We start from the raw sequence: 57,671 nt of genomic DNA, 5'->3' as shown, positions 1-57,671 counted from the left end.
GTCCCCAGACCCTCCCTAGGGGTTTCCTTTTCCGATTCAGGTGGAGACGGAACCACCACAACCCTTATACCATTGGATTCCTGCTCCGTCGCCTGGACCATCCGTGGTATTTCATGCACCGCCTGGTTGTCGTGATTGGAGAGATACCACAGAGAAAAACAGACATATATGTCCTAAGTCTGAGAGATATTTGAAATGTCCCAAACTGCGGCTCCAAGGGATATAACGGACTATCGTCCCGCGCAGCCGCGGCCGGCGATCGGAGCGGCGCGCAGGGACGGGACGGTCCTGGTGACCGGCGCCGGCATCGACACGGGGCTGCTGGAGCCGCTCGCCAGGCAGGGGCTCACGGTGCGGCGGCCCGCGTCGCCGCTGACCGAGGACCTGCTGGCGCGCGAGCTGCGAGGGGCGGTCGCCTACCTGCACGGAGGCGAGGAGCGGGCGAGCGCGCGGGTGCTGCGCAAGGCGAAGACGCTGAAGGTCGTGGCCTTCCTCGGCGTGGGCTACGAGAACTTCGTCGACGTGGCGGCGGCCGACCGGCTGGGCATCGCCGTCACGAACACGCCGGGGGCGGCCACCGACGCGGTCGCCACGTTCACGGTCGCGCAGATCGTCAACGCCAACCTGGGCATCCCCCGGCATCTGGGCGAGCGGGTCCCCGGCTGGCAGGGCTCCGACGAACTGCCCCACGAACTCGCCGCCCGCAGCGTCGGCATAATCGGCTTGGGCGCGAACGGCCGGCGGATCGCGGAGATCCTGCGCCGGGGGTTCGGCGTCCGCGTGTCCTACTACAGCCGCACCCGCAATCCGGACGCCGAGCGGGACCTCGGCATCTCCTACCTGCCCCTGCTCGACCTGGCCGCGGGCAGCGACATCCTCGTGGTCATGGTGCCGGAGACCGGCGAGACCAGATCGATGATCGACTGGTCGGTGATCAGCCGGATGCCGGAGGGCGCGATCCTCGTCAACACCGCCCGCCCGGCCATCGTCAGTCCCGGCGCCCTTTACGCCGGCCTGGAGAAAGGCCGCGTCAGCATGGCGGTCTTCGACGGCTTCTACGGTCAGGAATGCGAGGAGGCCGGCGAATTGCGGCGGGATTTCCCCGACCGTCTCCTGGTCACCGGGCACATCGCCTCCCACACCGCCGAGGCGATGCACCGGATGGTGCGCCAGGCCGTGAAGTCCATTGAAAATGTGCTGACGTACGGATCGGACGAACACGAGGTGGGAACGCGCCCCCGTCCCCGTTTCTGAAAAATCCGGCACGCGGAACGGTAGGGCGGCGCCTGGAAGGGGGAAACCATTTTGGGAAACCCAAGGGAAACCCCTCCGCTCTCCCGGGAAGTGATACGTGGACGGCCATGACCCGATCCCCCCTGCGGGGACGATCACGACGCCCACGGGGGCGCGCGCCCTGGTCGAGGCACTGAGGCTGCACGGCGTCGACACGATCTTCGGCATTCCGGGCACCCACAACCTCGCGATCTACGAGGAGCTCGACCGGGTCGGCGTGCGCTGCGTGACGCCCCGGCACGAGCAGGGCGCGGGATACGCCGCCGACGGGTACGCCAGGGTGACCGGCAGGCCCGGCGTCGTCGTCACCACCACCGGGCCCGGCGTGGTCAACGCGGCCACGGCTCTCGGGCAGGCGTACTCGGACTCCTCCCCGATCCTGCTCGTCTCGCCGGGCGTCCCCACCGGCCATCCCCGCGACGGCCGCGGCTACCTGCACGAGAGCAGGGACCAGTCGCGGGCGATCGACGCGCTGTGCGCCTGGAGCCACCGCGTGACGACGGTGCGGGAGATCCCCGCCGCCGTCGCCCGGGCCTTCGGCCGCTTCGCCGAGGGACGCCCCCGGCCGGTCCACATCGAGATCCCCTTCGACCTGCTCGACCTGAAGGGCCCTGTCAAGATCGTCCCGCCCTACCGGATCACCCGCCGCGAGCCCGATCCTGAGGCCCTCGACGCGGCGGCCGGGCTGCTGCGCACGGCGCGCCGCCCGGGTTTCGTGCTCGGCGGCGGCGCACAGTCTCCGGGTGAGAGGCCCCAGGGCGAGGACGAGCCTCCGGTGGGGCGCCTGACGATGCGCCTGGCGGAACGGCTCGGCGCGCGGGTCGTGACCACGGTCAACGGCAAGGGCGCGGTTCCGGAGAGCCATCCGCTGGCGCTCGGCACCACGCTGCACCTGGCGGCCGTCCGCCGGTGGCTCGCCGAATGCGACGTCGTGCTGGCCGTCGGCACCGAGCTGGGCCCGGCCGACCTGTGGGACGACGCCTTCGCCCTCTCCGGCCGCCTCGTGCGCGTCGACATCGACCCGGGGCAGATGCACGGCGACCACGTGGCCGACGTCGCGATCGTCGCGGACGCGGAGCTCGCCATGCGCGGCCTGGCCGAACGGCTGGACCGGCAGGGCGTCGTGCCGCGTCCGCGCAGGGAGCGGGATGCCGGCGCCGGCCACGAGGCGGAGCTCGAGGAGCTCACCCGCAGGTGGTCGGGCCAGCTCGCGGCGCTGCGCCGGGCCCTGCCGCGGGAGACCGTGGTGGTGGGGGACAACTCGATGTGCGTCTACCACGGCGCGCTCGTCGGCATGCCGATGGACCCGCCCGGCCGGTTCCTGTTCCCGACCGGGTTCGGCACACTCGGCTTCGCGCTGCCGGCCGCCATCGGCGCCAAGCTCGGCCGGCCCGACGTCCCCGTGGTGGCGCTGGCGGGCGACGGGGCGTTCCAGTTCAGCCTGCAGGAGCTGGCCACGGCGGTGGAGCTGGAGCTGAGCCTGCCGGTCGTCGTCTTCGCGAACGGCGGCTTCGGGGAGATCCGCGAGGAGATGCGGGAGCGGGGCATGCGGCCGGTCGCCGTGGACCTGCACGCGCCGGACTTCCCCGCACTGGCCGCCGCGTACGGCGCGCGGGGCCGTGCCGTCAAGACGCCGGGGGAGCTGGAGGAGGCGGTCGCCGAGGCCCTGCGCGCCCCGGTGCCCACCGTGATCGTCGCACCCGAGGAGGACTGACCCGTCAGCGGGCGGGCGCGAGCGGGAGCCGCAGCACGAAGCGGGCGCCCTGGTCGCTGTCCTCGATCGTGAGCGTCCCCCCGTGGGCCTGGGCGATCTGGCGGGCGATGGACAGCCCGAGCCCGGTGCCGCCGGCGTCCTTCGACCGGGCGGCGTCGAGCCGGGTGAAGCGCTGGAAGACCAGCTCCCGCTTGTCGGGCGGGATTCCCGTGCCGTCGTCGAGCACCTCCAGCACGCCCTTGCCGCCCTCCCGCCGCACGGTCACCGAGAGCCTGGACACCGCGTGCCGCTCGCCGTTGTCGAGGAGGTTGTTGAGCAGGCGCGCCAGGGCCAGCCGGTCGCCGACGACGACCACGCCGGGCGTCAGCCGCCGCACCACCTCCACCTTGCGCGACCTGCGGTCGAGCTCACGGGCGACGAGGCCGCCGAGGTCGGCGGGCTCACGCCGGGGCGGGGTGCCGGCGTCGAGCCGGGCGAGCTGGAGCAGGTCGGTCACGAGCGCCTGCAGGCGGTCGCAACTGCTCAGCAGGGCGCGCCCGGTGGTCGGCCAGTCGGCGTCCTCGCTGTGCAGCAACGCCTCCTCGATCTCCGTACGCATCGCGGTCAGCGGGCTGCGCAGGTCGTGGGAGGCGTCGGAGGCGAAACGCCGCTGCCGCTCGACGGCCGTCTCCGCCCGGTCCAGGGTCTGGTTGGCGGTCTCGGCGAGCCGCCGGATCTCGTCGTGGAACTTCGGCACCGGCACGCGCTGGCTCAGGTCGGTCGCGGTGATCCTGGCCAGGTTACACGTGATCGCCTCCACCGGGCCGAGCGCCTTGCGCACGGTCTGGTAGGTGCCGAGCGCGCTGAGCGCGACCAGCAGGAGCGAGCCGCCGATGAGCGCCGCCAGCAGCGGGCCGCTGACGTACCACGGCACGGTGTCGTCGGCCGCGTAGACCGTCCACAGGCCGCCGGTGTTGTGGAAGCGGAACGCGACGACGACCATGCACCGGTCAGGGAACGCCGGGGAGGCGCACAGCACCTTGCTCGTCTCCGGGGTCGTCAGCTCCGGCCGGAAGGCGGCCATGCGCGGGCGGCCGATCAGGGTGTCGCTGACGGAGACGATCCGGCCGCTGTGGTCGATCACCTGCACGCCGGCCACGCCCGGGTCCAGCAGCACCGGAGGCAGCCGGTCGCGCTTGGCCTGGTAGGCGAGGCGTACGGCGGTGGTGGTGATCTCGTCGGTCTTGTACCGCTGAGCGGTGCCGTGCAGGATGCCGAGGACCAGCAGCACGGCGACGGCGCACAGCAGCGCCATCACCGCGCTCGCCAGCACCGTCAAGCGGATCCGCACCGAGGATCCCCGCCACCCGCTCATCTGATTCCCCCCGGTAATCAGATGATCAATAAGGCCTCGTGGCCGCCGTCATGTGTCCCCACCCGGCTCACCTGGCACGTTACCTCTGCCGGTGATCGCCGCCGTGGCCGGGACGCCGCTGTCCGGTCCCTACCCATTCCGGCCCCGTACCCAGCGCCCGGTCACGCCGCCAGGTCACGCCGCCGTCTCACCCGGGGGCGGGGAAACGCCGTTCGACGACGTAGCAGCCGCCGGCGAAGCCCGTCACCGGACGGCCCTGCGCCATCAGCCCGCCCAGCACCTCGCGTACGGCGTGCCGCCAGGCCTTGGCCGTGTCCGGGGCGGCGCGGCGCAGGGTCTCCACGTCCGCGGGCACGGCGACGAGCACGGCCGGGCCGTCCGCGCGCAGGGACTCCGGGCGCCCGTCCCGCTCGGCGAGCACGGCCACCGCGCCGTCCGCCCCCGGGGGCCGGTGGGGCAGGCCGTCGCAGGCCCGCGCCACCCGCGGGTCGTCCAGCCGCCACACCGCGAGGACGCGGTCGGACTCGTCGCCGGCGTTGACCGCGTCGCCCATCGGGCCGTAGAAGTCGGGCAGGTACTCCTCCGGCAGGGCGGCCAGCTTGGCCAGGTTGAAGTGGGCGTTGCGGCGCACGAGGGGATCGAAGGTCCAGGTGATCCTGCTCAGCCCGCGCTCCAGGGCCCAGGCCCGCTGGTGCAGCTTGAGCGCGAATCCGGCGCCGGGCCGCACGGCGCCGGTCACGTGCGAGTGCAGCGCCTGCCCCGCGGGCGCCGCGAGGAAGGCGACGGCGGCCCCGACGAGTTCCGGGCCGTCGAACGCCCCGGCGACGTACCCGCCCGCGTGGGTCAGCGCCCGCATGAGCTCCGCCGTGATCGGAGGGTTCCACGGCTCAGGACGCCAGATGCCGTCGAAAAGCCGGACCACCCGCTCGAACTCGGCGAGCGTGCGCAGCTCGGCGATCCGCAGGCCGCGCCGCGCGGCGGCCCCGGCCGCCTGATCCCTCGCGGCGGGGGCGCACGGGTTCACGCGGTCTCCCCGGCGACCTGCCTCATGTCCCGCGGCGCGGCATCGGCGCCGCCGGTGATCGGCCCGCCCGCCAGCACGTACGCGGCCAGCGCCGCGACCAGACGGGCGCGGACCGGCATCTCGGCGACCAGGACGTGCTCCTCGGCGGCGTGCGCGCCGCCTCCCACCGCGCCCAGGCCGTCGAGCGTCGGGCAGCCGACGCCCGCGCTGAAGTTGCCGTCCGAGCCGCCGCCGACCGACACCCCGCGCAGCGGCGCCATGCCCAGCTCGGCGGCGAGCCGTACGGCGACCTCGAAAAGCCCGGCGGACGCGGCGGGGTCGAGGGGCGGGCGGTTCGGCCCGCCGCGCAGCTCCAGCCGGACGCCCGGGGTGCGCGGGGCCAGCGCGCGCATCAGCTCGTCCACCCGGCGCTGCGCCGCCCGGTCGGGCACGCGGACGTCGACCGCCACCCGGCCGCGGGCCGGCACCGTGTTGGTGCTCGTCCCCGCGGTCAGCATGGTGGGGGTCACCGACGTCGCCCCCGCCCTGGACGACGACTCGACCTGGGCGGCGATGCCCGCGATGGCCAGCACCTGGTGGGCCAGCTCGACGCCGGCGTTGGCCCCCAGCTCGGGTTCGAGGCCGGCGTGCGCGGCCCGGCCGTGCACGGTCAGCTCATAGCGCGAGATGCCCTTGCGCGCCGTCTTCAGCGCGCCGCCGTCCGCGCTGGCCTCCAGCACGAACGCGGCGGCGCAGCGCGACGCGATCGACTCGATGAGCGGGCGGGAGGTCGGTGAGCCGAGCTCCTCGTCCCCGACGACGAGCACGGTCAGCCCGTCGGGGGACGGCAGCGAGGCGACCGCGTGGAACAGCTGCACGAGGCCGGCCTTCATGTCGAACACGCCCGGCCCCCGCGCCACCCCGTCGCGCACCGACCAGGGATGCTCGCGCAGCGTGCCGACCGGCCAGACCGTGTCGTGGTGGCCCAGCAGCAGGACCCGCGGCGGGCCGAACGACCAGCGCAGATGGGTGACCCCGTCGATCACCAGAGTCTCCGGCTCGGCCCCCAGCAGCCTGCGGCCCAGCGCCCCCACGACGCGGGCGCTGCGCGCCACCGCCTCGTGGTCGGTGGAGTACGACTCGCAGAGCACCAGCTCCTCGAGGTCGGCCAGCATGGCCTCCAGGTTCACGGCCGCGGCCGTTCCGGCTCGGGCCGTTCCCGGGCCGGGCCATGAGCGGGGTCATGAGCGGGGTCATGAGCGGGGCGGCCCAGCTCCGCGCGGAACAGGCGCATCACGTTGGCGCCCAGGATCTTCTGGATCTCCTCGTCGGAGAAACCCCGCTTGACCAGCGCGTCGGTCACCAGCGGCAGGCCGCGCGGGCCCTCCAGTCCTGGGATGGCGGCGTTGGAGTCGATCCCGGAGTAGCTGAAACCCTCGCAGCACGGCGGGGTGAGGTCCTCGTTCACCTCGCGCATGAAGTCGGGGCCGAGGCCCACGTGGTCGATGCCGGCGACGCCCGCGACGTGCTCGACGTGGTCCACGAGGTGGTCGATCGTGGCCGAGCGGGCGTCCTCGGTGAGGAAGGCGGCGAGGAAGTTCACGCAGACGACGCCGCCGCCCGCGGCGACGCCCCTGAGCTGCTCGTCGGTGAGGTTCCTGTGGTGGTCGCGCAGGGCGCGCGCGGAGGAGTGGGTCGCGATGACGGGCCGGGTCGCGATCTCCAGCACGTGCGCGACGCCCGTGGCGCCCAGGTGGGAGATGTCGAAGAGCATGCCGAGCCGCTCCATCTCGCGCAGCGCCTCGACACCGTGGCTGGTGAGCCTGGAGCCGGTGCCGTCCTGGCCGCTGCCGTCGGCGAGAGCCGTACGGCCCCAGTGGGCGATCGAGGCGACGCGGACCCCGAGGCGGTGCAGGGTCGGGATCAGCTCGACGCTCTCGTCGATCCCCGGCATGCTCTCCAGGGCGAGTACGAGGGCGATCCTGCCGAGGGCGAGGGCCTCGTCGATCTGCTGCCCGTCGTGGCACAGCGCCACCGCGCCGGGGTTGCCCTCGGCCAGCACGTGGGCGCACTCGATCATCCGCAGGGTCTGGCGCAGCGCGCCCTCCGGGCGGAACCGACTCTCCACGAACACGGGCAGCACCTGCACGTCGACCCCGCCCTCGACGAGCTGGGGGAGCCACCGCTCGCGGAAGAACGAGGCCCATATCGCGGGCGGCCGGGCGGAGACGGCCATGAGCAGGTCGTTGTGGGTGTCGGCGACCACGGACCTGACGTGCAGGCTCTGCTGATCGACGGGCACGCTGTCGACGGGCACGCTGGGGATCCTTCCTGGCGGCGGGGCGTCAATGGGGACGTTACTCTTCCCGGGTCGTTGCGCCAGCAGGCTGTAGTGTGCGCGGGTGGAATCGATCTCCTGCACCCTCGCCGGGGTGGTCGAGTGCCTGGAGGCGCTGTACGACCCCTCGTGGGCCGAGTCCTGGGACGCGGTGGGTCTCGTCTGCGGCGACCCGGAGCAGGCCGTACGGAAGGTCCTGTTCGCGGTCGACCCGGTCGCCGTGGTCGTGGACGAGGCCCTCGGCTGGGGGGCCGACCTCGTCGTCACCCACCACCCGCTCTACCTGCGCGGCACCACGAGCGTGGCCGCCACCACCTTCAAAGGCCGGGTCGTCCACCGGCTCATCCGCGGCGGCGCCGCGCTCTACGCCGCGCACACCAACGCCGACGTCGCCGACCCCGGGGTCTCCGACGCGCTCGCGCGGGCCGTCGGCCTGACGGGGGACCTGCGGCCCCTCCAGCCCTCCGCCGACGACCCGCGTCGCGGGCTCGGCCGGATCGGGGACCTGCCCGCGCCGATGCCGCTGCGGGAGTTCGCGGCGCTGGCCGCCTCGGGCCTGCCCCCTACGGCGGGGCCGTTGCGGGTCGCGGGCGACCCCGGCCGGCCGGTGCGGACCGTCGCCGTCTGCGGCGGCGCGGGCGACTCCCTGCTGGGCACGGCCAGGGCCGCGGGCGTGGACGTGTTCCTGACGGCCGATCTGCGGCACCATCCGGCGAGTGAGCACATGGAGGCGGACGGGCCGGCGCTGGTCGACGCCTCCCACTGGGCCACCGAGTGGCCGTGGCTGGCGGACGCAGCCCGGCGTCTGACGTCAGCGTTGGCGGCCAGGGGCATTACTGTTGAGACGCGCGTCTCGGACGCCGTCACGGACGCCTGGACGGCGACGACCACCGACTTGGACCCCCGAGCATCTTGAGGGATTTGGGATGAAGGCCGCACCGGAAGCACAGAAGCGTCTGCTCGATCTCGCTGAGCTCGACACCGGTCTCGACCGGTTGCGGCACCGCCGCCGCAGCCTGCCGGAGCTCGCCGAGATCGACGAGCTGTCCAAGAGGCTGGCCCAGGTCTCCACGCAGATCATCGCCGCCGAGACCGAGGCCGGCGACCTCGCCCGCGACCAGGCCAAGGCCGAGTCGGACGTGGACGCCGTACGCGTCCGGGTCGAGCGCGACCAGAAGCGCCTCGACTCCGGGCAGGTCTCCTCGCCCAAGGACCTGGCGAGCCTCCAGTCCGAGATCGTCTCCCTGCGGCGCAGGCAGTCGGACCTGGAAGAGGTCGTGCTGGAGATCATGGAGCGCCGGGAGGCGGCCGACGCGCGGGTCACCACGCTCAAGTCGGAGCGCGAAGAGGTGACCGGCACGCTGCGCGCCGCCGAGGACCGCAGGGACGCGGCGTTCGCGGAGATCGACAAGGAGGCCGGCGAGCTGACCTCCGGCCGGTCCGCGATCACCGCCGACGTTCCCGCCGACCTGCTCGCGCTGTACGAGAAGATGCGCGAGCAGAGCGGGGTCGGCGCCGCCATGCTGCACGGCGGCCGGTGCCTCGGCTGCCGCACGAGCCTGTCGATCGCCGACCTCAACCGGATCCGGGCCGCCGCCCACGACGAGGTGGTCCGCTGCGAGGAGTGCCGCCGCATCCTGGTCCGTACGGCCGAGTCGGGTCTGTGACGGACGCCGTGGGGTTCATCGTCGAGGCCGACGGCGGGTCGCGGGGCAACCCGGGCCCCGCCGGGTACGGCGCGGTGGTCAAGGACGACGCCGGACGGGTGCTCGCCGAGGCCGCCGAATCGATCGGCACCGCGACCAACAACGTGGCCGAATACCGCGGCCTGATCGCCGGGCTCCGTGCGCTGCTCGCGCTCGGCGCGGAGGGCGGGCAGGTCGAGGTGCGGATGGACTCCAAGCTGGTCATCGAGCAGATGGCCGGCCGGTGGAAGGTCAAGCACGAGGGCCTGCGGCCGCTCGCCCTGGAGGCGGCGGGCCTGGCCCGCCGGTTCCGAATCACCTGGACGTGGATTCCGCGCGAGCGCAACAGCCACGCCGACCGGCTCGCCAACGAGGCGATGGACGCGGCGGCCCGGGGGGAGACCTGGCAGGCGAGCGCGATCACCTCCGCGCCGGAGTCCGTCCCCGTCGTCGAGCCGGGCGCGGAGCCGCCCAACACCGACGCGCCCTCGCTGTTCGACGACGCTTCCGTCGCGCCTGCTCCCGTCGCCCAGGCTCCGGCCGCGGCCCGTGTGGACACCGCTGCGACCGGTGCGATCGACGAGGAGACCGCCGATGGGCGTGCGGGCGCGGCGGCGGGAACCGCCACGTCCCACGACAGGCGCGGGCACGGGTGGATGCCCCGGGCCACGCGCGTCGCCACGTCCCTGCTCCTGCTCAGGCACGGGCAGACGCCGCTGTCGGTGGAGAAGCGGTTCTCCGGGCTGGGCGACCCGTCGCTCACGCACACCGGGCTCGCGCAGGCCGAGGCCGCCGCCCTGCGCCTGTCGCGGCAGCCGTACGAGGTCGAGGTGATCGTCGCCTCCCCGCTCACGCGCGCCCGGCAGACGGCGGAGACGGTGGCCGCCCGGACGGGCCTGGCGGTGCTGGTCGACGACGACCTCCGCGAGACCGACTTCGGCGAGTGGGAGGGACACACGTTCGCGGAGATCCAGCAGCGCTGGCCCCGCGAACTGGCGGCCTGGCTGGCCGACCCCGACGTCGCGCCGCCCGGCGGGGAGAGCTTCGCGTCGACCGCCCGGAGGGTCGAGCAGGCGAGGGACCGCATCGTGAAGGCCCACGAAGGCCGCAGCGTCGTCGTGGTCTCCCACGTGACCCCGATCAAGATGCTCGTCCGCTTCGCGCTGGGCGCTCCGCCGGAGGCCCTCTATCGGATGCACCTCGACCTGGCCTGCCTGTCGGCGATCGACTACTACGCCGACGGGCCCGCCGTCGTACGGGCGCTCAACGACACCGCCCACCTTTCCTGACGCCGCTCTTTCCTGACGCCGCTCCCACAGAGGCGACACGCCGCGGGGCCGCACGCTCAGCCGTGCCCCCGCGGCGTCGGCGTTTTCCGGTCCGGACAAGCCGTGCCCGCACGCCAGGGCGCTTGAAGTCGTCAGTTGAGGGTTCTCCCCATGGTTCTGGCGATTCGGCGGGCAAGTCTCCACGTAAAAGTTCAACGATACCGTTGAAGGTATGGATTCCGGCATCGTGAAGACCGCTTATCCCGTCGACGCCGCCTCCGTCATGAGGCTGCTCCCGGCCCGGCCGCGGGTGCTCGCCCTGGGCGAGCCCACCCACGGCGACAACGAACTGCTGGACCTGCGCAACGAGCTGTTCCGGCAGCTCGTCGAGCAGGAGGGCTACCGGACGATCGCGCTCGAGAGCGACTGCCTGATGGGCCTGGTCGTGGACGACTACGTCACCTCCGGCACGGGCACCCTCGACGAGGTCATGGAGCGCGGCATCAGCCACGGGTGGGGTGCGTTTTCGGCCAACCACGAGCTCGTGCGCTGGATGCGCGCGTACAACGAGGGCCGGCCCGCGGCCGAGCGGCTCCGCTTCGCCGGCGTCGACGGCCCGCTGGAGATCAGCCACGCCGCGAGCCCCCGGCAGGCCCTCACCGCTCTCCACGGCTACCTCGCGGCCCGGGTGGACGCGAACCTGCTCCCCTGCGATGCGGAGACGCTCGACCACCTGCTCGGCGCCGACGACCGCTGGGCCGATCCCGCCACGATGATGGACCCGTCCCGATCTGTGGGGAGGTCGGCCGAGGCCGGAGAACTGCGGCTGCTCGCCGACGATCTCGTGGCGCTGCTCGACGCGGAGACGCCGCGCCTGCTCGCGACGTCCACACCGGACGAGTGGGACCGGGCGCGCCTGTACGGACGCGCCGCCACCGGCCTGCTGCGCTACCACCACTGGATGGCCGACACGTCACCGGGCCGCATGCCGCGGCTGCTGGGCCTGCGGAGTTCGATGATCGCCGCCAACCTCCTCGCCGTCGCCGAGCGGGGCCCGGCGCTGGTCCATGCCCACAACGCGCATTTCCAGCGGGACAAGAGCACGATGCGGCTGGGCGGCATGCCGTTCGAGTGGTGGAGCTCTGGGGCGATCGCGAGCGCCCACCTGGGTGAGGGATACGCCTTCCTGGCCACGGCTGTCGGCACGATCCGGCACCAGGGAGTGGACGCACCGCCCCCGGACACGCTCGAAGGGCTCCTGTACACGCTCCCCGAGGACCGCCACGTCGTCGACGCCCGCCACCTGGCCGCCGCCCTGGGCGACGCGCGGCCCGCCCCCCGCGAGTCCCCCTGGTTCGGCTACGCCGCGCTGGACCCGGCCCACCTCGCCGCGTACGACGGGATCGTGTTCGTCAAGGACGTCACGCGGAGCTAGGGAGTGTCCGGCCCGGTCCGGCCGTGCGACGGGAGTCCCTCGCGGGGCAGGACGACGCGGAAGGCGGCCCCGGCGCCGGGCCGTGTCCGCAGCTCCACCCTGCCTCCGTGCGCGGTGACGATCGACCGGACGATGGCCAGCCCCAGCCCGGCGCCTCCGGCACCGCCGCGGCTGCGTGAGCAGGCTCGCCCACCGGTCTGCGTGACCCCTGAGAGGATCTGTGCGGTTCCTGTGAGCGGGTCGCTTCCGACCTGCGCCGGTCTCTTCTCGCGGTCCCGCGGGCGGGAGAACTCAGAGAGTCTTCACATGATCCCCGGCCGGTCCGGGGAATGACGCGGAAGCCGCTAGGCTTACATTCACGGTGGACGAGCCGGCCGGGCGGCCGCGTCAGGGCCTCACGGCCCTGCCGAGGAAGGTCCGGGCTCCACAGGGCAGGGTGGTCGGTAACGCCGACCCGGGGTGACCCGCGGGACAGTGCCACAGAAAACAGACCGCCCCCTTCGCGGGGGTAAGGGTGAAACGGTGGTGTAAGAGACCACCAGCGCCCACGGTGACGTGGGCGGCTCGGTAAACCCCACCCGGAGCAAGGTCAAGAAGGGACGTTCTCCGGAACGTCCCGCGCGCGACGTTCGAGGGCTGCCCGCCCGAGCCGCGCGGGTAGACCGCTTGAGGCCGCCGGCAACGGCGGTCCTAGATGGATGGCCGCCGGTCAGCCCTCAGGGCTGATCACAGAACCCGGCCTACAGGCCGGCTCGTTCACCTTCCGCCCCTCTGAGCTTTGTGCTCGGGCTTCCGCACCCGTACGAGCCCGCTCGGAGGCCGGCCGTCGTAGCCCAGCCGGCCCATCGGCTCGTCATGTCGATGCCGCGAGCTCCCTTCCACGCTTGCCGGCAAGCCTGCCGAAATTGGTTCGCGTGGCGGGCATCCGAGCGCCTAGCGTTGATTCCCCCATGGGCGCGGAGGACGTGCCCTGTCTGCGGTTTTGTATCCCCGAATGGAGGTGCGGAGCGGAATGACATGTCACCTCGTCGCGCTCTGCTTCGACGCGCACGACCCGCTCCGTCTCGCGCGCTTCTGGGCGGCCGTCCTCGGCTGGGAGATGACCGACGATCCCCAGGACGGCCTCACGCTCCTGCCAAGCGATGACACCGGGTTCCGGATCCGGTTTCTTCCAAGTAAGGAGCAGAAGACCGGCCAGAACCAGATGCACTTCGATCTGACCAGCACGTCCCTTGAGGACCAGCAGCAGACGGTGGCGAGGGCGCTCGGGCTCGGTGCCCGGCACATCGACGTCGGTCAACGCCCGGAGGAGGATCACGTCGTGCTCGCCGACCCCGAGGGCAACGAGTTCTGCGTCATCGGGCCGGACAACCAATTCCTCGCCGACTGCGGATTCATCGGAGCGCTGGCGTGCGACGGTTCGCAGGAAGTCGGGTACTTCTGGAGCAAAGCGCTGGGCTGGCCGTTGGTCTGGGATCAGGACCAGGAGACCGCGATTCGCTCGCCGCACGGCGGTCCGAAAATCACTTGGGGCGGCCCACCACTGATGCCGAAGACCGGGAAGGAGCGGTTGCATTTCGACCTCGCTCCACCCGCCGACGGTGATCAGCAAGCGGAGGTCGACCGTCTCGTCTCCCTCGGAGCGACCCGCATCGACATCGGTCAGGGCGAGGTCGGCTGGGTGGTCATGGCCGATCCCGACGGCCACGAGTTCTGTGTGCTGACCCCGCGATAGCGACGACGCGGCGCTCGGGTCCAGACCCTTGCTCCCGTCAATCGTGACTGCCGCCTATGCGAAAAACGGGTACGAACCTCGCCGGATTCGGTGCGAGGCTGAGCCCGTGAACCATACCCACACCGTGGTCCTGGTCGAGGGGATCAGCGATGCGTCGGCCATCAAGGCGTTGGCCGAGCGCCGCGGCCGAAACCTGGCGGCCGAAGGCATCTCCGTTGTGGCGATGGGCGGTGCCACGAACATCGGGGCGTACAGCGGCGAGTTCGGCCCTCACGGTCGCGATCTCCGGCTGGCCGGTCTGTGTGACGCGGGCGAAGAAGGCGCCTTCCGGAGGGGGCTCGAGCGGGCCGGCCTTGGATCCGATCTCACCAGACGCGATCTGGAGGCGCTCGGCTTCTTCGTGTGCGTGGCCGATCTGGAAGACGAGCTGATCCGCGCCCTCGGCACCGCCACGGTTGAACGCGTCGTAGACGCCGAGGGCGAGCTCGGCTCGTTTCGCACCCTCCAGAAGCAACCCACATGGCGCGGGCGCAGCACCCACGACCAGTTGCGCCGGTTCATGGGAGCAGGCAGCGGCCGCAAGATCCGCTACGCACGCCCGCTCGTGGCGGCACTGGAGCTCGATCGCGTGCCCCGGCCGCTGGACGGGCTGCTGGCGCACCTCTAAGGCTGCTCGTGTCAGGGAGTTCGAACGCGTCGTTCCTGTCAGCCGATCTGACCGTGTACGGCTAGCCCGGCAAAAATACGGGCGCCTCGCCCCACAGCGCACGCCACATCAGCGCCAGCGCCAAGAAAACGCCCGCTCCGATCGCGGCGCCCAATAAGAGGGTCACCACGACCAGCTTCACCAGCGCATACGGAGAGCGCCGAATTGGGCGCCGGGGAAGCGTCATGGCAATAATCCTTCGTCACCGGTCCCGGCCGGTCAATCCTGTTTCGGCAGTGGCCCGGGAGGCACATGGCTTCGCGGGACGCCGGAGCGACGGAACAAACGGAGGCGTTGTCGCCGGTCGATTGTGGTTCCGAGCAGATCAGCGCAGGCGGCGAGCATATGAGCAGGAACGAGACGGCCGGGCCTCAAGAGGGCCTCACCGGGTGGTGCGGCTCAAGCGGCCGCCCGCTCCCGGGCTCCAGGACGGTCACCTGCCCGCCCCAGAGCGCCCGGCCGGTCGTCGGGGCGGACATGCGAGGGATCGATGCAGGTCACCGTGCGCAGGCCATCATCGTGTTCGGGGCTGAAGCGCTCCGCCAAGGGTCATCCGCGATCACCCCGAGCGCGATGGCGGGCCCGCAAGGCGGCGACTCACGGTCTCGTCCGGCACGCGGCGTTCTCCGGCGGTGAGGCTCCCGCGCCGCGATGCCATGGACAGCTCCACACGAGCGAGGCCGAATGCCGGCGAGGTCCATATTCCGAGGACACGCGCCGGGCTACCAGTTCTACGGGTTTAACGATCGGCGCTTTTCGAGAGCTCACAGGAACCACTTCCGCTACTGATGTCTTCCGTCGCCGGACATGTCGGAACCGCATCCGGCCATTCTTCTGCCGACCGCGGGCCCACCGACCTTGCGGACGGCATCGTGAGCCGGGTGCGCGGAGTCGCCGGCTGGTTGCGCACGTTTGAGCGCGAAGGAAAACACGTGTATTTCGAGCGGAAAACAAGGCGTATGTGCTCATTTTAGGTCTCCATGGGAATCATCCCGGACGGGTCGGGGCATCTCGGAGACGTGACATCGCTCCGCCACCTCCGTGAATGTCTCGGCGAACTCGACGAGCTGGAGCGCAGCATCAAGCACGGCATCGACAGCATGTGCGGCAAGCTGTATCGGGCCATCGACTGGCAGCGGCGATTCGAGGCCGACGTGTCGCACGAACTGCGCACCCCGATCGCGGGGCTGCGGGCACAGCTGGAGGAGGCCCGGCTGCATCCCGGCGAGATCGACATAGACGACCTCCTCGAACGGGCGCTCAACGACGTGGAACGGCTGCACGCGCTGGTCGACGACCTCCACCTGCTGGCCCAGCTTCAGGCCGCCGCGCAGCCGGCCGAGCCGGCCCTGGTGGACCTCGGCGATCTCGTGCAGAGCGAGCTGGCCCGGCGCACCGACAGGCTCGACGTGAAGGTGCAGGCCGTTCCCGGGGTTCTGGTGCGCGGTCTGGAGGCGCGGCTCCGGCGAATGCTGTCCGAACTGCTCGACAACGCGCAGCGGCACGCCAAGACGGTTGTCATCGTCCAGGTCCGGCGTACGGCTCGTGCGGCGGAGCTCGTCGTGGCCGACGACGGCGACGGAATCGGGAAGGAGGATCGGGAACGCATCTTCGATCGCTTCACACGCCTCGACGCCGCCCGCTCCCGCGACCGCGGCGGGACCGGCCTCGGCCTGGCCATCGTGCGCAACATCGCGTACGGCCACGAGGGCGAGGTGCACGTGGAACGGTCATCGGCCGGCGGTGCGGCCTTCGTCGTCCGGCTCCCACTGGCCTGACCGGTCGTCCTCGCCAATGCCCTGCCCGGCATCGCGAAGGCCGCCGACAGGCTCAAGGGCAGTGCCGAGCCCGCGCTGGTCCGGGGGAGGCGAAGCCGGGCTTCGGCGGCCCGGCTCAGAGGGCCTCAGCCGGGCGGAGCGTCCACCGAGCCGTCGGCATAGGTGATCCGCGGCATCGGCGGCGGCGACGCGCCGGTGAGCATCGCGCAGGTGACCATGCCGACCCCGCCCCCCGCCGGATCCTCCGTGGCCACGCAGGCCACCCGGGACGTGGCGGGGGTCTTCGCGGAGGTGTCGACCGGCTTGGAAACGCGCTCGCCGTCCATGGTCACGGTGCAGGTCCGCGATCTCGGTCCCTCGTCACAGCCGTACCAGTAGGGGGTGTTCATCGGCCGGTAGTGGGGATTGTTCTGGGCCCGCATCGGATTGGGGTCCGGGCCGTGGATCGTGGCGGTGAGCCGGATCCGCTGCCCCTCGGCCAACGTGAACCGGCACTGCCGTCCGTCCGTGGAGGTCTCGTTGGTCTCCGCGGCGCAGCTCACCGGAGCGCCCGACACCTTCACACCCCACCCGGTGAGCATCAGGACGGAGAAGTCATACTGCTTCCCGTCCTTGCTCGGCTCGGAGGCCGGGGTGTCATCCGGGACCGTCACGTGGCTGGCACCGTCCGGACCGGGAACGGTCACCTTGTGCAGCAGCGTGGTGAGATCGTCGGCCGACGTGGCGAACCGGGGTTCGGGTGCTCCGATGGCGGCGGCCAGCTGCCTCAGGCCGCCCTGCCGTTTCTTGGGCACCTGGTAGCCGACGAACCGGAACTCCAGGGTCAGCCCGGCGGCGGCGATCCTGTCCTGAATGGTTTTCCGCAGTGCGCCCTGGTCCTTGACACATGCGTCCTCGCCGTGGCCGGTCACCACGACGATCCGGTTGACCTTCTTGCCGCGGAACGGATACAGGCCGGAGAAGTCGTCGATCGCCGCGAGGACGCCGTCCCCCAGGGTCGCCGCGCCGGACGGGGTGAGGGTGCGCGCCGCGGTGGCGATCCGGTCGCCCTGGCCCCGGCCGGCGGGCACGACCTCAGCCGTGGTGCCGGTGGTGCCGCACGTGCCGCCGAACCGGCGCACCGAGAGCGCGTCGCCGTCTCCGGAGTTGCGGGCCGCCGAGCCCACGGCGGCGGCGATCGCGCCGAACCGGCCGGCCGGACCGGCCGAGGCGTCCACCAGGAACGTGGTGCGGTAGTCGGGAACCAGCACGAACCAGACGTAGGCGCCGGCGCCGGCGACCACAACGGCGACGGTGAGCAGCACCGCCACCACGCGACGGCCCCTCCTGCGCGGCCCCGTCACCGCGGGGCCTTCGGCAGAGTGAGCCGGAGCGCGGCGAGTGCCCTGTTCATGGCGTCCACCTCGTGGTTGTAGCGGTCGGCGATCGCGGTGTAGTCCGTGGGCGCGACGGCCCTCGACCGGGCGGCGTCGAGCAGGTCCCTGGCGGCGGGGACCAGCTCCTTCTGCAGGTCACGCAGGCCGACGGCCCTGCGGTGGATGTCCCGGGTGGCAGGGGTCCTCGCCCGGTCGGCGAGCACCGTGAGCTGCGCGTCGGCGTCGCCCGTCCCGGCCCGGTCGAGCTCGCGCTCGGCCACGTCGAGCCGGCCGGCGCCGATCGCCTTCACCGCCGCGTCGACCCGCTTCGCGGTGGGGTCGAGGATGCGGATCACCTCGTAGGCGTTCGTCCGCACCGGTTCGGTGTTGGTGAGCCAGTCGAGGGCCGTCCGCAGCTGCTGCGGGGTCTCGGTGAAGACCGGCTCCGGCGCGCCGGCGGCCGAGGCGATCCGGCTGAGCCGGTCCCGCTGGTCCTCCGGCACCCGGTAGCCGACCAGCCGGAACTGGATTTTCAGCCCGGCCGAGGCGATCCGCTGCCGGATCTCGTCCTCGGCGTACTCGGCGTCGCAGGCGTCCACGCCGTGCCGGGTGACGACGACGACCCGGTTGACCTGGGTGGCGCGCAGCGGCCAGAACCCGGAGAAGTCGCCGGCCGCCTCGACGATGCCCTTCACCAGCGTCGGCCTGCCGCCCGCAGGCGCCCGGCCCGCCGCGTCGGCGATCCGGCTCCGGTTGCCGGTGCCGAAGTCCACCAGCCGCGTGGTGTTGCCGTCCCGGCCGCACTCGCCGCCGAAGCTGCGCAGGCCCAGCGCGTCGTCGTCTCCGGAGTTGGCCACGGCGGTCCGCAGCGCCCCGGCGATGTCGGTGGCGTCCGCGCTGGCGTCGATGAGGAACTGGGTCTTGTACGCGGGGGACAGGGCCGGGATCAGCCAGTGCACCGTGGCCCAGCCGCCGCCGGCGATGAGGGCGGCCGCGGCGACGGCGAGGACCAGGGGCGTGAAGTCGACGGCCAGATGGATGATCAGGTCGCGGCCGGCCTGGAGGATCCAGCCCAGGCCGAAAACGCGCGCCTCCTGCCGCACCTCGTCAGGGCCGGTGTCCGTCTCCTGGCTCACCCCCGGCTGATCCGGATGTCGCGGCCCGCCTGGTTCACCGAGCCGATGCCGGAGACCGTGGCGTTCTGGTCGACGGTGATCCCCCGTCCGGCCGGGGGCAGCAGCGGGGTGAGCTCCTCGTCCACGATCCGGCGCAGCTCCCGGGCGGCCTCGGGGTCGGCGGCCGCCAGCCGGCGCAGGCGTTGCCGCCACTCCACCACCAGGGCCTCTTCGGCCTGCTCGTCTCCCGCCTCCCGGGCGGCCAGCAGTTCCGTACGGGCCTCATCGAGGTCGGCCTCGACCGCCGGCGCCTGCTCCGGGCGGGCGCGCCGCCACAGCGCGACGACGGCCCTGCGGCCGTCCTGCCACCCCTCGGTCGCCAGCACGCTTACCAACGCGGAGGCCGCGGCCAGCGCGAGCGCATCCATTGCACTCCCCCCAGACGAGTGTGATCGACGGGCCTTTCGAGCCCCGGCTCATGAGCAAGGATCGGCCGGGGGTGATGGCGAAGTCGAAGACGGGCTGCCTATGGGGTATAGGCGAGGGCTATGCCCGCAGCTCGCCGCCCAGCTCGGAGGAGGCGGGCACCCTACCCGGGGCGGAACGGGCCAGCCCGCGGACGGTGCGGGCCGCGAGCGAGCAGAACGCCTCGGCGAGTCCGCCCCGGTCCTCGCGCCGGCGGGCCGCGACGACCGTCGCCGGCGGCAGGCCGGTGAGCTCGATCATCCGCAGGCCCGTCGGCAGCGCGGTGTCCCTGAAGTTGTACGGGCCCGGGCACACCACCCGGTTCAGGCGCACGCTGAGCAGCAGTTCCTCGGGGGTGGCGCCGGGCGCGCCGCGGTGTCGGGGCGGCTCGTCGTTGCGCTGCTCGTCCATGGTCCACCAGCGCACCATGCGGGTCGGGACCTCGGCGTGCACCAGGGCGAAGGCCTGGCCGAGCACGTCCGTGAAGTGGACGGCGTCCATGTCCCACAGGTCGTGCCCGGCGGACACGGCGAGCCCGCGCGGTTCGGTGAGCACCGGCTCCCAGACGAGGTGTTCCTGGTCCACCGGCATGAACATCAGCGCCACGTCGATCTCGCTGTCGATCAGCGGCCGGTCGAAGTCGACCAGGCTGAGTTGCCGGGGGCTCACCTTCACCTCCGGGTAGGCGTCGGCGAACGCGGTGAGCACGGTGAGGTGGATCCCACGCGGCATCGGCAGCGCCACGCCCACCCGCAGCGTGCCCTCCCGCAGGCCGGCCACGTATCTGGCGGTCGAGGCCGCCTCGTCCACGGCGTGCAGCACGCCGCGGATCCGCTCGTAGAAGGCGGCCCCGGCGGGGGTGAGCCGGGCCCCGGACGGGTCGCGGACCAGCAGTGGGGTGCCCACCTGGCGTTCCAGGTCCCGGATCTGCTGGCTGAGCGTCGGCTGCGACACGTGCAGGCGGGCGGCGGCCCGGGTGAAGCCGCCGCACTCGGCGACCGCCACGAAGTACCGGAAATGGCGCAGTTCCATGTGTCCGTCCCCGTGGCCGCTTGTCGGGAGGAGGTACGCGATGTCGACGCTCATCCGGATGTCGTGGCGACGTGCCGCGGCGTTACAAAGAGTCGCTGACCGATCCTGGAACGGAGTCGTACGGCTCTGCGATGCCGGTGGTTCCGCCTCCCTGGGGCGGCGCCGTCCGATCAGGGGCCGGTCCTGGCGGCGGCGATCGCCGCCACGGCGTCGGCAATCTGGGTCCGCAGCGTGGCGGGGTCGGCGGCCAGTCCGGGGCTGAGCCTCGGGCCGAAGGGGCTCGCCGCCGACCAGGCGGTGGCGAGCGCCAGGATGGCCGTCAGCAGGAATTCCGGCGCGAAGCGCGCCCCGTCCGCTTCCCGCGCCGCCTCCATGGCCGACACCTTCGCGCTCTGCGCCGCGTTGCGCAGGGCGACCTCGCCGGTCTCCTGCTCCAGGCCCGCCCATGCCATGAGCCGCATCAGGCCGGGATGGGCCATCGCGAAGTCGAAGACCCGCGCCGCATACCCGGGCAGGTCGTCCGGCGTGAACGGCAACTCGTCGTAGACCCGTCGCAGGTTCTGCTCCAGGACGGTGGCGAACAGGGTCTCCTTGCTCTGGAAGTAGATGTAGAGCAGGTTCTTGTTGCAGCCGGCCGCCTTGGCGATGCGGTCGACGCGCGCCCCGGCGATGCCGTGAGCGGCGAACTCATCCCGCGCCGCTTCGAGGATGCGTGCCTTGGTCGCCTCAGCGTTACCCGTTGCCACGGCGCCATCCTAGCGTTAACTAACCGGTTAGATCAGGAGCGTATGCTAACTAACGAGTTAGCTAGCCCCAGAAGGGATTCGACGATGGACGCACGCACATGGCTGATCACCGGAGTGAGCAGCGGCTTCGGCCGGGAGATGACGGAACGGCTCCTCCGGCGCGGCGACCGCGTCGCCGGGACGGTCCGGCGGATGGAGGCGATGGACGACCTGAAGGCGGAGTACGGCGACCGGCTGTGGCTCGCCCACCTCGACCTGACCGACGGCCCCGCGATCCGGGAGGTCGTGGACCGGGCGTTCGCCGACCTCGGCAGGATCGACGTGGTCGTCAACAACGCCGGGTACGGTCTGTTCGGCGCGGCCGAGGAGCTCACCGACGAGCAGATCGTCCACCAGATCGACACGAACCTGCTCGGCTCGATCCGGGTGGTCCGCGCCGCGCTGCCGCACCTGCGCCGCCAGGGCGGCGGCCGCCTCATCCAGCTCTCCACGTACGGCGGTCAGGCCACTAACGCGGGCGCGTCCCTGTATCACGCGAGCAAGTGGGGCATCGAGGGGTTCATGGAGTCGACGGCCAAGGACGTCGCCCCGTTCGGCATCGGCGTGACCATCGTCGAGCCGGGCAGCGTCCGCACGCGGTTCCGCGACGGGAGCTCAAGGCTCGCCACGCCGATGAGCGCCTACGACGACAGCCCGGCCGCGCTTACCCGAGGCATCCGCAACCCGGCGCTGCCGTCCCTCGGCGACCTCGCGAAGACGGCCGCGGCGATTGCCGGCTGTGCGGACCTGGACCCCGCGCCCGTACGGGTCGCCCTGGGCAGCGACTCCTACACCCACATCCACCGGGCACTCACCGAACGGCTCGCGGAACTGGAGGCGCGACGGGAACTCGCCTTCTCCACCGACTCCACCGACGTCGGCGCAGAGGCCGCGCGCCGCTGAATCGCGCGTACGCGAAGGGCCGTCATCGGCTCAGGAGAACCGCTCGACGGTCACGGGGACCGGCCCCGCGTGGCGCATCGCCGTCGTCAACCGCCGCAGCAGCGGCCCGAGGGCCTGGCCCGACGCGGTCCCCAGATGGGCCGTGAGGTCGAGGCAGCAGGCGACACCGGGCCCGATCCGGCGTACCTGCCAGGTGAAGACGTCCGGGTCCGTGCGTAGTTCGCCCGAGCCGATGACCCGGGTCCGCGGGTCATCGGCCTCCCCGGCGAGCGTCACCACGTCCGCGAGGCGGGGAAGGCGCGGCTCACCGGCGAACAGGAGGCGGTAGACCCGCGTGTCGTGGAACCCGTCGGGGACCCGGGGCGGGCCGAGACGCAGGGGAGGCGCGTCCGGCAGAGGCTGGTGGTCGCGGAACAGAGCCCGCAGCCGCGTCTCGCCGGGCAGTTCGCCCCCGCCGAGATCGCGGTACGCGGCCTCGGCATCGAGGCGGCTCACCGCGCGGGCCCGGGCGCGCAGGGCGGGATCCTCACGCATCGCACGCCCGAAAGCCGCGGAGCTCCACCAGACGCCGTCGGCCGCGGTCCACCCGGCGGTGTCCAGGCCGACGGTCCTGAAGTCGCCGGTGAGCGCGAACTCCTCGACGACGATTCCCTCGGCCGGGGCTTCGCCCGCGCCCGCCGTCGGCATGATCAGGTAGTAGTCGAGAGCCGCCTGCGATTCGGGCGCGGCGGTGACGACCGCCCGTTCACGCCCGCGTATGTCGCTGGTCATGGGCGCACCCTACTGACCTTCGCCGGTCCGTACCCCGGGCGGGATCAGTGCGGGGATCAGTGCGGCATGGTGCTCATGTCCGAGCCGGTGCCCATGCTCATGCCGCCCATGTCGTGGCCGGGGACGTTCCCGTTCTCGTCGGCCACCATGAACACTCCGGCCATCCCCATGTCCGAGTGGCTCTGGACGTGGCAGTGGTACATCCAGGCGCCGGGCCCGACGCGCTCCCCGGCGATCACCTGGAAGCCGAACGACTCGGCCGGTCCGGTGATCTTGGTGTCGATGATCCGGGTCTGGTCCTGCGGGTTGTCCAGCATGCCGGTGCGGTTGTCGGCCCACCTGTGGCCGTGCAGGTGCCACGTGTGGAAGAAGTCCCCGTGGGTGACCACGATGAACTCCACGCGCTCGCCGATCTTCGCCATGAAGTGCGGCGCCTCGCCGGCCTTGGCGTTGTTGATCGTCATGTCGTTGAAGAAGACGACGAACTGCTTGTCCGGCAGGATGTCGCCCTTCCGGCGGACCACCAGCGCGCCGTAGAGCCCTCTCTTGATGCCGCCGGTGCCGTGGTCGGTCCCGACGACGTGGTCGTGGTAGTGCCAGTAGCCGGCGCTGCCGGGCTCGATGGTGCCGCCCGGGCGGCGGCCCGGCGCGTGGGTACGCCAGACGTAGGTGCGCCGACCTCCCGGCTCCACCACGCTGTCGCTCATTCTCGTGCCGTCGCTGGTGATCTCGTAGTCCACGCCGTGTACGTGCAGGCTGGCGGTGACGTCGGTGTTGTTCACCAGCTCGATCTCGAGGGTCTCGCCCTCGACCATCTCGATGAGCGGACCGGGGATCGTGGCCTTGCCGGGCTCCAGGCCGTATCCCAGCAGATTGTTCGGCAGCTTCTCCGCATAGAGGGTCATGCGGCGGACGTCGCCTCTGTCGGGCTTGCCGGTGACCTTGTCGGACGGCGCCGCGCTGGCCTCGCCCGCCCCGACCAGCGGTGCGAACGCGGCGGCCGTCGCGGCCGTGGTGAAGGCGCGCCGGGAGAACAGGCCTCGCGTCGTACCCCTGCCTACCTCGGTCATGGTTCCCCATTCCGGTCATGACGCCTCACTGCCGTGAGGCGAACGGCAACTCTGTGACCGGCGTCGGCCCCGGCGAGGCTTTCGACGCCGTTGATGCAAGCTTTCGATGGAAGTAGGCGATAGTTCTGCCAAAAAGTCAAGAAGTCAGAGTGTAAGCAAGAGAACTTTGTCACAGGACTGGATGAAGTGTGGTGAGGCTGCTACGTTGAGCCCAAACCGCCCACTTGACGTCCCTGGACTGGCACAGTCCGATCCGTCTCCTGGGCATCACCAGGCCCTCGTCCACCCGCCCGCTCACGCAACCATCCGCGACTCTCCGAAAGGCTCAGCGGTGCTTCGGCGACACCCCCCACTGCCGACATCCGCCCCGCACGGCCCGCCCTCCCACGCTCCGGCGGACCTGTGGCTCGGACATGCCGGACCACGCCCCGGCGGTGCCACCGCCGGGCGTCGCCGGCATGGCGGCGCCCCGGCCTGAGACCGGGAAGACACACCCTCATTTCGGTCGCCGTCCCGACGGACGGCCGGCGACCGCTGCACGCGATCGATCCCCGGCGCCCGTGACGACGGGCTCCGCGTGATCACCCGCCGACAGCTCGACGAACGGCGATGCCGCACGCCTGCGACGGCCCGAACCGCCCTGACCGTGTCGCCACGTCCCCGCGTCACCGCGACGCCGGGTCAGGGACCCACCGGCAAGCGAGAGGAGAAGGAGACCGGCAAACCCTCCTGCCTTCCGGCATCTGCGTGCCCGGTCGCCGCCACGGCAGACCGAACGACCTCCGCACGGTGCTGATCCAACCCCCCGACCTGAAGGAGCGAACGATGGGTCGCAGAGACCTGCTCGTACACCCCCGGCCACCCGCCTGGCGCCGCGCCCTGATCACGGCGTCGAGCGCCGCTCTGACGCTGGGACTGGCGACGGTCCCCGCCGTGCAGGCGCAGGCCGCACCGGCCCTCCCCGCCGCGCAACTGCAGGCGCAGGCCAAGCCCAACCCTCCCGAACCAGACGCCGACAAGCCCGATAAGCCTGATAAGGGCGGCAATTCGGTCGGTGTGCTGGTGTTCCACGGACCCGCCAAGGAACAGAGCGACCCGGTCGAGAAGGCCGCGGACTCGATCAAGAATCTGGGCAAGGACAACGGCTTCTCCGTCGAGGTGTCCGAGGACCCGGCCGTCTTCACCTCCAGCAACCTGGCGCGCTATCGCGGCGTGGTGTTCCTGTCGGCCAAGGGCGTGACGCTGAACGCCGCCCAGGAGGCCGCCTTCCAGGCGTACATCCGGGACGGCGGCGGGTTCGTCGGCGTCCACGACGCCGTACGCGCGCAGCCCGACTCGTCCTGGTTCACCGAGCTGGTCGGCACCCGCCCCGCCGGCAGCCTGCCCCCGGCCGAGAAGGTCGTGGAGATCACGGCGAACGGGGACAACCCGCCGAACGAGAGCAAAGAGAAGCTGGTCGACGGGAACAACAACAGCAAGTGGCTGACGTTCAACCCGACCGGCTGGGTCTCGCTGAAGCTGGAGCAGCCGAAGGCGATCGCCCACTACGCGCTGACCTCGGCGAACGACTTCCCCGGCCGTGACCCGAAGGACTGGACGCTGCAGGGCTCCCAGGACGGCAAGAGCTGGACGGACCTGGACAAGCGGACCGGAGAGACCTTCCCCTCGCGGTTCCAGACCAAGGAATACAAGTTCACCAACACCACGGCGTACGCGTACTACCGGCTGAACATCACGGCGAACAGCGGTGAGCCCCTCATCCAGCTGGCCGAGCTGCGGCTGTTCGGTCCCGACGCCGGGCCTCCGCCGGACACCCTGGTGCAGAAGGCCACGGTGGACTTCACCGACCGCCAGCACCCGGCGAACAAGGGCCTGCCGTTCAACGCGACGCGGTCCGACAAGTGGATGAACTGGAGCCCGAGCCCCCAGGGCAAGGTCCAGACGGTCGCGCAGGTCGAGGAGTGGACCTACAAGGCGGGCCTGAACGGCAACGGAGCCTTCCACCCGATCTCGTGGTGCCGTGACTACGACGGCGGCCGGTCGTTCTACACCGGCATGGGCGGCACCGAGGAGAGCTACACCAAGGACGAGCAGTTCAAGAGCCACCTCGGCGGCGCGATCAAGTGGGCGGCCGGCCTGGTCCGCGGCGACTGTCAGGCGACCATCGCGTCGAACTACAAGACCGAGCGGCTGACCGCGCAGAACCAGTCGGGCCAGCTCGACCAGATCGGCGAGCCGCACGGCCTGACCGTCGCCCCCGACGGCAAGATCTTCTACGTCGGCAAGGCGGCCTGCCCCACCGGCCCGATCGCCGACTGGAACAACCCGAAGGTCGGCCTCGGCTGTGGCACGATCCACCAGTGGGACCCGAAGACCAAGCAGGTCAAGCTCCTCACCACCCTCGCCGTCATGGGCAACCGCGGCAGCGGCGACGAGCTGGTGAAGAACGAGGAGGGTCTCCTCGGCATCGTGCCCGACCCCAAGTTCCAGGAGAACGGCTGGCTGTACGTCTACTGGATGCCGCACGAGTCGATCGACAGGGACAAGCGGATCGGCAAGCGGACGATCTCGCGGTTCACCTACGACTCCGCGACCCAGACGATCGACCAGAAGACCCGCAAGGACCTGCTGCAGTGGGACACCCAGATCCACAGCTGCTGCCACGCGGGCGGCGGCATGGCCTTCGACAAGGAGGGGAACCTCTACGTCGGTTCCGGTGACAGCAACTCCTCCGGCGGATCGAGCGGTTACTCCGGGAACAACTGGACCCAGGACTACAAGGGCACCTCGTTCCAGGACGCCCGTCGCACCGCCGGCAACACCAACGACCTGAACGGCAAGATCATCCGTATCCACCCGGAGGCCGACGGGACCTACACGATCCCGAAGGGCAACCTGTTCACGGGTAAGGAAGAGGGCGGCGGCAAGGCCCGCCCGGAGATCTACGTGATGGGCGTTCGCAACATCGCGCGGCTCCAGTGGGACAACGTGAACGACTGGCTGACCGCCGGATGGGTCGGTCCGGACGCGGGCGGCCCGAGCGAGATCTGGGGTCCGGCGAAGTACGAGACCGCGACGATCCTCACGTCCGCGGGCAACCAGGGCTGGCCCTACTGCATGGGCAACAAGCAGCCCTACCGCGACCGCAGCAACGTCGACGCCAGCCAGCCGGCCGACTGGTACAACTGCGACAACCTGAAGAACACCTCGCCGCGCAACACCGGCCTGGTCGACATCCCGCCTGCTCGCGACAACATGATCTGGTACTCGCCGCAGGGCGGTGGCCCGGTCTACCCGAAGCGGACCGACGGCAGCGGCCTGCCGACCTACAAGCTGGGCGACGAGACCTTCACCGAGCCCTACCTCTCGGGCGGCGGCCAGGCGGTCATGTCCGGGCCGACCTACCACCGCTCCGAGGTCGACACCGACAGCGGCGTCGCGTGGCCGGCGTACTGGGACAACAAGTGGTTCATCGGTGACGAGTCCAACGCGAACAACCGGGTCGCCGTCACCGTCGACCCGAAGGGCGTCAAGGACGCGAAGCCGCCGGTCTTCGCCGAGGACCTGCGCTCCATCATCCAGCCCGGCGGCGGCGCCACCCAGCTGCAGTCGTGGATGGACGCCAAGTTCGGCAAGGACGGCGCCCTCTACATGCTGGACTACGCCGGTGGCTTCTTCAGCCTGCACCCCAACCAGAAGCTGATCCGCATCACCTACCAGGGGGGTCCGGCGACGCCGAACCCGAGCCTGGCCACGGTGCGGCCGGAGCGGCAGAGCACGCCGAAGACCGTGGTGTTCTCCCACACCAGGGCCGGCGGCGTGAAGTGGGAGTGGGACTTCGGTGACGGCAGCAAGCCGTCGACCGAGGCCGACCCGACGCACACCTACAAGGACTTCGGCACCTACAAGGCGAAGCTGAAGGTCACCTACGCCGACGGCGAGGTGGCGACCGGCGAGATCACCGTCGAGATCGGCTGCCCGGCGCCCGACGCCCGGCCGACGGTCCGGCTGCTGGACACCGACACCGGCGTGGCCAACCGCGTCGTCGCCGGCGGCTGCACGATCAACGACCTGATCGACGACGAGCGCATGTGGTCGAACCACGGCGAGTTCGTCAGCCACGTCAACGACCAGGTGAACGAGTTCCGCAAGGCCGGCGTCATCGACAACCGCGAGGCCACCACGCTGAGCAAGGCGGCGGCGCAGTCCGAGATCGGCAAGACGAACGGCTACGAGACCATCTTCGACGGGACCGCGCAGTCCCTGCAGGGGTGGTCGCAGGCTCCGACCGGCCAGTTCACCCTGCAGCAGGACGGCACCCTCCGCACCTCCGGCGGGATGGGCATGCTGTGGTACTCCGACAAGGCGTACGCCGACTTCTCGGTGCGGCTGCAGTTCCGTGACGTCGCGCCGGGCACGGCCCGTGCCAACACCGGCGTGTTCGTCCGGTTCCCCGACCCGCGGACCCCGCTGGACCAGCGTCCGGCCGGGAGCTGCGGCACGGTCGGATCGGCCCGTACGTCGCAGGCGTGGGTCGCGGTCTACTGCGGCCACGAGATCCAGATCTACGACGGCGACACGGGCGAGCCGCAGAAGACGGGCTCGATCTACAACTTCCAGCCGAACACCCTGGACAAGGCGGGGGCGACCCCGAAGGGCCAGTGGAACGACTACGAGGTCCGGGTGGTCGGGCAGCACTACACGATCATCCGCAACGGCGTCGTGATCAACGAGTTCGACAACACCCCGGGCAAGTCGTCGTCCCGCGCCGGCGACCCCGCCACGGACCTGCGTCAGTTCGTCAGCGGGTTCATCGGGCTGCAGAACCACAGCAACACCGACCTGGCGGAGTTCCGCAACATCCGGGTGCGGGAGCTCTGACCCGGTAGCCGGGCGGGGAGACCCGCCCGGCTACCCCCCCATGACCCTGGCGGGCGACGCCGTTCGCCCGCCCACATGCACGTTCTGTGAGGTGCGACCTCAGATGCAGTTACTGACAGGAAGGCCACGGAGGGCGCTACACGCCGTCTTGGCCATGGTGCTGTTGTGCGTGGCGCTTCCGGCACTGTGGCTGTCGCCGGCCAAGGCCGCCACGCCGGAGCCCGAGGCGCGGCAACAGGTCGGCCAGGCGGCGGCGCAGGTGCTCACCTGGACCGCCGACAACAGCATGACCGCGTACAAGGACGCGCCGACCACGGCCGTCGCGGGACCCACGACGATCGTCTTCGAAAACAGCATGGCGACCGGCAGCACGTTCGGGATGACGCACACGCTGACCTTCGACACGTCGACGCCCGGCTACAACCACGACGTCAACGTCAACATCATCGCGAGCCCGTACGACGCGGACGGCGGCCGGCACGAGGTGCAGGTGAACCTCACCCCCGGCAAATACCGCTTCTTCTGCGCGATCCCCGGCCACCAGATGGTGGGCGAGCTCGTGGTCACCCCCGGCGGCCCCACCGACACGACGGCGCCGCAGGTGTCCGCCAACGTGTCGGGCGAGAAGGACGCCGACGGCAACTACGTCGGTTCTGCGACGGTGACCGTCTCGGCGACCGACACCGAGTCGGGTGTGGACAGGGTGGAGTACGCGCTGGACAACGGGGCGTTCACCACCTACTCGGCTCCGGTGTCGGTGAACCAGGTGGGCTCCCACACCGTGCAGTACCGGGCGACCGACAAGGCGGGCAACACCTCGGCGGTGGCGTCGGTGTCGTTCAAGGTGGTCGCGCCGCCGGCCAAGGACACGACCGCGCCGCAGGTGTCGGCGCAGGTGTCCGGTGACAAGGACGCCGACGGCAACTACGTGGGTTCGGCCACGGTGGCCATCTCGGCGAGCGACAGCGAGTCGGGCGTGGACACGGTCGAGTACTCCCTCGACGGGCAGCCGTTCGCGCTTTATTCCAAGGCGCTGACGGTCGACCAGCCGGGGGCGCACCGGGTGAGCTACCGGGCGACCGACAAGGCGGGCAACACCTCGGCGGTGGCGTCGGTGACGTTCACCGTGGTGGTCCCGCCGGCCAAGGACACCACGGCTCCGCAGGTGTCGGCGCAGGTGGCCGGTGACAAGGACGCCGACGGCAACTACGTCGGTTCGGCCACCGTGACCGTTTCGGCGACCGACACCGAGTCGGGCGTCGACAAGGTCGAGTACGCGCTGGACGGCGCGGCGTTCACGGCCTACACGGCTCCGGTGTCGGTGAACACGGCCGGGTCGCACACGGTGCAATACCGGGCCACGGACAAGGCGGGCAACACTTCGGCGGTGGCGTCGGTGTCGTTCAAGGTGGTCGCGCCGCCGGCCAAGGACACGACGGCTCCGCAGGTGTCGGCGCAGGTGGCCGGTGACAAGGACGCCGACGGCAACTACGTGGGCTCCGCCACCGTCACGATCTCGGCGACCGACAGCGAGTCGGGCGTCGACAAGGTCGAGTACTCCCTCGACGGGCAGCCGTTCGGCCTGTACTCCGCGCCGGTGGCGGTGAAGCAGGCGGGCGCCCACACCGTGAGTTACCGGGCCACCGACAAGGCCGGGAACGCCTCCGACGTCGCGTCGGTGTCGTTCAAGGTCGTCGCGCCGGAGCAGAAGGACACCACGCCTCCGCTGGTGTCGGCGCAGGTGTCCGGTGACAAGGACGCCGACGGCAACTACGTGGGCTCCGCGACGGTGACCGTCTCGGCGAGTGACACCGAGTCCGGCGTGGACAGGGTGGAGTACGCGCTGGACAACGGGGCCTTCGCGACGTACTCGGCTCCGGTGTCGGTGAACACCGCCGGGTCGCACACCGTGCAGTATCGGGCCACGGACAAGGCCGGCAACGTCTCGCCGGCCGGGTCGGTGACCTTCAAGGTCGTGGCGCCGCCGGCGAAGGACACGACCGCGCCGCAGGTGTCGGCGCAGGTGACCGGTGACAAGGACACCAACGGCAACTACGTGGGCTCCGCCTCCGTCACGATCTCGGCGAGCGACAGCGAGTCGGGTGTCGACACGGTCGAGTACTCCCTCGACTCCCAGCCGTTCGCGGTCTACTCGAAGGCGCTGACGGTCGACCAGCCGGGTGCGCACCGGGTGAGCTACCGGGCCACGGACAAGGCGGGCAACACCTCGGCGGTGGCGTCGGTGACGTTCACGGTCGTGGTCCCGCCGGCCAAGGACACCACGGCCCCGCAGGTGTCGGCCGGCGTTTCCGGCACCAAGGACGCCGACGGCAACTACGTCGGTTCGGCCACCGTGACCGTTTCGGCGACCGACACCGAGTCGGGCGTCGACAAGGTCGAATACGCGCTCGACGGCGCGGCGTTCGCGACGTACTCGGCTCCGGTCTCGGTGAACAAGACCGGGTCGCACACGGTGCAATACCGGGCGACCGACAAGGCCGGCAACACCTCGCCGGTCGGGTCGGTGACCTTCAAGGTCGTCGCGCCGGAGCAGAAGGACACCACGGCTCCGCAGGTGTCGGCCCAGCTCGGCGGCAACATGGACTGGGCGTGGAACTACGTCGGCTCCGCCACGCTCACCATCTCGGCGACCGACACCGAGTCGGGCGTGGCCACAGTGGAGTACTCCCTGGACGGACAGCCGTTCGCGCTGTACTCCAAGCCGGTGGCGGTGGGCCAGCCGGGGGCGCACACCGTGAGCTACCGGGCCACCGACAAGGCAGGCAACACCTCCAACGTGGGAACGGCGAAGTTCAGCGTCGTCGGCGCCGGGCCGGGCTCTGACTGCACGAAGCCGGGCAAGGGCTGCAAGGACGGCTGAGTTCCTTCGGCCGCAGGCGGCCTCGGTCCGGCGACGGGCCGGGGCCGCCTCTTGGCGTCGAGCGGGCTCGCCCTCAGTCGGCACGGAAGGGGTCGTGCTCGGCGAGGAGCTTGTCGAGCCGGGCCTGGTCGACTCGGCTGACGACGGTCGCCTCCTCCTGCCGGTCCCGTACGCACTTGGCCAGGGTGAACGTCGAGGTCACCACGTACATCAGCCCGAGCGCGAGGAAGGAGCGCACCCAGGTCGTCACCGGGAGGTAGAGGATGCCGGCCGCCAGGCCCACGAGGGAGATCGCGAACGAGATGACGGCCTGGACGTAGAAGGCCGTCGTCGTCGAGGGTTTCACCGGTTTCGCCATGATGACATCGTCCGCGGCGTACGCCTGCAGGGCATGAGCGCCGATACTCAGTTACCGGTGAGTACGAACCCCCCGCTTCAGTGGTCCGGGTTCAGGGCGTTGCCGATGTACATGGCCGCCAGCATGGTGAACAGGAACGCCTGCAGGAACTGGATGAAGATCTCCAGCCCGGTCATCAGGACGGCCATGGCCACGCCGAGGAGGCCCACCGGGACCCCCGGCACCGTGGGGTGCTCGACGAGGAACCAGAATCCCACCGCGCTGAAGAACGCGAGCAGCAGGTGTCCCGCGAACATGTTCGCGAACAGCCGTACGGCATGCGTGAACGGCGCGAAGACGAACGTGTGCAGCAGTTCCAGGGGCGCGTAGAACACGAGGGCTAGCGGCTTCGGCAGGCCGGGCGGGAACATCAGGCCCTTGAGATATCCGCCCACCCCGTGGTGCCGGAAGCCGAGATAGAGCTTGATCACGTAAACGAGCAGGGCGAACACCACCGGGAAGGCGATGTGGGAGTTCACCGGAAACTGCACTCCCGGGATCACGCCGAACAGGTTCCACAGCAGGATCACCGAGAACAGGCTGAGCAGGAACGGCATCCACCTCTCGGCGTCCGCGCCGAGGAACGGCCGGGCCATCTGGTCGCGGACGAACAGGTAGCCGTACTCGCCGAGGTGCTGCAGGCCGCGCGGGACGAGCGACGGCCGCGCGAACGCCCCCCACGCGAGCGCGCACACCAGGATCACGCCGACCCCGGCCAGCACCACGGGCTTGGTCAGCCAGTCTGGCGCGCCGGGCCACAGTGGCGGAAAGTCGAACAGTTCGAGACCGGGAGCCCTGAAGTCGTCCCCGGCGAGGCTTGCGGGCATGGGGAATCCCCTCGTCCGGCAGTCCAAAAACTGAGTACGGCGTACTCACTTTATCGATGCGAGCCTACATACCCGGTACGGTGTACGCAATAGCGCGACGACCTGGGACGACCAACGATGACGGGCCACGAGAACCTGTGGATGCGACCCGAGCGCCCCGCTCGGGGGCCGCGGCCGAGCTTCAGCCGCGCCGCCCTCGCGCAGGCCGCGATCAGGATCGCCGACGCCGAAGGGCTGGAGGCCATCTCCATGCGGCGGCTCGCCGCCGAGCTCGGGGCGGGCACGATGTCCCTGTACCGCTACGTGACGAGCAAGGACGAGGTGTTCGACCTCATGGTCGACACCGTGGTGGGGGAGTACCTGCCGGAGGACCGGCGCCCGCCGGACGACTGGGCCGAAGGGCTCCGCCTGCTCGCCTGGCAGGCCCGGCGCACCATGCTGCGCCACCCGTGGCTCGCGCCGCTTGCGGCCGGCCGCCCGCAGGTGGGCCCGACCAGCGCGCGTCTGACGGAGACCGCCCTCGGCATGCTCGACGGTCTCGGCCTGAGCGTCGACGAGATGCTGACCCTCGTCGGCACGGTCTTCGCATACGTGCACGGCTACATCCAGAGCGAACTGGCCGAGGCCGAGGCGCTCCGGCGGTCGGGGCTCACGCTGGCGCAGCGGCTGGCGCAGCACCTGTCCTACATCCAGTCGCTCATCGCGACGGGGAACTATCCCATGCTGGAGCGGATGACGAAGGAGGGCGGGCGGGAGTACATGGGCACCGACGACCGCTTCGCGTACGGGCTCGACCGGCTGCTCGACGGCATCGCCGCGGGTCTGCCGCCGCGCGGCGGCCCGGAAGGGCCCGCGTCGTCACGGTGACGCCGACGGCCGGTCGCGTAGGCGGGCCCGGCCACGGAGGGGTACGGCTCAGTTCGGGGTGATCTCGTGGAGACGGCAGACCTGCCGCCAGACGCGCGCGTCGAGCGTGCCCGCCCTGTCCTGGAAGTCGGCGACGGGCACGCGGACCGGGCCGGTGAGGTCGAGAAAGCTGTTGTGGTCGGCGTCCGGGTCCCAGGTGCGGGTGGGGATCTCCACATGGTCGGAGCGGTCGCCGCGGTCCTGGCTTGTGATCTTCAGGACCTCGGCGCCGCCCCGGTGTGTCCTGAGCACCACGCAGGGGCGCACCTTGTGGCCCGGCCCGTCCTCGTAGGGCACGTCGGCCCACCAGATCTCACCCGGACGCGGACCGGCCTGTGTGGCCGCACCGCCGCGCGCGCCCGCTTCGCCGTCCGTCGTCCGGCCCGCAGCCCGGCCGCCACCCTGGCCTCCGCTCCGCGCCCCGGCCCCGGAGGTGGTGCCGCGCCTCGTGCCGGGAGTGGTGCCGCCACCGGGCCTGGTGCCCGGCCGCGCGGTCCCGGCCGGGGCACGCCCACCGGGCCGCGCGGTCCGACCGGCGCGGCCTGACGGGCGGCCGCCCGACGAGGGGCGTGGCGCGGACCGCCGGCGTGAGGTCCCCGGCAGGCGCCCGGCCACGCCGAGCGCCCCGAAAACGACCAGCACGGCCACGATCACAACCACCCAGATCATGGCCGACAGCCTACGGCTCCCCGCGGACAGCTCAGGTAGGGGAGTCCACTGCCGCCCGGCGCGCCCTGCCTGCCACCGCTCCTGCCCGTCCGCTCGGCGCCGCTCCTGTATGCCGGCTCGGCGCCGGCAGGCGAGTTCGCGCCCACCGGCGCCCGCGCGCCGGCCCGCGGGCGGGCGGGCCGGTCGCGGTCAGGAGCGGGCGTCCCAGGCGGCGAGGATGCGCGCCTCCTTCTCCGGGTCGATGCCGTGGTTCATCCGGCCGCCGAAGCTGCGCCGCTCCTCGGGGATGTCCTTCAGCCACTCCCAGGTGTCCCGTACGGTCTCACTCACCGGCCGGCAGGTGAGACCCGCGGCGATGGCCTTCGCCGAGGAGTGCGTCCACACGCCCTGGCGGTCCGCCTCCGGATACCAGAGCGGAAGCTCGGTCCACATCTCCACGCCCTGGTCCACCAGGAACTTGTCGTCGACCCACACCAGCTCCGCGTCGGAGCCGGTGACCTCCACGCAGTCGTTCAGCCAGCCGCCGTACGTCGTGTTGCCCTGCACCCCGCCCGTCATGTAGCGGCCGGTCGTGCCCCTGGCCGCCTGGTCGAGGGTGAACGCCGCGATGTCCCGGGCGTCGATGAGCTGCATCGGCAGCGCCGGGTCGCCGGGGGCGAGCACCCGCCCACCCCTGGAGATGCGGGTGAGCCACCAGGGCAGCCGGCCCACGTTCTCGTGGGGGCCGAGGATCAGGCCGGGCTGGATGACCAGGGCGGCGCCGTCGAAGTGCTGCTCGACCGCCCGCTCGCAACCGGCCTTCAGCACGCCGTAGTCGCCGAACTCGGCGTCCGCGTCCGGCGGGCACTCGTGCAGGGGGAAGGTCTCGTCGAGGCCGGACTTGTCGGGCCAGTCCGGGTAGGCGGAGATGCTGGAGATGAACGTGTAGTGCGGAGCGTGCCCCGACAGCGTGCGTGCCGACTCCAGGACGACGCGGGGGACGAACCCGCACACGTCGATCACCGCGTCCCACTGCCTGCCGTCGGCGAGCCGCCGCAGATCGTCGGTGCTCTCGCGGTCGCCGCGCACCGCCTCCACACCGGGCAGGTCGGTTCCGCTCCTGCCCCTGTTGAACGTCGTGACCTCATGACCGCGCCGCAGCGCCTCTTCCACTATGGCGCGTCCGAGGAACACCGAACCGCCGATGACCAGAATCTTCATAACGGTCATCCTTGGCCCGCCCGCGTCACACGTCTGCCCCGTTTCACGGTCGGCGGACATGATCTGCTGACAGCGGAAGCCGGAACGCCCCCCGGCGCGCCGCCGCACGGCCGTTCGCCCGGCTCGGCCGGACCAGCTCGGCCGGGCCGGCTCAGCCGGTGCGCAGCTCGGGGACCGGCGTGAAGCGCTCCTGCTCCAGCAGGTGCACCCGCGCCGCGCCGATGTCGAAGTACAGGCCCGTGAGCTCCAGCTTCCCGGCACGCACGAGGGTGTCCACGAACGGGTGAGTACGCAGATTGTCGAGCTGCTGGATCACGTTGGTCCGGCAGAGCCGGTCGAGCGGCCCGGCGTCGTCGTCACACGGCTCGGCGGCCACGAACCTGGCCAGGCTCTGCCGCCCGTGTCGCAGCCAGTTGCGCAGCGCGGGCAGGTCGGGCACCTCGCCCAGCAGGGCGGCCATCGCGCCGCATCCCGAGTGCCCGCAGACCGTGATCGTGCGCACGTCGAGCACCTTCACGGCGTACTCGATCGTGGCCGCGACCGAGTCGTCGGCGGGGACGGCACCGGCGCGCGGCACGAGGTTGCCGATGTTGCGCAGCGTGAACAGGTCGCCGGGACCGCTCGCGGTGATGATGTTCGGCACGATGCGGGAGTCCGCGCAGGTGATGAACAGGTGCGACGGCGACTGCTTGCGAGCCATGCGGTGGAGCACCGGGCGGACCATCGGCGCGGTCCTGCGCTGGAACTCCCGCGTCCCCTCCAGCAGGTCCGGCACGCCCTGCGGCTCGCAGAGCACGGGGACGCCGTCGTGGCTCCCGCCGTCCGCGCCGATCACGGCGTAGGACCCGGCGTTCCCCGCGCCGGCGTCCATGGGACGGGAGTGGCGCCGGTAGGCCCAGGGCAGCCACCAGCGGTCGTGCCGGGGCGGAATCCTGGCCGGGAACAGGCGGACGCCGTTGATCGCGGCGGAGTACCACTCGCCGTGCGGCTCGTCCACGTCGATGACACCGCCGGTGCGTTCGTGCTCAAGCCGCCAGGCGTGCAGCGCCTCGAAGGCGGCGTTGTCCATGAAGTCGAGGTGCAGGTCGAGCTCGACCGCGGCCCCCGCGGGGATGCCGCGCAGCGCCTCGGTCAGCCGGGGCACGCCGAGGAACGTCAGCGACCCGGTGACGACGACCCGCCAGCGACGCTCGCCCGCCTGCCGTACGTCGACACAGACCCAGGCCAGGCGGCGCAGGGCGAGCAGGGCGGCCAGCCCGAGGCCGATCGCCACGCCCTCGGCCAGGCCGATCAGCACGACTCCGGCCATCGTCACGAAGTAGACCGGCATCTCGCGGTGGCTGCGCAGGTTGCGGACGTGCCCGAGGTTGACCATCTGCAGGCCGATGAACAGCAGCAACGCCGCGAGCGCCTCCAGGGGGATCAGTGTGATCATCCAGGCGAAAGCCGTGGTGAACAGCAGCACCCACACCCCGTGGAGCACCGTGGACCAGCGGCTCCGGGCGCCCGCCCGCGCGTTGGTGGTCGTACGCACGACGACGCCCGCCACGGGAAGGCCGCCCAGCGCGCCGGACACCGCGTTCGCCATGCCCTGCGCGGTCAGTTCGCGGTCGAGGTCGGCGCGGGGACCGTCGTGCAAGCGGTTGGACGCCACGCAGGTCAGCAGCGACTCCACTCCGGCGAGGAGGGCGACGAGCAGGACGGCCCCGGCGATCGCGTGCCAGTCTCCCTGCGGCATCAGAGGTCCCTGGACGGAGGAGAACCCGCCCTTCAGGTCCACCTTCGTGAGGTCCCAGCCCGTCACCGCGGCCGTCAGCGTGGCGGCCATCAGCGCGGCGAGCGGGGCGGGCACGGCGCGCAGCCGGGGGATCCGGCCCCACACGAGCAGGACCCCGATCGTCAGCACGCCGATCATGACGGCGTGCGTGTGGTTGTCGAGGATCTGGGCGGGGAGTTCGAGGACGTTCTCCAGCGCGGAGCGCTGCGGCGAGCCGCCGAGCACGATGTGCAACTGGGACAGCGCGATCACCACGCCGACCCCGGCGAGCATGCCGTGGACGACCGCGGGGGAGACCCCGAGCGCCGCCCGCGCCACCTTGAGCCCGCCGAGGACCAACTGGAGGAGGCCGGCCATCACCGTGATGGCGCACGTGGCGCGCCAGCCGTAGGTGTGGACGAGCTCGGCGACCACCAGGGACAGCCCCGCGGCCGGACCGCTCACCTGGACGACGGACCCGCCGAGGGCGCCGGCCACCACGCCGCCGACCACGGCGGCGACGAGCCCGGCCGCCACCGGCGCGCCGGACGCGACCGCGATGCCGAGCGACAGCGGCACCGCCACCAGGAAGACCACCAGCGATGCGGGCACATCGTGCCGGAGCACGGACTTCCAGTTACGTGGCGAGATCGTGTCGTCACTGATTGTCATGGGCTGACAATATGTCAGCCGCGAAGGCCGTCACCAGGCAGGGAACGGGAAAATCACCGGTAGTAGTCGGGATAGTCGCTCTCCGGGTTGCGGTGGCGGCTGCCCCGCCGCCGCCCGCTCGCCGAGGTGGAGGTGTCGTGGGCCTCGTCGTAGGAGGGCCAGCTTCCGCCGGCGTCTTGCTCGGGCCACGACGGCTGGGCGCCGCCGTATCCCTGCTGTTGCTGCCGGTCGTAGCCGTACTGGCTCTGCCCCGACGGCGCGTCGTAACCCGCCGACTCGTACGGCGAGGCGGTCCCCGGGCCCGAGCCGGTCACCGTGTCCGAGGCGTCGATGGTCGCCCAGCCCGTGCTCACCTCGTACGACGGGGTGGAGGGCGCGGCGGGCGGCGGCGCCGAGGCGGCCGGGTAGCCGCCCTCGGCCGGGTAGGTGGACGAGTAGCCGTCGTAAGCGGGGGTCTGGTAGGTCTCCGCGTTGGGCCAGGAGGACGCGCCGCGCGGTGGTTCCGGGTCGTCGAGCACGTCGCGGGCGCCCGACCAGGAGGAGTCCGTCGTGGGGGAGGAGGCGGCGGGGACAGGTGGGTAGCTGCCGGCGACCGGCCAGCCGGGGTCGGTGGCGCCCGCTCCGGTGGCAGGGCCGGCCGCCGGAGCGCCGGAGCCGGTGCCACCGGCGCCTGCCGGGTACGACGGCGAGGCGTCGGCGGCGCGGAACGGGCCCGTCGCGGTGCGGGACTGATCGTAGGCGTCGGACCGGGGCGTGTCGTAGCTCGCCGCCCACGCGTCGAAGGAGCCGCCGGTGGAGCGGGGGCCGGCGAGGGCGTCGGCCGGCGAGGCGGCCTCGAACGAGCCGCTCGTGCGGGCCGCGTCGTACGCGCCGGCGGCGAAGGACCCGGTGGCCGGGATGGGGGAGGACGGCGCCGTGTCGTAGCCGCCCGTCGCACGGCCGTCGTTGGAGCCCGCGCCGCCCTGCGAGGCGAACGGCCCGGTGCCCGCGGGCGTGTCGTAGGCGGGGGCCCCGAACGGGCCGGTGGTCGCCGCGATCCCCAGAGGGTCGGCGCCCGGCTGCGTCCCGTACGAGCCCGCGCTCGGGGACGACGGGAACGGGCCCGTGGCGCGCTGGCTGTCGTAGGAGCCGCCGGCCTGCCCGGTCTCGCCGGCGGCCGCGGCGGCGGCGCGGCGGGCCGCCGCGCGCGACGAGCGGCCGGACCTGCTCGACCTGCGGTTGGAGGTGCCAGGCGCGCCCGACTCGGTCCCGGCGGCGGCCGCGAAGGGGTCGCCGGCCGCGGACGCGGGGGCGCCGCTCACCGCGGGGGAGTCGAACGGGCCGGTCGTGCGGCTCGCGTCGAAGGGACCGGTCGAGGGGGAGCCGGCCGGAGCGGCGGGGCCGTCGAGCAGATCGGGCGTCGGCGCGGAGAAGGTGACGGTCTTCTGGTCGGCGAGAGCCGAGGCGGAGACGGGGGCGCCGGGAGGCACGGGCTCGTCGGCGCCGGCGCGCCGGGCGCGGGTGGGGCGGGCGGGGCGGGCGGGCAGGGGGGCCTGCACGGTCGCGGCGTCGGGCTCGGCCGCCTGGGCCGCGGCGCCGGCCGCGCCCTCGGTCTCGTCCACCGGCCGGGGGGTGGCCATCCTCGCGGCGATCGTCCCGCCGAAGCCGCCCTCGTCGGCGCGTACGCGCGACCAGTAGTCGTCGTCGTAGTCGTCGGCTCCGCCCCACTCGTCGACGCCGCGCTTGCCGCGGGCCGCGGCCGGCTGTTTGCCGCCGCGCTGCGCGGGCCGCGCCGCCTGCCGCCCGCCGGGGCGGGGGGCAGGGCGGGGCGCCGGACGCTGCTTCTCCGGCTCCTCGAAGGCGTCGAACCCCTTGGGGAAGCTCTCGAAGAACGTCTCCTCGGCGGGCCGCCGGGGCTTGGGTCCCTTGTTCTCGGCCATCGCCTTGATGCGCTCGGCGGAGAGAGCGCTCTCCCTGCGGTTCATCGACCGCATGCCCAGCGCCACGACCAGCAGCACGAGAAGCACGACGGCGACAAGACCCGAAATGACCGCAGTCATAGCACCACCCTCAAGGCCATGGCCTTTCTGCGGCGCCGGTGAGATCGCGCGGCCATCGACGCGACCTGCCCCCTTTGATCACCTGCGCTCAGCAATTGGATCCGATTCTGCTCGACCACAATGACCGTTGTCACACCCTAGGTGAAGATTGGTGTAGCACGACTACCTCCGGTGCCCAGCATGTCACTCGATCGTGTTCGCCGTGAGGCGCCCACGGGCGATGGTGTGACTCGCGATGCCCTCCAGGGTCTCCGCGAGGTCGGCGCCCTGCTTCAGGTCGAGCTTCGTGTTCAGCGCGTAGACAGTGAAACGGTAGCTGCCGTCGGCCTGGCATGGGGGCGCATAGCCCACCTTCCCGCTCGACGTCATACCCTGCCGGGCGCCCCGGGGGACGTCGTCCATGCCCAGCTCGGTAGTCGCGGGGTCGATGTCGAACACCACCCAGTGCACCTCCGGGCCGCTGCGGGGACTGTTGTCGTCGACCACGAGGGCCACCGACTTGGCGCCCGACGTGCCCGACCAGCGGAGAGGCGGGTTGCCCTGCCCCCCCTTACAGGAGTAGTCGTCCGGCAGGGGGGCGCCGTCGCGGAACTGCGGGCTCGACACGCTGATGACGTCGAGGTTCCTCGGCGATCCCCCGCCCAGGATTCCGCAGCCCGACGCGGCCAGCGTGAGCGCCGTCACCGTGACGGCGGCTCGCGTGACCGCTGATTTTCTCGGCGACCCCATGCCCGATGATGCTACGCGGATTGGACACGTGCCCCGACCGGATCGCGGTGATCCGTACCGATGACCGGGCCCCCGCGAGGCGTTGACCTCCGTGTTCTCCCGAATCGATCCGTACGCGCGGAGAGCCGGTATGTGGGGGTGTGAGGCTCCGGGCGCCCTTATCCGCCACAATCGAGGCATGCAGGGGGACACGCCGGGAGCGGGCATGAGCTTCGCCGTTCTGGGCCCCCTCGACGTACGGCGCGACGGGCGGCCGGTCGAGGTCGGCGGGCAGCGGCTGCGGGCCCTGCTGACGCTCCTGCTGCTGGACGCCGGGCGCGTCGTCTCCACCGAGGCGCTCGTGGCGGGGGTGTGGGACGACCGCCCGCCCAGCGGCGTGGGGAACGCCCTGCAGGCGCTGGTGTCCCGGCTGCGGGCCACGGTCGACCGCGGCCTGGTGGTCGGCGGGCCGTCCGGCTACCGCCTGGCAGTCTCCCCCGACCAGGTGGACCTCCACCTGTTCGCCCGCCTCGCGGGGGAGGGCGCCGCGGCGCTGGCCGCGGGCGATCCGGGCCGCGCCACCGGCCTGCTGCGTGAGGCGCTCGGCCTGTGGCGCGGCGCTCCGCTGACCGATCTGCCGAACGCCGAGGTCGAGGTGGCCAGGCTGGAGGAGCTCAGGATCGCGGCCGCGGAGGACAGGATCGAGGCGGAGCTGGCCCTGGGCAGGCACGCCGATCTGATCTCGGAGCTGCGGCTGCTCGTCACCACCCATCCGCTGCGGGAACGGCCGCACGGGCAGCTCATGCGCGCCCTCTACGGGGCGGGCCGCCGGGTCGAGGCGCTGGCCGCCTACGAGGAGGCACGGTCCGTGTTCGCCGACCGGCTCGGGGCCGACCCCTCACCCGCGCTGGCCGGGCTCCATCTCGCGATGCTGAGGGGTGAGCCCTCCGAGGAGGACACCCGGCCGCCGGTGACGCCCACAGGGCCGGCCCGGGTGGAGCAGGCGCTCGCCGGGGCAGCCCGGCCGTCGCCGCACCCTGCGCGCCGGGGCAACCTGAGGGCCCGGCTGACCAGCTTCGTCGGCCGGGACGACGACGTCGAAAGGATCGGCGGACTCCTCGCCTCCGACCGCCTCGTCACGCTGCTCGGCCCGGGTGGTGCGGGCAAGACGAGGCTCGCGGTGGAGTCGGCCGAGGCGATCGCCGGCAGCGTGCCCGACGGTGTCTGGCTGGTCGAGCTCGCGCCCGTCGGGGACGCGGCGGAGGTGCCGCAGGCCGTCCTGACCGCGCTCGGCCTGCGCGACACCGGCCTGGTGCCCGTGCGCGCGGTGCCCGCCATGCCGTCCGCGCCGGGTGGGGAGTCCGACCCGGTGACCCGGCTCGTCTCCGCTCTGGCGGCGCGCGACACGCTGATCGTGCTGGACAACTGTGAGCACGTGGTCGAGCAGGCCGCCGCGCTCGCCGACCGGCTCCTCGCCGAGTGCCCCGGCCTGCGCGTCCTCGCCACCAGCAGGGAGCCGCTCGGCATCACCGGAGAACGGCTCTGGCCGGTCGGGCCGCTCGGCGCCGGTCACGCCGTGCGGCTGTTCGCCGAGCGGGCGGCCGCCGTACGGCCCGGCTATGCGGTGGACGGCGAGCGCGACGCCGTCGAGCGCATCTGCCGCGAGCTCGACGGCATGCCGCTCGCCATCGAGCTGGCCGCCGCCCGGCTCCGCACGCTGTCGGCCGGGCAGATCGCCGAGCGGCTCGGCGACCGGTTCCGTCTGCTCACCGGCGGAAGCCGTACGGCGATGCCCCGCCACCAGACGCTCCGCGCGGTCGTGGAGTGGAGCTGGGACCTGCTCGACGCCGGTGAGCGCGCGCTCGCGGCGCGGCTGGCGGTGTTCGCGGGCGGGGCCACGCTGGAGGCCGCCGAGCAGGTCTGCGAGGGCGACATCGACGTGCTCGGCAGGCTCGTGGACAAGTCGCTGGTCGTGTTCGACGGCGGCCGCTACCGCATGCTGGAGACGATCAAGGCGTACGCCGCGGAACGCCTGGCCGAGTCGGGCGCCGAGCGGCAGGTGCGGCTCGCCCACGCCGAGTTCTTCGCCCGCCTCGCCGAGGCCGCCGAGCCGCACCTGCGCAGTGGGGAGCAGCTCGAGTGGCTGGCCCGGCTGTCGGCGGAACACGACAACCTGTCGGCGGCCCTCAGATGGGCCTGCGAGGAGGCCGAGGCGGACCTCGCGCTGCGCCTGGTCGGCGGACTCGGGTGGTACTGGTGGCTGTCCGGCCACCGGCTGGAGGGCGCCCAGCGGTCGGCGGAGGCGCTGACCCTGGCGGGCGACGACGCGGACCCCGCGCGGCTGGCGCTGGCCCACGCGGTGCACGGCATCACCAGTGCGGGCGGGGAGGGGAACGTGGGGCAGGCCGGGCGGAGCCTGGCGGTCACGGTCCGCTACGCGCGCGACATCCGGGGCGACGTCCGCCACCCCCTCGTGGCGATCGCGGTGCCGATCATGTCGATGTTCTCCGGCCTGCAGGAGGAGGCGGAGTCCCAGCTGGAGCCGCTGCTCGGACATCCGGACGTCTGGGTGGCCGCCTCCGCCCGCATCTTCCGCGCGCACCTGTACTTCAACGCGGGCCGTTCCGAGGAGGGCGAGGCCGACCTCGTGCTCGCGCTCGACAAGTTCAGGACGGTCGGAGACCGGTGGGGGGTGGGAAACTGCCTGAGCGCCCTCGCGGAGACGAACGCGATGCGCGGCGACCTCCGGAAGGCCGTGCCCCTGATGAAGGAGGCGATCGCGCTCCTTGAGGAGGTCGGGGCCGTCGAGGAGACGCCGTGCCTGCGGACCCGCCTGGCCGTCACGCTGAGCGCGGCGGGTGACCGGGAGGCCGCCGAGGCGGCTCTGCGGGAGACCGAGCGGCTGTGTAGCGCCACCGGTGACCCCATCGGGCTGGCCGGGGTGCGGCACGTGCGGGGCGACTTCGCCAGGGCCGACGGCGACCTCGTGACGGCGCGGCGCCACTACGACGAGGCCGTCCGGCTGCTGAAATCCACGCCGGCCATTTCGCAGTTCGAGGCGACGCTGACGACCTCGCTCGGCATGCTGGCCGAGCAGGAGGGAGACGCGGCGGCGGCACGCGTCCTGCACGACAGAGCACTGGCCCTCGCGGTGAAGTCCAACGACGCCCCGGTCATCGGGCACGTGCTCGCCGGGCACGCGGCGCTCGCCGTCCACGAGGGCGACCACGCGCGGGCCGCCGTCATCCTCGGCGGGGCGGAGGCCGTCCGCGGGTTCCTCCACGACCTGAGCATCGACCACCGGAGGGTGGCCGACGCCGTGCGGGCCGTGCTCGGGTCCGTGGAGTTCTCCCGGTGCCGCGAACGCGGGCGCGCCATGAGGCGCGACGAGGTGCTGGCCTTCGCGTCCGCCGGGCCGTGAGCCGCCCGGGCGCCGTCCTTTCAGGCGCGGTTGCGGAAGGCGCGGACGGCGAGCGGGGCGAAGACGACGGTGATGCCCGCGGCCCACAGCAGCGAGATCGTGGCGTCCGGCGCGACCGGCCCGCCGCCGAGCAGCCCGCGTACGGCGTCCGCCAGGTGGCTGACCGGGTTGACCTCCACCCACTTCTGCAGCCAGGACGGCATGGTGTCGGTGGCGACGAAGGCGTTGCTGGTGAAGGTGATCGGCATCATCAGCGAGACCATCAGGATCTGTACCCTCTCCATGCTCGCCGCCGTGACCCCGACCAGCACCGCCATCCACGACATCGCGAGCGCGAACGCCAGCAGCAGCGCGAGCGCGCCGAGCACCCCGGCGATCCCCGTGTGCACGCGGAACCCGAGCACCAGGCCCAGCCCGAGGAACAGGGCGAACGCCCACACCTGCTTCAGCGTGTCGGCGACGATGCGCCCGGCCAGCGGGGCGGAGCGGGAGATCGGCAGGCTGCGCAGCCGGTCGAACACGCCCTTGGTGATGTCGACGTTCAATCCGACGGCCGTGGTCATGCTCGCGAACAGCATGTTCTGGGCGACCAGGCCGGGCAGCGCGAACTGCAGGTAGTCGCCCGTGGACCCCGCGATCGCGCCGCCGAACACGTAGGTGAACAGCAGCAGGAACATGATCGGCTGCACGCTGAGGTCGAGCAGCTCCATCGGGTTGTGCTTGATCTGCACCAGGCTGCGCCAGGCGAGCGTCATCGTGTGGCGCAGGGCCGCTCCCGCGCCCGGCCGGGAGGACGCCGCGACCGCGGGCGCGGTACGGGTGATCGTGGTCATGTGCTCTCCTCGTCGCTTCGCGCGTCCTGTGACTCCCGTCGTGGCCTCACGCCGCGGCCTCGGCGTCCTGCTCCTCGTCCGCCTGATCCTTGTCCACCTGATCCTCGGCCTGGGCGCGGTGCCCGGTCAGCGCGAGGAACACCTCGTCGAGGCTCGCCCGGCGCAGCGACAGCTCCGCCGCGACCACGTCGAGGTCGTCGAGGCGCCGTACGATCGCGGGGACGGCCGCGGGGTCGCGCACCGGGGCCGTGACCTGGCCCTGGGAGACCTCCGGCGTGACGTCGAGCACGTCGGCCACCACGCGGCGGACGAGATCGAGGTGGGCGGCCTCGATGGGCCGCACCTCCAGGACCTGGCCCCCGGTCGCCGCCTTCAGGCCGTCCGGCGTGCCGCTCGCGATCACCTTTCCGTGATCGAACACCACGATGTCGTCCGCGAGCTGGTCGGCCTCCTCCAGGTACTGCGTGGTGAGCAGGACGGTCACGCCCTCGTCCTGGAGGCCCCGGACGACGCCCCACAGCTCGGTGCGGCTGCGCGGGTCGAGACCGGTCGTCGGCTCGTCCAGGAACAGCACCTGGGGGCGGCCCACGAGGCTCGCGGCGAGGTCGAGCCGGCGGCGCATCCCGCCCGAGTAGGTCTTGGCCGCCCGCCCACCCGCGTCGGTGAGCGCGAAGCGGTCGAGCAGGCCGTCGGCCCGGCGCCGTGCGTCCGCCCTCGTCAGGCCAAGCAGGCGGCCGATCATCACGAGGTTCTCGACCCCGGTCAGAGTCTCGTCGACGGCGGCGTACTGCCCGGTCAGCCCGATGAGCGAACGCACCTGGTGCGCCTGCCGGACCACGTCGAACCCCGCCACGCGCGCCCCGCCCCCGTCCGGCCGCACGAGCGTCGCCAGGATCCGCACCGCAGTGGTCTTCCCCGCCCCGTTGGGGCCCAGGACGCCCAGGAGGCGGCCCTGCGGCACCTCGAGGTCCACCCCGTCGAGCGCCCTCGTATCGCCGTACCGTTTCGCCAGGCCCTCGGCCTGGATCGCATAGCCCATGGCGTCTCCTCCGATCGTGTGCGCCTCCACTCTGCGGAGCGGCGCTGACACGGCCCTGAGGGCGGCCGTCAGCCGCTGACATTTCGCTGACGGCGCGCGGAGAAGGCGGAGAAGGCGGAGAAGACCGGCGAGGCCTCAGGGGCGGCGGGCCAGGACTCCGATGTAACCGCTGTTGCCGGGGTCGCCCGGGTACTGGTCGTAGCGGGGACGCCAGAGCTCGACGGGCACGACGCCGGGCTCCAGAACCTCCATGCCGTCCAGCATGGCGGCGAGTTCCTCGGGTCCACGGTGCACGAAGCCCCCGGCGGAGGTCCTGCCGTAGACCGACTGCGCCTTCTCCACCTTGTTCTGGTCGGAGCGGCGGACATAGGTGTGGGAGATGGCGAGGTAGCCGCCGGAGGGCAGTCCGTCCCGCAGATTCGAGACGATCCGGCTCACCTCCGCGTCGTCGGTGAAGAAGTGCAGGACCGCCAGCGCGAGGATCGCCACCGGCCGGTCGAAGTCCAGGTGGGCGCGGACCCGCTCGTCGGCGAGGATCTCGCCGGGCCGCTGCAGATCGCCCTTCACCACGACGGTGTCGGGCGTGTCGGCGAGGATGGCGCGTGCGTGCACGAGAACCGTCGGATCGTTGTCCACGTAGACGGTGCGGGAACCGGGACCGAACATCGCGGCGACCTGGTGCACGTTCTGCTGCGTGGGCAGCCCGGTCCCGATGTCGAGGAACTGACGCACGCCGGCCTCGGCCAGTTCCCTGACCACCCGCACCAGGAAGGCGCGGTTGGCGCGGGTCAGCGCGGGGATGTCGTACCCCTGCTCGCGCCCGAGCCGGATGACCTGGTCGGCGGCCTGGCGGTCGGAGGCGAAGTTGTCCTTGCCGCCGAGGAAGTAGTCGTAGATGCGCGCCACGCTCGGGACTTTCGGATCAACACCCTCAGGAACGCGTCCTGTCTCCGTCATTCTTCGCCTTCCGCGCGATCGGTGCTCCAGGTGATGAACCCATGCGTTGACGATCATAGGAGGGTATGGGCGCACCTCACCCTTGTACGGCGGGGAACCCGGACGACGCGGGTGACCGCCGGCCGGTATCAGGCGTGGGCCGGGCGGGTGCGGTGAGCGCGGGTCCAGGCCGGGACGGGCACGGAACGGAAGAGGAACTCCTGGTCGCGCCGCCCGGTGCAGGACTCCTGGGCGAGCTCGGCGCCGGGGGCCACGTCGGGCTCGCCGTACAGCGCTCCCAGGCACAACCCGCTGTGCAGGGGGTGCAGGGCGAACCCCGCCCCCGCGGGTTTCAGCAGGAACCGCTGGTTCGCCGCCCCCGAGCAGTTCTCGGGGGCGATCAGCGCGCCCGGGCCGGTCAGCGCCTCGTCGACCGTGAGGCAGCCGACGCCCTCCTTGGGATGGTGCCACTGGATCTCGTAGGCGCCGCCGCCGACCGACTTCACGTAGGTGTCGGGGACGAGACCCCGGCAGGGCCGTTGGACGGCCAGCGGCCGGTCGGTTCGCCTGTTGCGCTCGCGTCCCTCCCCGACGCACAGGTCGCGGTCGGCGACATGTGACGGGACGACGTGATACCACCCGTCGGGCGGGGTGCGGCCGCTTCCGGCCGTCGGGGCGGCGGGGGAGGCGGAGGGTGGGGTTCGGCCGCTCCCGGTCGTCGTGGCGGCGGGGGAGGCCGAGGGCCGCGCGTCGCCGCCGGCCCAGGAGACACGCAGTTGCGCCAGGGCCGCGCCCGTGGCGAGGAGCAGGACCAGGACGCCGGCCCCGGCCACGACGAACCGCCGCAGCGCCCGGGTCTTCGGCCGTGCGGCGTCTCCGGCCGGGTCGCCGGGCACGGCGGGGTCCGCCGGGTCGGCCTGTTCGCGCCCGTCGAGACCGCCCGGCTCGAAACGATCGGCCTGATCGGACCGCCCATCCGGGCCGGGCTGCTCAGATGGGACGGGCGGCCAGTCCGGGCCGGCGGCCGCGTCGTGGGGATCGGCCGGAGGCGTCATGCCGGCGGCCAGCCGTTTCCTGTGCGCCACCCAGCGCGCCGTCTCGGCCTCGCCGAGCCCGCAGGCCCGTACGAAGGCCGCCACGAACTCCTCCCTGGGAAGGGTCGTGCGCCCGAGGGCCCCCGCGATCGTGCTGGTGGGCAGCATGTCTCCGGACGCCTTCGCGGCGGCCGTGAGCTGCCGGTAGGTCAGCCCGGACCACTGGCGGAGACGGCCCAGCGCGGCGACGAATTCGGCCGCGGTGGTCACGCCTTCGGGCTGGGGAGGCACGCTGAACGGCCCTGACACGACGATCCTCCCAAGCCACGCTTCGGCGTCGATCCGGGCGAAACACTAACAAAGATCGATGACGCGAGGCAGCCCCCCGGGTCAGCGGATTGCGCCGCCCGGAGGGCCTGGAGGTCGTGCTCGGTTCCTATCCCTGGTCGCGCTTGGTCACGTAGACGAAGTCACCCAGGTTGAATCCCGCGTCGAGTCCGCTGTCGGCGTCCCAGCGGTAGTGGACGCCGAGCCAGAGCCTGCTCAGGGCGTCCTCCTCGGCGGCCTGCTCGAAACTCGTGAAGGTCCTGGTCTTCGGGTTGGCGTTCGGATCGTCGGTGGGCGCGGTGAAGGTCAGGGTGTGCCCGAACCACCTCTGCATCACGCCCGCCCAGGCTCCCGCGAACGTGGCGTGCCCCGATACGTACGAGGGGAAGGGCGGCGAGAAGTGCTGCCCGGCGGTGTTCACCGACAGCGGCTCCCAGGAGGGATCGGGCGTGATGGCGGGGTTGAGGCTCGTGTCGGCCAGCTTGATCGCGCTCTCCGGCCGCCACAGGTCGATCGGCGTGTCGAACTTCGCTCCCCAGGCGACGATCGACGCGTCGGCCAGCGCCATGGACACGAGGTTGAACAGCTCGGCCGTCTCGTTCTGCCTCAGCCCCCTCTGCTTGGCGACCGTCTGGGTGATGGCGAACAGCTGCCCCACCGGCCGATAGGTGCCCTTGCCGTCGTTGGCCCAGAAGAACGCCGCCTGCGTCTGGTCGGCCGACCGCGAGGTGGGGCTCTTCGCCCCGCCGTACGCCTTGACCTCGTTGACCTGCTGCGCGTACTGGGAGCTGCGGACGAGTTGGTCGTAGGAGGTGAAGCCGCCGGGCGGCGGTGGCCGGAACTGCGTGGGGGACGTCATGGCGAACGGTTTGAGCTTCCCCCAGTTCGGCGTCACCGCCGGTCCTGAGCCCGTCTGCCGCCACGCGCCGGGGACCGTGCCCTCCGTGTACGAGAGGTCGAACGCCGGTCCGTCCCCCGACCTTTCGGCGATCATCAGGTCGCCGATCCTCTCGCCGTCGGCCCGGCCGCCCTGGACGTAGCTGGACGGCACCGACGAGGGGATCTGCGCGAGCGCGTAGGCGAGGTTCGCGTCGAAGTCGATGTACGGATAGAGATGTTCGAGCACGCGGTGCGCCGCCGCGTCCATCGTGGCCTCTATCGAGTCGTTCGGGTTCTGCTGCGTGATCTTCGGCAGGTACGTGACCGGCGCGGCCGGCCAGTTCGCGTCGTGGAGTGCGATGTGCAGCATGGCACCGGCCCGCGCGAGCCGGGTCGGGTCCCCGTCGTGGCTGTACTGCGGGTCGACGCCGTCCCGGGGAAGGGTGCGGATGGTGTCGAGGAAGACGCTGTTCCAGTAGAGGACGTGATCGAAGGCGGACGCCTGCGGCGGGGGCCCCGTGACCGCCGCGTGCGCCGCCTGGGGGAGCGCGACCAGCGTGCCGGCGGTCACGACCGCGGCCGCCGCCATCACGCGTACGCGTTCCCACCGTGATCGTCGATGCAAGGAGAACCTCCGTGGGGAAGGCCCCGAGCCCCGGCCGGGTGCCGGGAGAGGGGTGCATCACGGAAGATCCTTGATCGACGGGACGCGGGACAAGGTTCATGATCGTGCGGAACTGTTCCGGACGGTCTCGGATGGGCCTGACCGCGTGGAATGCCGGGAGAAGCGCGTCCGGTCACGCCGCGAATCGACGAGCGTCCCGGGGCGCGTCCTGAGGCGACGGGGAGTCCGGGACCGCGGGCACGCCCCGGACGGACGGCGGAAGGCCGGCCGGCGAGTTCGCGAACCCGCCGACCGGCCTTCCTCCCTACGCCGGTCGTGACGACGCCGGCTCCGTGGACGGCTCCGCCCCGCAGCGGGACGACGCCGCGTCCTGTGCGGTCAGTCCTGCTTGCGCGCGCCGAACATGATCTCGTCCCAGGTCGGCACCGACGCTCGGCGTCCGCGCGACGTGCGGGGCCGCGGGGGAGCCGGCTTCGGCACGGGCGGGGCGGGCGTCTCCGGCTTGGCGTCCTTCGGAGCCTCCTTCTGCGCCTCCTTCGCCCCGTCCTTGGACCCGTCGCCCGCGCGCTGGCTCTTCCCGGCGTCTCCCGTCCGGGGAGCCGGGGCGGCAGCGGGAGCCTGGGCCGCGGGTGCCTGCGGCGCGGGCGCGGCCTCGGTCGCAGGCTGCGCGGGCGGCGTGGCCTCCGCCGCCGGGGCCCCTGACGTGGCCTGTGCCGCCGGGGCCGCGGGCGTGGTGGCCTCCGCCGCCGGAGCGGCAGGAGTCGCCGGTGCGGCCGGAGCGGAAGGCGTCGCGGCGGCCTTCGGGGCGGGTGCTGAGGTGGGCGTCGCGGTGCCCTCCGGGGGCGCGCTCGGCGCGGGCACGCTCACCGCCGTGGCGTCGGCCGTGGCGTCGGTCGCGGGGCCCGCAGCGGGTTCCTTCGCGGACTCCGCCGGCGGAGCGGGGGCGGGGACGGCGACGGGAACGGCGGCCGCCGACGGCGCCTCGTCCGTCGCGCCGCCCTCGGCCGGGTCCGTCGTCGTGTCCGTGTCCGCAGTCGCCACCGTGTCCGCCACTGTGTCCGCAGCCGTGTCCGTGGCCGCGCCGGGGACCGGCTGCGCCGCGGGCGCGGCGGTCGAGGGCTCGGCCGGTGTCGCGGCCTCCGCGGCTGCGGTGGTCGTCTCGACGGCGGCCTCCGCGCTCTCGCGGCCGGAGGCGCCGCCCTCGGCGTCCTGGGCGGACACCACAGCGGCCACGGCGTCCGACGCCTCGGCGTCCGCAGTGGACTCCGGGGTCGCCGTGGTGCTCGTAGGCGTCGTGGAGTCCTCGGCGGACACCCGGTCCGCGGACGTCGCCGGGCGCGCGGCCTCCTGCGTGTCCGCCGCTCCACCGGATGGCGTCACGCTGGTCGGGACGTCGGGCGCCGCGTCCGGGACGGCGGGCTCCTGCGGGCGGGACGCCGGTCCGGCGACCGCGGTCTCGCCGACGGCGCTGTCCCCGCCGGTCACAGGGACCGATGCGGCGGCGTCCACCGCGGGCGCGGGTGCGACGGCATCCGCGGACGGCTGGGGCGCGGCCTGCGCGGCGGGTCCGATCTGCGGCGTGGGCTCCACCCTGGTTTCGGCTGCGGGCGGCGGGAGCACGGCATCGGGCGTGGCGATGAGCGACTGCGGCAGCCGGAAGGGCACCGGGGTCAGCTCGGGCCGGTACGCCGCCGGCTCGTCCGCGTACGGCTCGGGGCGGCCGGTCTCCGCGCGCAGCGGCGGGCTCAGCCGCGGCGGCACGGGCTCGGGGAGCGCGGCCGGCTCGGAGCGTACGGCAGGCACGCTGAGACCCGGCTCGTCGCGGCGGGGAGAGGTCTCCTCGGGCAGCGGCGGCACCGGGGCGAGCTTGGACGCGAGGCGGGGCACGAAGGGGCGCACGGTGGCGTCGTCCCGCTCGGGCTCGACGTACTCGGCGGCCGACAGGCGCATGGCCTCGTCGTCGTTGGGGGTGATGTGGCGGCGGCGCGGGTCGAACAGCCACTCGGCGTGGCGGGTGTGACCGTTCCAGACGAAGCCGAGCCGCACCCGCCACAGGTTGTCGTCGCGCTTGGCGGAGTCCCAGTCGATCTCGTCGGCGGGCACGCCGCGGCGGGTCAGCCGCTCGGCGACCAGCTCGCCGAGCGTGGGCCCGGGGGTCGTCTCGCCCGGCATCCGGACCGAGACCCGCTGGGCCTGCTGGGCCATGTACTCGCGCTCTTGGAGAACCGGTCCCTCGAACCAGCGGACTCTCTCCACCGGAATGCCGGCGGTGGCCGCGATCTCCTCCGCCGTCTCGCCGGCACGGATGCGCGCCTGGATCTCCTTGGGACGCAACGGGCTCTCCACTTCGATCTCGTACTGGCCGAGACGGGAGAAGTTGCCGCGAACCGCAGCGCGGAGCCGGTCGTCGACGGGCAGCGTGAAGCGCGTGCCCCGCCCGGCCGTCGCCAGAACGAGGTACGTTCCGTCCTCACTTACCGCGACGAGACGGAGCTCCTGCATGCGAGTCCCTTCGTCGTCGTGCTCTGTCTTCCCCCGGACCCTTGAGTCTCTCGCGTGAGCCGGTTGCCTTCCAGCACCGTACCCGGCATGTCCGAACATCGCCTCGCCAGGGGGCGAGGCAGATGTTGTGACCCCGGTCACATTTTTCGCGTTCACCTTTCCGCAACCTGTCGGTCGTCCGGGAGCGGCAGTCCACAAGCGGCGGCCGCGCCGCCGATCCGGCCCAGAAGGCGAGAGCGAGGGTCGTGTCTCCTCAGGTGGTGCGCGCCCACCGCCCGTCCGTACGGCGCGGGCGCGGCGCACGGCCGCGTGACCGTGCCGTACGCCGTGCGGCCGGACCTGCGGGAGGGTCTCATTCCTGCTTGCTCCCTCGGGTTCGAGTGGCGCGCCGGGCTCTGGTGTGCCCGTGCTCCGCAATGTGCCTGCCCGAGGGCCGGCGCGGGCAACGCGACACGCGGAAGACGCCGGACCGTGGAGAGGGACTTTACGCGGCCATGGGGTCAGCCTTCCCGCGACGCGCCGAGCACCCGGTCGAGGTAATCGTTGGAGAACAGCCCGTCCGGGTCCATTTCGCGGCGCAGCGCGAGGAAGTCGCCGAACCTCGGATACACGCCACGCAGGTAGTCCGCGTCCCGGGTGTGCAGTTTGCCCCAGTGGGGCCGGCCCCCCAGCCTGGTCATGATCTCCTCCACGCCCTCGAAGTACGCGGGGTTGGGCGCCTGGCGGTAGACGTGGCAGGCGACGTACGCCGAGGGCCTGCCGTACGCGGTGGACAGCCAGGCGTCCGAGGGCGGCGTGACCCGCACCTCGACCGGGAAGGTGATCGGCCAGCCCGACCGCTCCACGAGGTCCCGCGTCTCCCGCAGGGCCTGGGCGAGGTGGTGGCGCGGGACGGCGTACTCCATCTCCAGGAAGCGGACCTCGCGCACGGACGTGAAGATCTTGTAAGAGGTGTCGACGCACTCCGACGCGCCGAGCATGCGCGCGGAGATCCCGTTGATCGCGGGCACCGCGCCGGGAAGGCGGGCCCCGAGGGCGCAGGCCGCGCCGAACAGCGTGTTCTCCAGGAAGACGTTGTCGAGCCAGCGCTTGAATGCGGCGGGCGGCCGGGCGGGGCCGGGGTGGCGGTCGTTGCGCTTGACCAGGCAGGTGTCGGTGTGCGGGAGCCAGAAGAAGTCGAGGTGGTCGTCGGCCTCCGTCAGGTCGTCCAAGGTGTCGAGGATCCGGCTGAACGCCGTCGGCTCGCGGCGGTTGCGCAGCAGGAACGCGGGTTCGACCCGGAACGTGACGGCGGTCAGGATGCCGAGCGCGCCGAGGCCCACCCGGGCCGCGTCGAACAGGTCGCCCTCGCGCACGGTCGTCACGGAGCCGTCGGCGAGCACCATCTCCAGTTCGACGACCTGGTCGGCGAGGCCGCCGACGTGCCTGCCGGTGCCGTGGGTCCCGGTCTGGATCGCCCCGGCGGCGGTCTGGGCCGTGATGTCGCCCATGTTGGCCAGCGCCAGGCCGCGCCGGTGGAGTTCCTCGTTGAGCGCGTGCAGCGGGGTGCCCGCGGCGACCTTGACCCAGCCGTCGCCCGCGTCGAGGACACCGGTCAGCGCGCCGGGGCGCAGCAGGATGCCGTCGGTGAGCGCGACCCCGGTGAACGAGTGCCCCGTGCCGGTCATGCGCACCCGCCGGCCCGTCTTCGCGGCGTCCCGTACGGCGTCGGCCACCTGGGCCGCTGACGCGGGGGCGCGGACCTCCGCGGGGGTGACCGACTGGTTGCGCGCCCAGTTGACGAAGGCGTCCATGCTCCTCCTCGCCCCGGCACCTGCCCCGGGGTGAACATGAACACTACTCATGAATCGCCCCGCTGCCTACGGGGCCGGCCTCTGTCTCAGTTCGTGTGCTGGTGACGCACCCTGACCAGCGCGGAGCCCGCGAGGCCCACGACGGCCGCGAGCAGCGCGCAGGCGTAGGAGAAGCCGTACGCGTTGGACGCCCCGAACACGTCGGTCAGCCGTCCGCCCGCCCAGGAGCCCACGGCCACGCCGAGGTTGATCGAGGTGGTGATCCACGCCATGCCCTCGTTGAGCTGGGTCGCCGGGACCAGGCGCTCCACCAGCGAGAACCCGGTGATGAGGGTGGGCGAGATGGACAGGCCGGCGACGAAGAGCGCCAGCGCCATGACCCGCACGTCGCGCATGAGCAGCACCGGCGTGAGCCCGGCGGCGAACAGCGACAGTCCGCGGACGAACCGGGCGCGCAGGCTGATCTTCCAGTGCCGCGAGCCGTACCACAGGCCGGAGACCGCGCTGCCGCACGCGATCGAGGCGAGCAGCAGACCGGCCGCGCCCTTGCTGCCGTGCTCCTCCGCGAAGGCCACGGTGATGATGTCGACGGAACCGAACACCGCGCCCATGGCCAGGAAGACCGCCGACAGCAGCGCCACGCCCGGGATCGCGATCGGGGACCCGGCCGCCCCCCGGTGCCGTACGGCGGGCGGCTCGGTGCCGCGGAGCGAGGCGAACGCGAGTGTGCCCGACACGGTCAGCACGATCGCGGCGATCAGGCCCGCGTAGGGGTTGATCGCGATCGTGAGTGCGGTCACGAAGGCGGGGCCGCCGACGAAGATCACCTCGTCGGCCACGGACTCGAACGAGAACGCGGTGTGCAGCTTGGCGGGGTCGGCGAGCACGTGCGACCAGCGGGCCCTGACCATCGAGCCGAGCGAGATCCCGGTGGCCCCCGACGCCGCGCCGGCGGCGTACAGCGTCCACTCGGGCGCCCCGGCGTGCGCGCACAGCATCAGGGCGGTGAGCGAGCAGCCGTGCAGCAGCACCAGCGGGACCAGCACCCGCGCCTGGCCGAACCGGTCCACCAGCCGTCCGGTGAGGGGCCCGGCCACGGCGACCGCGATCGAGAGGGTGGCCGCCACGGCTCCGGCCTTCGCGTACGAGCCGGTGATGGCGGTGATCAGCAGAATGACGCCGATGCCGAGCATCGACATGGGCGCCCGCCCGACGAACCCCGCGATGACGAAGCCCTTGACTCCGGGCGTGCCGAACAGCCCGCGATACGGCCCGACCATGGTGTGTTCCCCTTCGGCACTGTGTTCGGCACTGTTGTGCGTGTGCGTCCGGGCCGGCCGTTCGACAGCGGCAGCGGCCCCGGGCGGTCCCGGGACACGCGGACGGCGTTTGTCTCCGGTTTGACCATCGCCTACCCGCATATCATGAGGCAAGTGATTTTTCCGCGTCGGGGGTGGAGGGGCTGAAGTGAGGTCGTCCACTCATTCCGCCTCCATGCGGCTGCGCCCGATCGTGTCCGGCCTCGCGGTCGTGATCCTGTGCGTCATCGCCGCGGGCACCGCCTTCCTGGCCACCTGGCCCGGTGACGGCGCGCTGGCGGCCGGCGGCGGCCGGGCGGAGACGGACCGCACGCGGGCCGACAACCCCCTGCCGGCCGCGCGGGCGACGGCGGGAAGCCTCATGCCCGACCGCACGCTGCCGTCGAGCGCGCCCGTCGTCGGCGGGCCCGGCGTGCAGGTCACGCTGCCGCACCTCCTGGCGATCTCCCCGAAGCAGGTGCCGCAGAGCACCCTGTTGAAGATCGCCAAGCTGCGGCACGTGCAGAAGGTGGCGGTCGCCGACGGAGGCGCGGTGCGCGTGTCCGGCACGACCCTGCGGCTGCTCGCGGTCGACCCGGCCACGTTCCGGTCGTGGACGCCGAAGAACGTGGCCGATCACCCGGAGGTGTGGAGCGCGCTCGCGCGGGGCGAGATGGTCGCCGACGCGGCCACGGTCAAACGTCTCGGCATGGTGCTCGGCGCGGAGTACCAGATCGACCGGGGCCCCCGGCTGCGCGTCGCGGCCTCGGCCTCGCTCGGGCTGCCCGGCGTCGACGGCCTGGTCAGCCAGGACCTGGGCCGCAAGCTCGGCTTCCCCGGCGGCGTCGTGGTGCTGGTCCACGGCGACCCGGGCAAGATGAGCGACAAGACGGTCGCGCGCCTGCTCGGCAAGGGCGCGCAGGTCGTGAGGGTCGGCGCGGCCGCCGTCCGGCCGCGCGCCACGGCCACGCCGGGGCGGGCCCTGGTGGGACGGCCCACGAGCTACCTGGACCTCTACCAGCGGTCCGCCACGGTCTGCCCCGGCCTCTCGTGGACCGTCCTCGCCGCGATCGGCCAGGTCGAGAGCAGCCACGGCCGCAACAACGGCCCCTCGTCCGCGGGGGCGCTCGGGCCGATGCAGTTCATGCCCGCCACCTGGAAGGTGTACGGCGTGGACGGCGACGGCGACGGCGAGGCGGACATCTGGAGTCCCTACGACGCGGTGCCGTCGGCCGCCAAATACCTGTGCGCGAACGGGGCCGGAGCAGGCGGCGACAAGCTCAGGAAGGCCGTCTGGTTCTACAACCACTCCTGGGACTACGTGAACAAGGTCCTGTCGCTCGCGGAGGCGTACGCCCGCACGTACGCCTCCTGACGCGCGGTGGAACCCGCGACGGCGGGTCCTGCCGTGTCGCTGCGGCGCCGCTACCGGCCCGGCCGGTGGGCGGGCCGGACGGGCGCCGGGCAGCAGGTCGCCGCGCACGGCGCGGGCTCGGGCTCGGCGAGCAGTTCGGCCACCATCGACACGAACCGCGGGTGGGTGCCCGCGGTCGAGGCCCTGGTGAGGGCCATGCCCAGCTTCTCGGCCGTGGCCGCGGCCTCCACGTCGAGGTCGTAGACGACCTCCATGTGGTCGGAGACGAACCCGATGGGCACCAGGACGGCCGACCGCACGCCCTCGGCGTGCAGCGCCTCCAGATGGTCGCAGACGTCGGGCTCCAGCCAGGGCACCTGCGGCGGGCCGCTGCGGCTCTGCCAGACCAGGTCCCAGGCCCGCCCCTCGTCGACATGCGTGGTCACCAGTTCGGCGGCCCGCCTGAGCTGGGCCTCGTACGCGCCCCCCGCGGGCCCGGCGGTGCGGGCCATGGAGACGGGGATGCTGTGCGCGGTGAACACGAGGCGGGCCTGCTCGCGGGCGCCGGCGGGCAGCCGGTCGAGGGCCTCGCGGGTGTGGTCGGCCATCGCCGCGATGAATCCGGGATGGTCGTAGTAGTGGCGGAGCTTGACGATCTCGGGGGCGCCGGGGACGGCGGCGCGGGCACGGGCGATGTCGTCGAGGTACTGCCGGCAGCTGGAGTAGGAGCTGTAGGCCGCGGTCACGAAGGCCGCCGCCTTGCGGACGCCGTCCTCCTTCATCCGCAGCACCGTGTCCTCCAGGAACGGGTGCCAGTTGCGGTTGCCCCAGTAGACCGGCAGGTCCACGTCGAGCGCGGCGATCAGGTCGCGGCACTGCTGGTTGATCG

43 protein-coding genes, 1 other RNA gene and 1 pseudogene (1 of these 45 cut by a window edge) are annotated in these 57,671 nt (G+C 72.2%); 16 read left to right on the top strand and 29 right to left on the bottom strand.

Features of this window, described 5'->3' with window-relative positions:
- Positions 1-291: 291 nt before the first annotated feature.
- Together FLW16_RS11430 and FLW16_RS11425 are read left to right on the top strand one after the other, a co-directional pair.
- A complete protein-coding gene (locus FLW16_RS11430) occupies positions 292-1,254 on the top strand; it encodes a 2-hydroxyacid dehydrogenase (RefSeq protein ID WP_185949367.1) in 963 nt (320 codons plus the stop codon).
- A gap of 97 nt (positions 1,255-1,351) precedes the next feature.
- Positions 1,352-3,007 carry a thiamine pyrophosphate-binding protein gene (locus FLW16_RS11425; RefSeq protein WP_260615171.1) on the top strand — a complete coding sequence of 552 codons (1,656 nt, stop codon included), beginning with the start codon at positions 1,352-1,354 and terminating at the stop codon, positions 3,005-3,007.
- 4 nt (positions 3,008-3,011) lie between these two features.
- Here FLW16_RS11425 and FLW16_RS11420 read toward each other — a convergent pair whose 3' ends face one another.
- The 4 genes from FLW16_RS11420 to FLW16_RS11405 all read right to left on the bottom strand — a co-directional run bounded on the left by FLW16_RS11420 (position 3,012) and on the right by FLW16_RS11405 (position 7,681).
- Entirely contained in the window at positions 3,012-4,337 is a 1,326-nt protein-coding gene (locus tag FLW16_RS11420; protein ID WP_260615170.1) for a HAMP domain-containing sensor histidine kinase, read from the bottom strand.
- Positions 4,338-4,548: 211 nt separating this feature from the next.
- Positions 4,549-5,385, bottom strand: coding sequence for a GNAT family N-acetyltransferase (locus FLW16_RS11415; protein WP_142559972.1), 837 nt, complete (start codon positions 5,383-5,385; stop codon positions 4,549-4,551).
- Positions 5,382-6,539, bottom strand: a complete 1,158-nt coding sequence (locus tag FLW16_RS11410) for a M20/M25/M40 family metallo-hydrolase (protein WP_142559971.1) — start codon at positions 6,537-6,539, stop codon at positions 5,382-5,384. The genes FLW16_RS11415 and FLW16_RS11410 overlap by 4 nt, the downstream gene beginning before the upstream one ends.
- A gap of 11 nt (positions 6,540-6,550) precedes the next feature.
- The gene (locus FLW16_RS11405; RefSeq protein WP_260615169.1) at positions 6,551-7,681 is read right to left on the bottom strand and encodes a dipeptidase; all 1,131 of its coding nucleotides are present in this window, start codon (positions 7,679-7,681) and stop codon (positions 6,551-6,553) included.
- A gap of 85 nt (positions 7,682-7,766) precedes the next feature.
- Here FLW16_RS11405 and FLW16_RS11400 point away from each other — a divergent pair, with 85 nt between their 5' ends.
- The 4 genes from FLW16_RS11400 to FLW16_RS11385 all read left to right on the top strand — a co-directional run bounded on the left by FLW16_RS11400 (position 7,767) and on the right by FLW16_RS11385 (position 12,090).
- Positions 7,767-8,618 carry a Nif3-like dinuclear metal center hexameric protein gene (locus tag FLW16_RS11400; protein ID WP_142559970.1) on the top strand — a complete coding sequence of 284 codons (852 nt, stop codon included), beginning with the start codon at positions 7,767-7,769 and terminating at the stop codon, positions 8,616-8,618.
- Between the two features lie 10 nt (positions 8,619-8,628).
- Positions 8,629-9,369: a zinc ribbon domain-containing protein gene (locus FLW16_RS11395; protein ID WP_142559969.1), complete on the top strand. Its 741-nt coding sequence runs from the start codon at positions 8,629-8,631 to the stop codon at positions 9,367-9,369.
- Entirely contained in the window at positions 9,366-10,676 is a 1,311-nt protein-coding gene (locus FLW16_RS11390; protein ID WP_221891022.1) for a bifunctional RNase H/acid phosphatase, read from the top strand. Before FLW16_RS11395 ends, FLW16_RS11390 begins: the two co-directional genes overlap by 4 nt.
- A 211-nt stretch (positions 10,677-10,887) precedes the next feature.
- Positions 10,888-12,090, top strand: a complete 1,203-nt coding sequence (locus FLW16_RS11385) for an erythromycin esterase family protein (RefSeq protein ID WP_142559968.1) — start codon at positions 10,888-10,890, stop codon at positions 12,088-12,090.
- Here FLW16_RS11385 and FLW16_RS11380 read toward each other — a convergent pair.
- Positions 12,087-12,269, bottom strand: a pseudogene (locus tag FLW16_RS11380) (ATP-binding protein); the annotation flags it as partial. The gene FLW16_RS11385 and the pseudogene FLW16_RS11380 sit on opposite strands and share 4 nt — an antisense overlap.
- A 187-nt stretch (positions 12,270-12,456) precedes the next feature.
- Between FLW16_RS11380 and rnpB the strand changes: the two are divergent.
- From rnpB to FLW16_RS11365, 3 genes are all read left to right on the top strand, one after another.
- An RNA gene (gene rnpB, locus FLW16_RS11375) (RNase P RNA component class A) lies at positions 12,457-12,849 on the top strand.
- 235 nt (positions 12,850-13,084) lie between these two features.
- Positions 13,085-13,825: a VOC family protein gene (locus FLW16_RS11370; RefSeq protein ID WP_260615168.1), complete on the top strand. Its 741-nt coding sequence runs from the start codon at positions 13,085-13,087 to the stop codon at positions 13,823-13,825.
- Positions 13,826-13,931: 106 nt separating this feature from the next.
- Positions 13,932-14,492, top strand: a complete 561-nt coding sequence (locus FLW16_RS11365; RefSeq protein WP_142559967.1) for a TOPRIM nucleotidyl transferase/hydrolase domain-containing protein — start codon at positions 13,932-13,934, stop codon at positions 14,490-14,492.
- Positions 14,493-14,553: 61 nt separating this feature from the next.
- Here the strand turns inward: FLW16_RS11365 and FLW16_RS43590 are convergent, their stop codons facing one another.
- Positions 14,554-14,718, bottom strand: a complete 165-nt coding sequence (locus FLW16_RS43590; RefSeq protein ID WP_185949366.1) for a hypothetical protein — start codon at positions 14,716-14,718, stop codon at positions 14,554-14,556.
- A 793-nt stretch (positions 14,719-15,511) separates the two neighbouring features.
- Here FLW16_RS43590 and FLW16_RS11360 point away from each other — a divergent pair.
- Positions 15,512-16,309, top strand: a complete 798-nt coding sequence (locus tag FLW16_RS11360; RefSeq protein WP_142559966.1) for a cell wall metabolism sensor histidine kinase WalK — start codon at positions 15,512-15,514, stop codon at positions 16,307-16,309.
- Between the two features lie 125 nt (positions 16,310-16,434).
- Here FLW16_RS11360 and FLW16_RS11355 read toward each other — a convergent pair whose 3' ends face one another.
- The 5 genes from FLW16_RS11355 to FLW16_RS11335 all read right to left on the bottom strand — a co-directional run bounded on the left by FLW16_RS11355 (position 16,435) and on the right by FLW16_RS11335 (position 21,022).
- Entirely contained in the window at positions 16,435-17,622 is a 1,188-nt protein-coding gene (locus tag FLW16_RS11355) for a hypothetical protein (protein ID WP_142559965.1), read from the bottom strand.
- Between the two features lie 26 nt (positions 17,623-17,648).
- The gene (locus FLW16_RS11350; protein WP_142559964.1) at positions 17,649-18,800 is read right to left on the bottom strand and encodes a VWA domain-containing protein; all 1,152 of its coding nucleotides are present in this window, start codon (positions 18,798-18,800) and stop codon (positions 17,649-17,651) included.
- Positions 18,797-19,207 (bottom strand): hypothetical protein, encoded by a 411-nt coding sequence (locus tag FLW16_RS11345; RefSeq protein ID WP_142559963.1) that lies wholly within the window; start codon positions 19,205-19,207, stop codon positions 18,797-18,799. The genes FLW16_RS11350 and FLW16_RS11345 overlap by 4 nt, the downstream gene beginning before the upstream one ends.
- 118 nt (positions 19,208-19,325) lie before the next feature.
- A complete protein-coding gene (locus tag FLW16_RS11340; protein ID WP_142559962.1) occupies positions 19,326-20,276 on the bottom strand; it encodes a LysR family transcriptional regulator in 951 nt (316 codons plus the stop codon).
- A gap of 170 nt (positions 20,277-20,446) precedes the next feature.
- A complete protein-coding gene (locus tag FLW16_RS11335) occupies positions 20,447-21,022 on the bottom strand; it encodes a TetR family transcriptional regulator (RefSeq protein WP_142559961.1) in 576 nt (191 codons plus the stop codon).
- Between the two features lie 84 nt (positions 21,023-21,106).
- On the opposite strand from FLW16_RS11335, the gene FLW16_RS11330 reads away from it, so the two are divergent.
- A complete protein-coding gene (locus FLW16_RS11330; RefSeq protein WP_142559960.1) occupies positions 21,107-21,964 on the top strand; it encodes an SDR family oxidoreductase in 858 nt (285 codons plus the stop codon).
- Between the two features lie 30 nt (positions 21,965-21,994).
- On the opposite strand, the gene FLW16_RS11325 is transcribed toward FLW16_RS11330, so the two are convergent.
- Both FLW16_RS11325 and FLW16_RS11320 read right to left on the bottom strand, forming a co-directional pair.
- Entirely contained in the window at positions 21,995-22,735 is a 741-nt protein-coding gene (locus tag FLW16_RS11325; RefSeq protein WP_142559959.1) for a hypothetical protein, read from the bottom strand.
- Positions 22,736-22,791: 56 nt separating this feature from the next.
- A complete protein-coding gene (locus FLW16_RS11320; protein WP_142559958.1) occupies positions 22,792-23,805 on the bottom strand; it encodes a multicopper oxidase domain-containing protein in 1,014 nt (337 codons plus the stop codon).
- An 825-nt stretch (positions 23,806-24,630) separates the two neighbouring features.
- On the opposite strand from FLW16_RS11320, the gene FLW16_RS11315 reads away from it, so the two are divergent.
- Both FLW16_RS11315 and FLW16_RS11310 read left to right on the top strand, forming a co-directional pair.
- Positions 24,631-28,686: a ThuA domain-containing protein gene (locus FLW16_RS11315; RefSeq protein ID WP_142559957.1), complete on the top strand. Its 4,056-nt coding sequence runs from the start codon at positions 24,631-24,633 to the stop codon at positions 28,684-28,686.
- Between the two features lie 169 nt (positions 28,687-28,855).
- Entirely contained in the window at positions 28,856-31,567 is a 2,712-nt protein-coding gene (locus FLW16_RS11310) for an OmpL47-type beta-barrel domain-containing protein (protein ID WP_221891021.1), read from the top strand.
- A gap of 73 nt (positions 31,568-31,640) precedes the next feature.
- Here FLW16_RS11310 and FLW16_RS11305 read toward each other — a convergent pair whose 3' ends face one another.
- Both FLW16_RS11305 and atpB read right to left on the bottom strand, forming a co-directional pair.
- Complete coding sequence (locus tag FLW16_RS11305; protein WP_142559955.1) at positions 31,641-31,925, bottom strand: YiaA/YiaB family inner membrane protein; 285 nt, start codon at positions 31,923-31,925, stop codon at positions 31,641-31,643.
- Positions 31,926-32,002: 77 nt separating this feature from the next.
- A complete protein-coding gene (atpB, locus tag FLW16_RS11300) occupies positions 32,003-32,791 on the bottom strand; it encodes a F0F1 ATP synthase subunit A (RefSeq protein ID WP_142559954.1) in 789 nt (262 codons plus the stop codon).
- Positions 32,792-32,908: 117 nt separating this feature from the next.
- Between atpB and FLW16_RS11295 the strand changes: the two genes are divergently transcribed.
- Positions 32,909-33,658: a TetR/AcrR family transcriptional regulator gene (locus FLW16_RS11295; RefSeq protein WP_142559953.1), complete on the top strand. Its 750-nt coding sequence runs from the start codon at positions 32,909-32,911 to the stop codon at positions 33,656-33,658.
- A 48-nt stretch (positions 33,659-33,706) separates the two neighbouring features.
- On the opposite strand, the gene FLW16_RS11290 is transcribed toward FLW16_RS11295, so the two are convergent.
- From FLW16_RS11290 to FLW16_RS11270, 5 genes are all read right to left on the bottom strand, one after another.
- A complete protein-coding gene (locus FLW16_RS11290) occupies positions 33,707-34,366 on the bottom strand; it encodes a type II toxin-antitoxin system PemK/MazF family toxin (RefSeq protein ID WP_142559952.1) in 660 nt (219 codons plus the stop codon).
- 189 nt (positions 34,367-34,555) lie between these two features.
- Positions 34,556-35,566 carry an NAD-dependent epimerase/dehydratase family protein gene (locus FLW16_RS11285; protein ID WP_142559951.1) on the bottom strand — a complete coding sequence of 337 codons (1,011 nt, stop codon included), beginning with the start codon at positions 35,564-35,566 and terminating at the stop codon, positions 34,556-34,558.
- A gap of 151 nt (positions 35,567-35,717) precedes the next feature.
- On the bottom strand, positions 35,718-37,994 hold the full coding sequence (locus tag FLW16_RS11280) for a SulP family inorganic anion transporter (RefSeq protein ID WP_142559950.1): 2,277 nt from the start codon (positions 37,992-37,994) through the stop codon (positions 35,718-35,720).
- Between the two features lie 53 nt (positions 37,995-38,047).
- Positions 38,048-40,033, bottom strand: a complete 1,986-nt coding sequence (locus tag FLW16_RS11275) for a hypothetical protein (protein WP_142559949.1) — start codon at positions 40,031-40,033, stop codon at positions 38,048-38,050.
- Positions 40,034-40,216: 183 nt separating this feature from the next.
- On the bottom strand, positions 40,217-40,762 hold the full coding sequence (locus FLW16_RS11270) for a YbhB/YbcL family Raf kinase inhibitor-like protein (RefSeq protein ID WP_142559948.1): 546 nt from the start codon (positions 40,760-40,762) through the stop codon (positions 40,217-40,219).
- 178 nt (positions 40,763-40,940) lie between these two features.
- Between FLW16_RS11270 and FLW16_RS11265 the strand changes: the two genes are divergently transcribed.
- A complete protein-coding gene (locus FLW16_RS11265; protein WP_185949365.1) occupies positions 40,941-44,162 on the top strand; it encodes a BTAD domain-containing putative transcriptional regulator in 3,222 nt (1,073 codons plus the stop codon).
- Between the two features lie 20 nt (positions 44,163-44,182).
- Here FLW16_RS11265 and FLW16_RS11260 read toward each other — a convergent pair whose 3' ends face one another.
- The 8 genes from FLW16_RS11260 to FLW16_RS11220 all read right to left on the bottom strand — a co-directional run bounded on the left by FLW16_RS11260 (position 44,183) and on the right by FLW16_RS11220 (position 55,410).
- Positions 44,183-44,995, bottom strand: a complete 813-nt coding sequence (locus FLW16_RS11260) for an ABC transporter permease (RefSeq protein ID WP_142559946.1) — start codon at positions 44,993-44,995, stop codon at positions 44,183-44,185.
- A 46-nt stretch (positions 44,996-45,041) separates the two neighbouring features.
- Entirely contained in the window at positions 45,042-46,034 is a 993-nt protein-coding gene (locus FLW16_RS11255) for an ATP-binding cassette domain-containing protein (protein ID WP_142559945.1), read from the bottom strand.
- 135 nt (positions 46,035-46,169) lie between these two features.
- Entirely contained in the window at positions 46,170-46,991 is an 822-nt protein-coding gene (locus FLW16_RS11250) for an SAM-dependent methyltransferase (RefSeq protein ID WP_142559944.1), read from the bottom strand.
- A 128-nt stretch (positions 46,992-47,119) separates the two neighbouring features.
- Complete coding sequence (locus tag FLW16_RS11245) at positions 47,120-48,313, bottom strand: XRE family transcriptional regulator (RefSeq protein ID WP_142559943.1); 1,194 nt, start codon at positions 48,311-48,313, stop codon at positions 47,120-47,122.
- 127 nt (positions 48,314-48,440) lie between these two features.
- On the bottom strand, positions 48,441-49,835 hold the full coding sequence (locus FLW16_RS11240; RefSeq protein ID WP_142559942.1) for a vanadium-dependent haloperoxidase: 1,395 nt from the start codon (positions 49,833-49,835) through the stop codon (positions 48,441-48,443).
- A gap of 378 nt (positions 49,836-50,213) precedes the next feature.
- Positions 50,214-52,337 carry a septation protein SepH gene (gene sepH, locus FLW16_RS44445; RefSeq protein WP_221891020.1) on the bottom strand — a complete coding sequence of 708 codons (2,124 nt, stop codon included), beginning with the start codon at positions 52,335-52,337 and terminating at the stop codon, positions 50,214-50,216.
- Positions 52,338-52,837: 500 nt separating this feature from the next.
- Positions 52,838-54,130, bottom strand: a complete 1,293-nt coding sequence (locus FLW16_RS11225; protein WP_142559941.1) for a D-arabinono-1,4-lactone oxidase — start codon at positions 54,128-54,130, stop codon at positions 52,838-52,840.
- Positions 54,131-54,216: 86 nt separating this feature from the next.
- Positions 54,217-55,410 carry an MFS transporter gene (locus FLW16_RS11220; RefSeq protein WP_142559940.1) on the bottom strand — a complete coding sequence of 398 codons (1,194 nt, stop codon included), beginning with the start codon at positions 55,408-55,410 and terminating at the stop codon, positions 54,217-54,219.
- A gap of 187 nt (positions 55,411-55,597) precedes the next feature.
- Here FLW16_RS11220 and FLW16_RS45910 point away from each other — a divergent pair, with 187 nt between their 5' ends.
- The gene (locus FLW16_RS45910) at positions 55,598-56,803 is read left to right on the top strand and encodes a lytic transglycosylase domain-containing protein (RefSeq protein ID WP_312847129.1); all 1,206 of its coding nucleotides are present in this window, start codon (positions 55,598-55,600) and stop codon (positions 56,801-56,803) included.
- A 50-nt stretch (positions 56,804-56,853) separates the two neighbouring features.
- Here FLW16_RS45910 and FLW16_RS11210 read toward each other — a convergent pair whose 3' ends face one another.
- Positions 56,854-57,671, bottom strand: partial view of a ferrochelatase gene (locus FLW16_RS11210; RefSeq protein ID WP_142559939.1) — the 3' portion only. It continues 169 nt past the right edge of the window; 818 of the gene's 987 nt are visible here — the last part of the coding sequence; its start codon lies off the right edge, out of view; its stop codon occupies positions 56,854-56,856.

Origin of the sequence: Microbispora sp. KK1-11, assembly GCF_006874435.1 — a bacterium.
Classification (GTDB): Bacteria; Actinomycetota; Actinomycetes; order Streptosporangiales; family Streptosporangiaceae; genus Microbispora; species Microbispora catharanthi.
The sequence above is the reverse complement of the archived record's forward strand: the minus strand, read 5'-3'. Positions and strand labels throughout refer to the sequence as shown.

What these genes read in the sequence shown, in the direction of transcription:
- FLW16_RS11410 (WP_142559971.1), bottom strand. Translation starts at nt 6,539, where the DNA reads ATGCTGGCCGACCTCGAGGAGCTGGTGCTCTGCGAGTCGTACTCCACC.
- FLW16_RS11395 (WP_142559969.1), top strand. Translation starts at nt 8,629, where the DNA reads ATGAAGGCCGCACCGGAAGCACAGAAGCGTCTGCTCGATCTCGCTGAG.
- FLW16_RS11385 (WP_142559968.1), top strand. Translation starts at nt 10,888, where the DNA reads ATGGATTCCGGCATCGTGAAGACCGCTTATCCCGTCGACGCCGCCTCC.
- FLW16_RS11370 (WP_260615168.1), top strand. Translation starts at nt 13,085, where the DNA reads ATGGAGGTGCGGAGCGGAATGACATGTCACCTCGTCGCGCTCTGCTTC.
- FLW16_RS43590 (WP_185949366.1), bottom strand. Translation starts at nt 14,718, where the DNA reads ATGACGCTTCCCCGGCGCCCAATTCGGCGCTCTCCGTATGCGCTGGTG.
- FLW16_RS11360 (WP_142559966.1), top strand. Translation starts at nt 15,512, where the DNA reads ATGGGAATCATCCCGGACGGGTCGGGGCATCTCGGAGACGTGACATCG.
- FLW16_RS11345 (WP_142559963.1), bottom strand. Translation starts at nt 19,207, where the DNA reads ATGGATGCGCTCGCGCTGGCCGCGGCCTCCGCGTTGGTAAGCGTGCTG.
- FLW16_RS11340 (WP_142559962.1), bottom strand. Translation starts at nt 20,276, where the DNA reads ATGGAACTGCGCCATTTCCGGTACTTCGTGGCGGTCGCCGAGTGCGGC.
- FLW16_RS11330 (WP_142559960.1), top strand. Translation starts at nt 21,107, where the DNA reads ATGGACGCACGCACATGGCTGATCACCGGAGTGAGCAGCGGCTTCGGC.
- FLW16_RS11325 (WP_142559959.1), bottom strand. Translation starts at nt 22,735, where the DNA reads ATGACCAGCGACATACGCGGGCGTGAACGGGCGGTCGTCACCGCCGCG.
- FLW16_RS11320 (WP_142559958.1), bottom strand. Translation starts at nt 23,805, where the DNA reads ATGACCGAGGTAGGCAGGGGTACGACGCGAGGCCTGTTCTCCCGGCGC.
- FLW16_RS11315 (WP_142559957.1), top strand. Translation starts at nt 24,631, where the DNA reads ATGGGTCGCAGAGACCTGCTCGTACACCCCCGGCCACCCGCCTGGCGC.
- FLW16_RS11305 (WP_142559955.1), bottom strand. Translation starts at nt 31,925, where the DNA reads ATGGCGAAACCGGTGAAACCCTCGACGACGACGGCCTTCTACGTCCAG.
- atpB (WP_142559954.1), bottom strand. Translation starts at nt 32,791, where the DNA reads ATGCCCGCAAGCCTCGCCGGGGACGACTTCAGGGCTCCCGGTCTCGAA.
- FLW16_RS11295 (WP_142559953.1), top strand. Translation starts at nt 32,909, where the DNA reads ATGACGGGCCACGAGAACCTGTGGATGCGACCCGAGCGCCCCGCTCGG.
- FLW16_RS11290 (WP_142559952.1), bottom strand. Translation starts at nt 34,366, where the DNA reads ATGATCTGGGTGGTTGTGATCGTGGCCGTGCTGGTCGTTTTCGGGGCG.
- FLW16_RS11285 (WP_142559951.1), bottom strand. Translation starts at nt 35,566, where the DNA reads ATGAAGATTCTGGTCATCGGCGGTTCGGTGTTCCTCGGACGCGCCATA.
- FLW16_RS11280 (WP_142559950.1), bottom strand. Translation starts at nt 37,994, where the DNA reads ATGACAATCAGTGACGACACGATCTCGCCACGTAACTGGAAGTCCGTG.
- FLW16_RS11275 (WP_142559949.1), bottom strand. Translation starts at nt 40,033, where the DNA reads ATGACTGCGGTCATTTCGGGTCTTGTCGCCGTCGTGCTTCTCGTGCTG.
- FLW16_RS11270 (WP_142559948.1), bottom strand. Translation starts at nt 40,762, where the DNA reads ATGGGGTCGCCGAGAAAATCAGCGGTCACGCGAGCCGCCGTCACGGTG.
- FLW16_RS11265 (WP_185949365.1), top strand. Translation starts at nt 40,941, where the DNA reads ATGCAGGGGGACACGCCGGGAGCGGGCATGAGCTTCGCCGTTCTGGGC.
- FLW16_RS11260 (WP_142559946.1), bottom strand. Translation starts at nt 44,995, where the DNA reads ATGACCACGATCACCCGTACCGCGCCCGCGGTCGCGGCGTCCTCCCGG.
- FLW16_RS11255 (WP_142559945.1), bottom strand. Translation starts at nt 46,034, where the DNA reads ATGGGCTATGCGATCCAGGCCGAGGGCCTGGCGAAACGGTACGGCGAT.
- FLW16_RS11250 (WP_142559944.1), bottom strand. Translation starts at nt 46,991, where the DNA reads ATGACGGAGACAGGACGCGTTCCTGAGGGTGTTGATCCGAAAGTCCCG.
- sepH (WP_221891020.1), bottom strand. Translation starts at nt 52,337, where the DNA reads ATGCAGGAGCTCCGTCTCGTCGCGGTAAGTGAGGACGGAACGTACCTC.
- FLW16_RS11225 (WP_142559941.1), bottom strand. Translation starts at nt 54,130, where the DNA reads ATGGACGCCTTCGTCAACTGGGCGCGCAACCAGTCGGTCACCCCCGCG.
- FLW16_RS11220 (WP_142559940.1), bottom strand. Translation starts at nt 55,410, where the DNA reads ATGGTCGGGCCGTATCGCGGGCTGTTCGGCACGCCCGGAGTCAAGGGC.